Origin of the sequence: Microbispora sp. H10830, from assembly GCF_014161375.1 — a bacterium.
GTDB lineage: Bacteria > Actinomycetota > Actinomycetes > Streptosporangiales > Streptosporangiaceae > Microbispora > Microbispora catharanthi.
Window position 1 is genome coordinate 1 of the sequence record NZ_JABBWX010000016.1, and the last position, 57,671, is coordinate 57,671.

General features: G+C 71.5%; 50 protein-coding genes (1 of these 50 running past the window's edge). 21 read left to right on the top strand and 29 right to left on the bottom strand.

The genetic code is table 11. The annotated features are described in order from the left end of the window. Positions 1-886 (bottom strand): PAS domain-containing protein (locus HHX35_RS32885; RefSeq protein WP_259405634.1); only part of this gene is annotated, 886 nt, incomplete at its 3' end. Positions 887-1,105: 219 nt separating this feature from the next. Further along, entirely contained in the window at positions 1,106-1,672 is a 567-nt protein-coding gene (locus HHX35_RS32890) for an HhH-GPD-type base excision DNA repair protein (protein WP_139576371.1), read from the bottom strand. A gap of 164 nt (positions 1,673-1,836) precedes the next feature. Between HHX35_RS32890 and HHX35_RS32895 the strand changes: the two genes are divergently transcribed. Further along, complete coding sequence (locus HHX35_RS32895) at positions 1,837-2,028, top strand: hypothetical protein (RefSeq protein WP_182902567.1); 192 nt, start codon at positions 1,837-1,839, stop codon at positions 2,026-2,028. A gap of 225 nt (positions 2,029-2,253) precedes the next feature. Then, positions 2,254-3,756, top strand: coding sequence for a hypothetical protein (locus HHX35_RS32900; RefSeq protein WP_182902691.1), 1,503 nt, complete (start codon positions 2,254-2,256; stop codon positions 3,754-3,756). Positions 3,757-3,867: 111 nt separating this feature from the next. Here the strand turns inward: HHX35_RS32900 and HHX35_RS32905 are convergent, their stop codons facing one another. From HHX35_RS32905 to HHX35_RS32915, 3 genes are all read right to left on the bottom strand, one after another. Continuing rightward, entirely contained in the window at positions 3,868-5,571 is a 1,704-nt protein-coding gene (locus HHX35_RS32905) for an ABC transporter family substrate-binding protein (RefSeq protein WP_182902568.1), read from the bottom strand. Between the two features lie 100 nt (positions 5,572-5,671). Next, entirely contained in the window at positions 5,672-8,020 is a 2,349-nt protein-coding gene (locus tag HHX35_RS32910; RefSeq protein ID WP_182902569.1) for an AAA family ATPase, read from the bottom strand. Positions 8,021-8,144: 124 nt separating this feature from the next. After that, positions 8,145-10,049, bottom strand: coding sequence for a hypothetical protein (locus HHX35_RS32915; protein ID WP_220506185.1), 1,905 nt, complete (start codon positions 10,047-10,049; stop codon positions 8,145-8,147). 222 nt (positions 10,050-10,271) lie between these two features. Here HHX35_RS32915 and HHX35_RS32920 point away from each other — a divergent pair, with 222 nt between their 5' ends. Both HHX35_RS32920 and HHX35_RS32925 read left to right on the top strand, forming a co-directional pair. Further along, complete coding sequence (locus HHX35_RS32920; RefSeq protein ID WP_182902570.1) at positions 10,272-11,861, top strand: MFS transporter; 1,590 nt, start codon at positions 10,272-10,274, stop codon at positions 11,859-11,861. Between the two features lie 75 nt (positions 11,862-11,936). After that, positions 11,937-12,713 (top strand): DoxX family protein, encoded by a 777-nt coding sequence (locus HHX35_RS32925; protein ID WP_182902571.1) that lies wholly within the window; start codon positions 11,937-11,939, stop codon positions 12,711-12,713. 55 nt (positions 12,714-12,768) lie between these two features. On the opposite strand, the gene HHX35_RS32930 is transcribed toward HHX35_RS32925, so the two are convergent. Continuing rightward, positions 12,769-13,707, bottom strand: a complete 939-nt coding sequence (locus HHX35_RS32930) for a DMT family transporter (protein ID WP_182902572.1) — start codon at positions 13,705-13,707, stop codon at positions 12,769-12,771. An 82-nt stretch (positions 13,708-13,789) separates the two neighbouring features. Next, a complete protein-coding gene (locus tag HHX35_RS32935; RefSeq protein ID WP_182902693.1) occupies positions 13,790-15,136 on the bottom strand; it encodes a HAMP domain-containing sensor histidine kinase in 1,347 nt (448 codons plus the stop codon). A 228-nt stretch (positions 15,137-15,364) separates the two neighbouring features. On the opposite strand from HHX35_RS32935, the gene HHX35_RS32940 reads away from it, so the two are divergent. Together HHX35_RS32940 and HHX35_RS32945 are read left to right on the top strand one after the other, a co-directional pair. Then, positions 15,365-16,387 carry an isopenicillin N synthase family oxygenase gene (locus tag HHX35_RS32940; protein WP_182902573.1) on the top strand — a complete coding sequence of 341 codons (1,023 nt, stop codon included), beginning with the start codon at positions 15,365-15,367 and terminating at the stop codon, positions 16,385-16,387. Positions 16,388-16,421: 34 nt separating this feature from the next. Beyond that, positions 16,422-17,552 carry a low temperature requirement protein A gene (locus HHX35_RS32945; RefSeq protein ID WP_182902574.1) on the top strand — a complete coding sequence of 377 codons (1,131 nt, stop codon included), beginning with the start codon at positions 16,422-16,424 and terminating at the stop codon, positions 17,550-17,552. A 22-nt stretch (positions 17,553-17,574) separates the two neighbouring features. Here the strand turns inward: HHX35_RS32945 and HHX35_RS32950 are convergent, their stop codons facing one another. The 5 genes from HHX35_RS32950 to HHX35_RS32970 all read right to left on the bottom strand — a co-directional run bounded on the left by HHX35_RS32950 (position 17,575) and on the right by HHX35_RS32970 (position 25,311). After that, complete coding sequence (locus HHX35_RS32950; RefSeq protein ID WP_182902575.1) at positions 17,575-18,858, bottom strand: GH1 family beta-glucosidase; 1,284 nt, start codon at positions 18,856-18,858, stop codon at positions 17,575-17,577. Next, a complete protein-coding gene (locus HHX35_RS32955) occupies positions 18,855-19,862 on the bottom strand; it encodes a LacI family DNA-binding transcriptional regulator (protein ID WP_182902694.1) in 1,008 nt (335 codons plus the stop codon). The genes HHX35_RS32950 and HHX35_RS32955 overlap by 4 nt, the downstream gene beginning before the upstream one ends. Further along, the gene (locus tag HHX35_RS32960) at positions 19,853-22,678 is read right to left on the bottom strand and encodes a glycoside hydrolase family 3 protein (RefSeq protein ID WP_182902576.1); all 2,826 of its coding nucleotides are present in this window, start codon (positions 22,676-22,678) and stop codon (positions 19,853-19,855) included. The genes HHX35_RS32955 and HHX35_RS32960 overlap by 10 nt, the downstream gene beginning before the upstream one ends. Positions 22,679-23,021: 343 nt before the next feature. Continuing rightward, complete coding sequence (locus tag HHX35_RS32965; protein ID WP_182902577.1) at positions 23,022-23,939, bottom strand: hypothetical protein; 918 nt, start codon at positions 23,937-23,939, stop codon at positions 23,022-23,024. Between the two features lie 160 nt (positions 23,940-24,099). Further along, on the bottom strand, positions 24,100-25,311 hold the full coding sequence (locus HHX35_RS32970) for an ROK family transcriptional regulator (RefSeq protein ID WP_182902578.1): 1,212 nt from the start codon (positions 25,309-25,311) through the stop codon (positions 24,100-24,102). Positions 25,312-25,691: 380 nt separating this feature from the next. On the opposite strand from HHX35_RS32970, the gene HHX35_RS32975 reads away from it, so the two are divergent. Continuing rightward, positions 25,692-26,039, top strand: a complete 348-nt coding sequence (locus HHX35_RS32975; RefSeq protein WP_182902579.1) for a hypothetical protein — start codon at positions 25,692-25,694, stop codon at positions 26,037-26,039. Positions 26,040-26,111: 72 nt separating this feature from the next. Here the strand turns inward: HHX35_RS32975 and HHX35_RS32980 are convergent, their stop codons facing one another. The 4 genes from HHX35_RS32980 to HHX35_RS32995 form a co-directional block, all read right to left on the bottom strand. Beyond that, complete coding sequence (locus HHX35_RS32980; protein WP_139576357.1) at positions 26,112-26,366, bottom strand: hypothetical protein; 255 nt, start codon at positions 26,364-26,366, stop codon at positions 26,112-26,114. A gap of 65 nt (positions 26,367-26,431) precedes the next feature. Next, positions 26,432-28,513 (bottom strand): hypothetical protein, encoded by a 2,082-nt coding sequence (locus HHX35_RS32985; RefSeq protein WP_182902580.1) that lies wholly within the window; start codon positions 28,511-28,513, stop codon positions 26,432-26,434. A 29-nt stretch (positions 28,514-28,542) separates the two neighbouring features. Beyond that, the gene (locus HHX35_RS32990; RefSeq protein WP_182902581.1) at positions 28,543-29,931 is read right to left on the bottom strand and encodes a serine/threonine-protein kinase; all 1,389 of its coding nucleotides are present in this window, start codon (positions 29,929-29,931) and stop codon (positions 28,543-28,545) included. A 2-nt stretch (positions 29,932-29,933) separates the two neighbouring features. Next, a complete protein-coding gene (locus HHX35_RS32995) occupies positions 29,934-31,448 on the bottom strand; it encodes a serine/threonine-protein kinase (RefSeq protein ID WP_182902582.1) in 1,515 nt (504 codons plus the stop codon). A gap of 299 nt (positions 31,449-31,747) precedes the next feature. On the opposite strand from HHX35_RS32995, the gene HHX35_RS33000 reads away from it, so the two are divergent. Continuing rightward, a complete protein-coding gene (locus tag HHX35_RS33000) occupies positions 31,748-32,074 on the top strand; it encodes a DUF1330 domain-containing protein (protein ID WP_182902583.1) in 327 nt (108 codons plus the stop codon). Positions 32,075-32,136: 62 nt separating this feature from the next. On the opposite strand, the gene HHX35_RS33005 is transcribed toward HHX35_RS33000, so the two are convergent. The 5 genes from HHX35_RS33005 to HHX35_RS33025 form a co-directional block, all read right to left on the bottom strand. Beyond that, positions 32,137-35,067 (bottom strand): glycoside hydrolase family 3 protein, encoded by a 2,931-nt coding sequence (locus tag HHX35_RS33005; RefSeq protein WP_182902584.1) that lies wholly within the window; start codon positions 35,065-35,067, stop codon positions 32,137-32,139. A gap of 41 nt (positions 35,068-35,108) precedes the next feature. Beyond that, positions 35,109-35,948 carry a carbohydrate ABC transporter permease gene (locus tag HHX35_RS33010; RefSeq protein ID WP_310739471.1) on the bottom strand — a complete coding sequence of 280 codons (840 nt, stop codon included), beginning with the start codon at positions 35,946-35,948 and terminating at the stop codon, positions 35,109-35,111. After that, positions 35,945-36,847, bottom strand: a complete 903-nt coding sequence (locus HHX35_RS33015; RefSeq protein ID WP_139576352.1) for a carbohydrate ABC transporter permease — start codon at positions 36,845-36,847, stop codon at positions 35,945-35,947. Before HHX35_RS33015 ends, HHX35_RS33010 begins: the two co-directional genes overlap by 4 nt. Before the next feature lie 108 nt (positions 36,848-36,955). Next, complete coding sequence (locus HHX35_RS33020; RefSeq protein ID WP_182902585.1) at positions 36,956-38,272, bottom strand: sugar ABC transporter substrate-binding protein; 1,317 nt, start codon at positions 38,270-38,272, stop codon at positions 36,956-36,958. 22 nt (positions 38,273-38,294) lie between these two features. Further along, complete coding sequence (locus HHX35_RS33025; protein ID WP_259405635.1) at positions 38,295-40,559, bottom strand: TIM-barrel domain-containing protein; 2,265 nt, start codon at positions 40,557-40,559, stop codon at positions 38,295-38,297. A 176-nt stretch (positions 40,560-40,735) separates the two neighbouring features. Here HHX35_RS33025 and HHX35_RS33030 point away from each other — a divergent pair, with 176 nt between their 5' ends. After that, positions 40,736-40,972 (top strand): hypothetical protein, encoded by a 237-nt coding sequence (locus HHX35_RS33030; protein ID WP_182902587.1) that lies wholly within the window; start codon positions 40,736-40,738, stop codon positions 40,970-40,972. An 89-nt stretch (positions 40,973-41,061) separates the two neighbouring features. Then, positions 41,062-41,616 (top strand): hypothetical protein, encoded by a 555-nt coding sequence (locus tag HHX35_RS33035; protein WP_182902588.1) that lies wholly within the window; start codon positions 41,062-41,064, stop codon positions 41,614-41,616. A gap of 120 nt (positions 41,617-41,736) precedes the next feature. On the opposite strand, the gene HHX35_RS33040 is transcribed toward HHX35_RS33035, so the two are convergent. The 3 genes from HHX35_RS33040 to HHX35_RS33050 form a co-directional block, all read right to left on the bottom strand. Further along, positions 41,737-42,828, bottom strand: a complete 1,092-nt coding sequence (locus tag HHX35_RS33040) for a glycosyl hydrolase 53 family protein (protein WP_182902589.1) — start codon at positions 42,826-42,828, stop codon at positions 41,737-41,739. Positions 42,829-42,936: 108 nt separating this feature from the next. Then, entirely contained in the window at positions 42,937-44,097 is a 1,161-nt protein-coding gene (locus HHX35_RS33045; RefSeq protein ID WP_182902590.1) for an arabinogalactan endo-1,4-beta-galactosidase, read from the bottom strand. A gap of 92 nt (positions 44,098-44,189) precedes the next feature. Beyond that, entirely contained in the window at positions 44,190-46,232 is a 2,043-nt protein-coding gene (locus tag HHX35_RS33050; RefSeq protein WP_310739474.1) for a beta-galactosidase, read from the bottom strand. Positions 46,233-46,438: 206 nt separating this feature from the next. Between HHX35_RS33050 and HHX35_RS33055 the strand changes: the two genes are divergently transcribed. From HHX35_RS33055 to HHX35_RS33095, 9 genes are all read left to right on the top strand, one after another. After that, entirely contained in the window at positions 46,439-47,755 is a 1,317-nt protein-coding gene (locus HHX35_RS33055) for an ABC transporter substrate-binding protein (protein WP_182902591.1), read from the top strand. 2 nt (positions 47,756-47,757) lie between these two features. Next, entirely contained in the window at positions 47,758-48,654 is an 897-nt protein-coding gene (locus HHX35_RS33060) for a carbohydrate ABC transporter permease (RefSeq protein WP_182902696.1), read from the top strand. Beyond that, a complete protein-coding gene (locus tag HHX35_RS33065) occupies positions 48,654-49,535 on the top strand; it encodes a carbohydrate ABC transporter permease (protein WP_182902592.1) in 882 nt (293 codons plus the stop codon). The genes HHX35_RS33060 and HHX35_RS33065 overlap by 1 nt, the downstream gene beginning before the upstream one ends. A gap of 44 nt (positions 49,536-49,579) precedes the next feature. After that, the gene (locus tag HHX35_RS33070) at positions 49,580-50,581 is read left to right on the top strand and encodes a LacI family DNA-binding transcriptional regulator (protein ID WP_182902593.1); all 1,002 of its coding nucleotides are present in this window, start codon (positions 49,580-49,582) and stop codon (positions 50,579-50,581) included. Between the two features lie 225 nt (positions 50,582-50,806). After that, complete coding sequence (locus HHX35_RS33075) at positions 50,807-51,145, top strand: hypothetical protein (RefSeq protein ID WP_220506187.1); 339 nt, start codon at positions 50,807-50,809, stop codon at positions 51,143-51,145. 22 nt (positions 51,146-51,167) lie between these two features. Further along, entirely contained in the window at positions 51,168-52,112 is a 945-nt protein-coding gene (gene sigJ, locus HHX35_RS33080) for an RNA polymerase sigma factor SigJ (protein ID WP_310739476.1), read from the top strand. 2 nt (positions 52,113-52,114) lie between these two features. Then, entirely contained in the window at positions 52,115-52,564 is a 450-nt protein-coding gene (locus tag HHX35_RS33085) for a carboxymuconolactone decarboxylase family protein (RefSeq protein ID WP_182902595.1), read from the top strand. 325 nt (positions 52,565-52,889) lie between these two features. Further along, a complete protein-coding gene (locus HHX35_RS33090; protein ID WP_167538755.1) occupies positions 52,890-53,057 on the top strand; it encodes a hypothetical protein in 168 nt (55 codons plus the stop codon). 87 nt (positions 53,058-53,144) lie between these two features. After that, the gene (locus tag HHX35_RS33095; RefSeq protein WP_182902596.1) at positions 53,145-53,780 is read left to right on the top strand and encodes a pyridoxamine 5'-phosphate oxidase family protein; all 636 of its coding nucleotides are present in this window, start codon (positions 53,145-53,147) and stop codon (positions 53,778-53,780) included. 42 nt (positions 53,781-53,822) lie between these two features. Here HHX35_RS33095 and HHX35_RS33100 read toward each other — a convergent pair whose 3' ends face one another. From HHX35_RS33100 to HHX35_RS33110, 3 genes are all read right to left on the bottom strand, one after another. Continuing rightward, positions 53,823-54,335 carry a hypothetical protein gene (locus HHX35_RS33100; protein WP_182902597.1) on the bottom strand — a complete coding sequence of 171 codons (513 nt, stop codon included), beginning with the start codon at positions 54,333-54,335 and terminating at the stop codon, positions 53,823-53,825. Between the two features lie 100 nt (positions 54,336-54,435). Continuing rightward, positions 54,436-55,227 (bottom strand): SDR family NAD(P)-dependent oxidoreductase, encoded by a 792-nt coding sequence (locus HHX35_RS33105; RefSeq protein WP_182902598.1) that lies wholly within the window; start codon positions 55,225-55,227, stop codon positions 54,436-54,438. Continuing rightward, a complete protein-coding gene (locus HHX35_RS33110; RefSeq protein ID WP_182902599.1) occupies positions 55,224-55,943 on the bottom strand; it encodes an SDR family oxidoreductase in 720 nt (239 codons plus the stop codon). Before HHX35_RS33110 ends, HHX35_RS33105 begins: the two co-directional genes overlap by 4 nt. A gap of 73 nt (positions 55,944-56,016) precedes the next feature. Between HHX35_RS33110 and HHX35_RS33115 the strand changes: the two genes are divergently transcribed. Then, positions 56,017-56,583, top strand: coding sequence for a TetR/AcrR family transcriptional regulator (locus tag HHX35_RS33115; RefSeq protein ID WP_182902600.1), 567 nt, complete (start codon positions 56,017-56,019; stop codon positions 56,581-56,583). Between the two features lie 7 nt (positions 56,584-56,590). On the opposite strand, the gene HHX35_RS33120 is transcribed toward HHX35_RS33115, so the two are convergent. Then, on the bottom strand, positions 56,591-57,142 hold the full coding sequence (locus HHX35_RS33120) for a sigma factor (protein ID WP_310739478.1): 552 nt from the start codon (positions 57,140-57,142) through the stop codon (positions 56,591-56,593). Positions 57,143-57,184: 42 nt separating this feature from the next. Here HHX35_RS33120 and HHX35_RS33125 point away from each other — a divergent pair, with 42 nt between their 5' ends. Beyond that, positions 57,185-57,619, top strand: coding sequence for a YbjN domain-containing protein (locus tag HHX35_RS33125; RefSeq protein WP_161628047.1), 435 nt, complete (start codon positions 57,185-57,187; stop codon positions 57,617-57,619). Here HHX35_RS33125 and HHX35_RS33130 read toward each other — a convergent pair whose 3' ends face one another. Continuing rightward, positions 57,620-57,671: the end of a TetR/AcrR family transcriptional regulator gene (locus HHX35_RS33130; RefSeq protein WP_182902602.1), read on the bottom strand. It continues 584 nt past the right edge of the window; 52 of the gene's 636 nt are visible here — the last part of the coding sequence; its start codon lies beyond the right edge, outside the window; the stop codon is at positions 57,620-57,622.

Below are 57,671 nucleotides of genomic sequence, written 5' to 3' on the forward strand. Positions count from 1 at the left end.
TACGGCCGACGTCGATGATGACCTGCACCACCTGCTCGACGGTGAGCGCCTCGGCGAGCTGGGCGGTCGCGCCCTGGAGGCGGGCGGTGCGCAGCGCGGCGGCACCGAGCTGGTCGGTGAGGCGGCCGCGCATCTCCTCGGCCTCGCGCTGCGGCGTGACGTCGGTGTTAGCCCCGACCCACTCCACCACGCGGCCGTGCCTGATGATCGGCACGGCCCGGACCTCGAAGTGCCGGTAGCCGCTGGCCCGGGTGCGCACCCGGTAGCTCCACTCGAACATCGTCCGGCCGCGCAGCGCCTCGCGCCACGCCTCCTCGGTGCCGGGACGGTCGTCGGGGTGCACCGCGTCCAGCCAGCCGTGCGCGAGATACTCCTCCAGGCCCTGGCCGGTGATGGCCCGCCACTGCGGTGCGTCCTCGGCCACCGAGCCGCTGGGCGAGCTGATCCACACGAGCTGCTGCTGCGACTCCACCAGCGAGCGGTAGCGTTCCTCGCTGCGCTCCAGCATCTCCTCGTTCAGCTGCCGCTCGGTCACGTCCACCCCGAACAGCGCGGTCCCGACGACGCCGTCGTCGTCGCGCATCGGGAAGAAGGACACCGTCCAGTGGCGGCTGTCGCCGTTCTCGGCGCGGGTCCTGATCCGCTGGTCGGTGACCGGCAGCGCCTCGTCGGCGATCCGGCGCAGCGCCGCCTCGATCAGGGTGGTCAGGTCGGCCGGCAGCAGCTCGGCCGGTTGGCGGTCAAGATGCAGCTCGACAGGATGGCCGGTCAGCTCGGTAAAGGTGGAGTTGACCCGGACGAAACGCCCATCCGGGTTGAAAAACGCGAAGGCAAACGGCGCCTCCGACATCAGGCCTCTGAAGAGGTCGGAGTCTGATATGTCCAAACCGGGCTCCCGGGGCCGGGGCACGGAGGTTTCGGCGCTCATGGTCGGCACCTCCGTCGCGTGCCAGCGTCTCCCACGAGGCACATCTCCATAACTGTGATTGGTAGCGCAGATCTGCCCTACATCATGGGCGATCGGCATGCGCGGACGGAAGCCCCGCCCGCCATGCGGTCAACGCATCCTGTCAAAAGACCGGCGTCTCGCGCAGGAGGATCCGGCCTACTTCTTGGCCGCCCGCTTCGCTTCCTGCTTGGTCGCGCGAACCAGTTGCAGGCTCTCGGCGTCCACGACGTCGGCCACCGACCGGTGCACCCCCTCCTCGCCGTACGGCCCGGCCGCCTCACGCCAGCCGTCCGGGCGCACACCGCACTGCTTGCCCAGCAGGGCCAGGAAGATCTGGGCCTTCTGCCGGCCGAATCCGGGGAGGGCCAGCAGCCGGCGCAGCAGCTCGGCGCCGTCGCGGACATCCTTCCACACCTTCTCGGCCGAGCCATCGTAATGCTCGACGAGATAGGTCGCGAGCGCCTGGACGCGGGCCGCCATCGCCTTGGGATAGCGGTGGACGGCGGGCGCCGCCGCGAGCAGGGCCGCGAACTGGTCAGGATCATAGGAGGCGATCTCACGCGCGTCCAGGTCGCGGCCGAGCCGGTCGGCGATCGTACGGGGCCCCGCGAAGGCCCGCTCGAGCGGCACCTGCTGGTCGAGCAGCATGCCGATGAGCAGTGCGAGGGGGCTGCGGCCGAGCAGCTCGTCGGCCTCGGAATCCTGGGCGAGCCGGATGCGCATGGGGTCAGCTTCCCACGCGGCGGCCCGCGAAGGGTTGACACCGCCGGGGAAAGAGGTGAAATAAGGGGCGGCAGGTCCCCATTCAGCGAGGAATGCAGTCCATGCCCATACTCGCAACACGAATCAGTGGCGGCCCATCACCGGAGCCGGGTCTTCGTGAACCGGTGGAAATCGTGACCCGCCGGCTGGCCGCGGAATTCCTGACCGTCCCCTTGTCCGCAGTCGCCCGCTGCGTCGCCGACGCTTGGGCCTGCGGCGAGCACCTGGGGCTCGACGTCACTCCGGAGATCGTCGAGCGGGTCGCCCGGGAGCGCCTCCTGGGTATGGTGAACTCGGCGCCGCCTTCCCGGAGGTGAGGCGCCGTACGGCGGTCGCGCGACGGTCGCCCCGGCCCGTACCCGTACGGCGGGGAAGGCTGGAGCGGCAGATAACGGGGAAGTCACCGGGCCGTGTTCCTGATGCCCTTCGCGGCGGGAATGCGAGAAGGTGTTCACCGTGAGCGAGCGGAGCGAGATCTCGTGAGTCGCCGGCGCCGACGTGACCCCCGGGAGACCCGGCCGCCGGACGACGTGTTCGCGGAGATGCTGCTGGCGGCCAGGGAGCTGCTCGCCGTGCGCAGCCCGCTCGACGCCGAGCTCATGGTCTCCGACATGCTCGGCGCGTGGTGGGGCAGGCGGCTGCGCGGCGGCGACGTCGAGCAGATCCTCGGCGAGGGCCTGGTGGACTACGCGGCCAAGGCCGGCACGCCGGCCGCGCTCACCCTGCTCATCTCCGTCGCCTACCTCGGCACCGCCCGCCAGGCGGCCAAGGCGGAGGGCGCGGCGCTCGCGCTGATGGAGTCGGACGTCGCCCGGCCCCGCTGGGCCGACCGCGTCGGCGCCGTCAAGCCGACCGGCTGCTACGTCTCGAGGGACGTGTACGGCGACCAGGACACCGTGGTGTGCACGTTCGCCTACAACGGCGAGGACAGGCACGCGCTGGTCGTGGTCGTCGACTACAACATGGGCGGCATGGCCCGCGACGCCTGGGTGTCGTCGCAGGTCGACAAGCTGCTGGAGCAGGCCAGGCTGGAGGCCGCGGGCAACGCGCTGCTGCGGTTCGAGGAGCTGGAGCCGCAGCAGGCTCGGGCGCTGCTCGAATTCGCGATGAAGGCGGCCCGGGCCGCCGCGCACGGCCGTACGGGCCCGAAGCTGGTGAGCGACAGCTACAGCGCCTACCACGCGTTCGCGCGGGCGCGCGTCAAGGCGCTGCCGCCCGGGCGGATGCGGCCCGCTCCCGCGCACACCGAGGCCCCCTACAGCCGCGACCGCCGCGCGATGCTGGCGGCCGAGTTCCTCGCCTCGGACGCGGCGGAGAACCTGTCGGACCCCTCGGCCGCGTCCCGATGCGCCGACCACATCATCGACTACGGCTGCGACCAGGACTTCGGCCGGCCGATGCGGGTGAGCCCGACCAAGTGCGAGACGTTCCTGCTCGACTGGCTGCCGCGCAAGGTCCTGCTCACCCCGGCGGAGCAGGACGCGATGCCGCACGTGCTGTCGGCGTGGGTGCGCTTCGCCGGCCCCCGGATCGGGCTGCCCGACGAGGGCGTGCGGGCGACGCTCGACGCGGTCTGGGAGGCGACGGCCCGCTTCACCGAGGCGTACCGGGACCCGACCACCTTCGGGCTGGACCGATCTCTCGTGGAACGGCTGCTGCCCGACGGCGACCTGTCCGCGCTGGCCCGGCGCGCGTTCGCGTTCCCCCTGCTGCAGGGCATGCGCGGCTCGACCAACCTCGACCTGCTGAACCCGGCGGACGAGGCCGACCGGCGCATCCTGCTGGAGATCGACCACGCCGACGAGCTCGGCCGTACGGACCTGGAGGAGCACCTCGCCTGGCACGAGGAGATCGCGAGCCGGTTGTGGGTCGGCGACCCGCCGCAGCTGTGGGAGGCCGCCCAGCGCCTGATCGACCTGGGGCACGACCGGCACGACGTGCTGCACGTCCTCATCGAGATCGCCGAGCGGATCGGCGACCATCCGGACGAGCTGGCCGCCGCCCTGGACGACATCGCCGACATCCCGGACGAACCTCCCACCTGACGCCGGGAACTCCTCCCCTACGGCAATACGGCGGCGCGGCTGATCATTCGCCGCACCTGCGCGGCGCCGGTCCGACCGGCTCGCCGGCGGCGGCCCGGCGGCGGCGGCCGTTCAGGAGGCGTAGCCGATGTCCTCATACCTGAGGTCGAAGAACCCGTTGGCCCCGATGTTGGTCAGCGCGGACCGCACGGCCACGCCCTGCGGGCACTGGTAGAGCGGCAGCACGTTGACCTTCTTCCACACCAGCCGGTCGGCCTCGTTCAGCAGTCCGGGCACCTTGTCGGGGTCGAGCGTGCTGCCGGCGCGGTACATGGCCTCGTCGATCTGCTTGCTCCCGCTGCGCCCGAGGTTGGAGTACCACTCGATGTCGTCGCCCCGGCCGCCGCTCTCGCCGTCCGCGTAGATGTCGAAGGCACTCGACACCGGGAATGGCGTGCTCGGATAGGCGAAGGCGGTGATGTCGAAGTCGCCGGGAATGAGGTGCTTGCCGAAGAAGTCGTCGAAGGACACCTTGCGCACGTCGACCCGGATGCCCACGCGCTCGAGCATCTGCCGGGCGACGTCGGCCTCGACGCCGCTCATGACGATGCCGTCGGGGACGACGAAGCGCAGCGTGAGCGGTTTGCCGTTCTTCACGCGGGTCTTGCCCGACAGCTTCCAGCCCGCCTGGTCGAGCAGCCGCCCGGCGCGCTTCGGGTCGTACCCGCCGAGCTCCCCGGCGTTGGCGTGGTAGCCGTACTGGCTGTTCATGAGGAAGTGGTTGTCCAGCGTCACGGTCGGCCAGCCGAGGCCCTTGAGGTCCACCTGCATGAGACCGCGGCGGTCGAGCGCCGCCGCGACGGCCTCGCGCACCCGCGCGTCGGCCAGGACCGGGCTCTCCCCGTTGAGAGTGAGCTGCCGATACTGGGTGCCCGCGGCCTGCCGGACCACGGCGTCCCAGGCCTCTCTGACCCTCGCGTAGTCGTCGGGGGACGGGCCCACCTCGAAGACGTCCACATCTCCCTTGGTGAACGCGTGGACCATCTGGTCGGGACGCACGGTCCGGAACACGATGGTGTCCAGCTTGGCCCGGTTGCCCCACCAGGCGGGGTTGCGGGTGAGCGTGACCGTCCTGCCCTTGACGTCGAGGCGCTCCACGCGGAACGGCCCAGCGGTCACCGGGATGCGGTTGATCCAGTCGGCGTTGAACGCGGCCGCGGTCGCGTCGGTGGTGCTGGGATACAGCGGCGTGAACAGGGACTGCCACTCGTTGAACGGCTGGGCGAGGGTGACCACCACCTCGCGGTCGCTCGCCCCCCTGGCCACGCTCTGGATGTTCTCGTACGCGATGGTCGAGTCGACCCGGTAGTCCCGGTCGCGGCCGCTCATGGCCTTCCACTGCGCGGCGAAGTCCGTCCAGGTGATCGGCCTGCCGTCCGACCACTTCGCCTTGGGGTTGATGGAGTAGGTGATGACCTGCCGGGGGGAGGTCGCGGTGATCCTCGCGTTGGTCACGTAGTCGGTGTCGAGGGTCAGCCGCCCCCGCTCGTCGGACCGGAACGTGCGGGGCATCAGCGCGTCCGTCACCGCCTTGACGGCGGTGCTGTCGCCGTCGACGTGGTTGCGGTTCCACTGTGTCGGGAAGTCGGTGAGCCCCCACCGGAGCGTGCCGCCGTCCTTGACCTTGTCGCGGGCCAGCGGGTTGATGTCGTACGCCTTGACCGGGGAGGGGGCGAGCCCGCTGTCCGGTTCACCCGGCCCCCGCTGCACGCCGCAGGCACCGGCGGCCCACAGAGCGGCCAGTGTGGCCAGGGCAACCGGCCATCGTGCTCTCACGTGCTTCTCCGATCCTCCAGCTACCATCCGCAGTCGATTAGTAGCAGGAAGTGACGGCCTGCGGCCATCGGGACACGCGTCCGGGGGGTTTCCTACGACATCAGGACAACTCGTCTACCGCGCTGCGGACGTCATCACTGGTGATCGTCGTCAGCTCGGCGGCGTTCGCCGACCCCTGCTCGGCGAGCCGGACGTCGCGCCGCAGCGCGGCCCGCTCGTACAGCGACCGCGCGAAGCGGCCGTTGCCCAGCCCGTCGATGAGCCTCTCGCGGCAGACCCAGTCGAAGACGTCGGCGAGATCGCGGGCGGCGGAGGCGTCGAACCTGTCGCCGCTCCCGGCGGCCAGCAGTTGCGCGATCTCGGTCAGCTCCGACGGCCTGTAGGAGGGGAACGACACGCGCTGGTTGAACCGGGAGGCCAGGCCGGGGTTGGTCGCCAGGAACGCGTCCATCTCGCGCTCGTAGCCGGCCAGGATGATGACCACGCGGTCGCGGTCGTCCTCGGCGCGCTTCAGCAGGGTCTGCACCGCCTCGGCCCCGAAGGCGTCGCCCCCCGAGTAGCCGGTGTTGACCAGGCCGTAGGCCTCGTCGATGAACAGCACCCCGCCGAGCGCCCGGTCGACCAGCTCGTTCGTCTTGATCGCGGTGGCGCCGAGGTGCTGGCCGACCAGGTCGGCCCGCGACGCCTCGACCACGTCGGGCCGGGCCAGCAGGCCCAGCGCGGAGAAGATCCGGCCGAGGATGCGCGCGACGGTCGTCTTGCCGGTGCCGGGAGGGCCGACGAACACGAAGTGCCGCATCTGCGACTGGACCGGCAGGCCCTGCTCCTGGCGCATCCTGGCCACCTTGAGCTGAGCGGTGATCGCGTGGACCTGCCGCTTGACCGGTTCGAGGCCGGCCATCCTGTCGAGGTCCGCGAGCGCCTCGTCCAGGGTCGGGGTGACCTGGTAGCCGCGGTATCGCGCGGTGATCTCGTTGAACGCCTTGGTCACGTCGTCGGCGGTGACGGTGACCAGGTCCTCGCCGCGCGGCGCCCCGCCCGCGCTTACCACGCGGACGTCGCGGGCCTGCGCCGCGGCCTCGGCGAGGCTGCGGGCGAAGCGGGCGTTGCCGAGGTCGTCGACGAGCCCGCGGCGCTCCACGTCCTCGAACAGCCGGCGCAGCACGGGACGGGCCTCGGGGGCGAGCAGGTCTCCCCGGCGCTGCTGCAGCGCCTCGGTGATCTCCAGCAGTTCCGCGGGGCTGTAGCTGGGGAAGCGCACCCGGGTGGCGAAACGGCTCGACAGCCCCGGATTGGACGCCAGGAAGTCGTTCGTCTCCCGCTCGTAGCCGGCCAGGATGACGATGAGCCGGTCACGGTCGTCCTCGGCGCGCTTGAGCAGCGTCTGCACGGCCTCCGCGCCGAACCGGTCGGGCTGGCCTTCGCCCGAGTTGATGAGGCTGTACGCCTCGTCCACGAACAGGACGCCGCCGAGCGCGCGGTCGATCAGCTCGTTGGTCTTGATCGCCGTGGCCCCCAGGTACTCCCCCACGAGGTCGGCCCGTTGCGCCTCGACCACGAACGGCGTCTCCAGCAGCCCGAACGCGTAGAAGATCTTGGCGAGCGACCTGGCGACGCTGGTCTTGCCGGTTCCGGGAGGGCCGACGAACACGAAGTGGCGCATCGGCCGCTCGTTGGCGTATCCCGCCTCCCTGCGCAGCCGGGCCGCCTCGATCGACGCGGCGATGGCGCGCACCTGTTCCTTGACCGGTTCGAGGCCGATCATGGACTCCAGCTCCGCGAGCGCCTGCTCGACCGTGATGGGCGGCGGAGCGCCGGTCTCGGCCGCGGCGGGCTGGTGCCCGCCCGCCCTGGCGCGCACCTGCACCTGGGGCTCCGCGCCTGCCGCCTCCCGCTCCGCCTCCGCGCGCACCTTCCGGGCCAGCACCAGGCGGAAGAGGAGCAGCGCGGCGGCGACGCCGTACGCGCCCCACAGGGCGGCGGACGGCGACAGCGGCGACAGCGACAGCGCGACGACCCCGGCGGGCGCGAGGGACATCAGCGTCGTCAGCCACGGAGGGACCCACCGGATCAGGTGGGCCGCGCCGCCGGTCAGCGCGCCCAGCAGCATCAGCAGGCCGGGCACGATCGACTGCCCGCCGAACACGCCCATGAACAGCGGCAGCAGCAGACCCCACCCGGCGAGCACGAGCACGGTCGCGGCGGCGCGCGGATAGCTGAGCGCCAGCGCGAGGAAGCACAGCGCCAGGAACGTGTAGATGAACGTGGGCGCCAGCGACCAGTTGAGCGCCGCGGCCACTCCCATGGTGGCGACGAGCAGCACCACGAACAGCGCGCGTCGCGCGAATGGCGGAAGTTGGAAATAGCGGAAACGCACCTGTTCGAACAGATCACGTGCCGCAGTCCGGCTTAAGAGGCTCGCCGCCCGTGCCCTGTCGGAGTCCCGCATCGACGCCTCCCCGCTTCGACCCCGGTTATACCGCACGTGCGAACGGAATGGGTGGACCCGTGCGGCGCGGTGGACGACGCACGTCTCCGGAACGGGTCGCCCGCCCGAGTTGCGCGATTCGCGGCTACCGGGTGCGGGCCTGGTGGCGTCCGGGGTACTCGCGCATCAGAACCTGCCGCGGCGTGACCCGCAGCACGTCGTCGTCCGGCACGGCGACGCCCCGTACCTCTGCCCAGAATCGCGGATCTCCCACGAAAAGGACCACGCGCGGGTCGCGCCGCACCGCGTCCCACGCCTCGTCGCCGGCGATGAGGCGGAACTCGCCCGCAGGGGTCACCGAGGTCACGGCGCTCACCGCGAGCGCGCGCGGGCCGTCCGCCCCAGTGCAGGCGAGGACCACGTTCCCGGAGTAGGCCGCGGCGTGCCGCACCTCCTCGCTGAGGCCGGCCGAGGGGGTCAGGTCGCCGGGGATCCACGTGCCGCGCGACTCGGACGGCACGAGTGAGTCGCGCCACGGGCCCGGCCCGCCACGCCACCAGGCCCGTGTGGCGCGCACCGCGAAGGCCGCCGCCCCGAGCGCCAGCGCGCCCCAGGCACAGCGCCACAGGGCCACGACGACGGGGTCCGGCCCCGTGAGGACCCGCGCCGCACCCGCGCCGGCGGCGCAGAGGGCCGCGACGGCCGGAGCGGCGAGCGCCGCGGCGAGCCACCGGTCGTGCGGCCGCGGCGCGCCCGTCGTCCGCACCCGCAGCAGCCCCACCGGGACCGCCAGGCACGCGACGGCGGCGAGGGGCGCGCCGGCCGCGTTGGGCACCAGCATGAGCGCCGCGGCCGCCTGCCACGCGCGGGCCGCGACGATCCAGAAGGCGACGGCGATGTCGCGCGTCGCCGCCCGGTCGGCCGCCGCGGTCCTGTCCCGATCGGCGGCGCCCGGGCCGGACGGCACGGGCCGCACGGGCGGCACGGGCAGCGCGGCGGCGAACCGCCTCAGCGCGGCGACCGGGCGTCCCCTCCACGTCTCGGCCAGGAGCCTGACGGCGAGCGCCGCGGCGGGGTTCAGGAGCACCAGCCCGGTCGCCCCCGCCCAGACCTCGCCCACCTCCTGCAGCGAACCCGGCCTCGGCTCCGGCAGCGTGGCCAGCCCCGCCACGTACGCCGCCGGGGTGAGCAGCCCGAGCGCGACCGACATGCCGAGCCTCAGGTCGCGCCGGAGCATGCCGGGAACGTAGGCCCAGGCGCTCACGCGCGCGGCCTGCCGGACGCAGACCACGAGGACGGCCGCGAGCGCCAGCGCGCCGCCGATCCGCGCCTCCCCGTGCATGGCGGGGAGCTGCCGGTGCGCGCCGGTGAGAAGGCCCAGGCCGGGCAGCACGACGGCCGCGCAGATCCCGGCCGTCGCGACCGCGAGGATCACGCGCACCTGCCGCGACCAGGTCTCCAGGGCGCGCCGCGCCCGCCCGGTGTCGCGCGGGTCGGCCTCCCACGCGGGGTCGTGGTGATCGCGCGGCCGCTGCCAGCGCAGCAGCGTGAGGCCGAGGTTCACCCACGCCGCCGGGTGGTCCCCGCGCCTGCGCAGCGCCGCGCCGTACGCCCGGGCCGCCCCGTCGTGGTCGCCGCGCAGCAGCGCGAGGTCGCCGCACAGCACGTGCGGGTCGGGCTCGTCCGGGGCGAACCGGACGGCACGCCGGGCCTCCGCCCACGCCTCCCGCCACCGTCCGGGGATCCGCCGCAGCGCGCTCGCGAGCCGCAGCCGCGCCGCCCAGGAGCCGGGCGCCAGCCGTACGGCCTCCCGCGCCGCCGCGACCGCCTCGGTGTCGCGGCCGAGACGCTCCAGGGCCGCGCCGGCCAGGCGATGCCCCCATTCGTCCTGCGGATCGCGGCCGATCGCCTGGCGCGCCGCTTCCAGCGCCGCCTCCGGCTGGTCGTGCGACAGCCGGGCCACCGCGACGGCGCACCAGGCGCGGGGGTCGGCGCGGTCGAGCGGGGGCGGCACCGGGGACGTATCACATCCGTCGATATCGCTCCCCACGACCGCATGATCCGTTGCGTTCGGCCGCTTGCCTAGACGCGGGATATATACCTATGGCTCTCTAGAGAGGCGGATCGCTCCACTTGATCACCTGCGGTGATACGGATCCGGCGATTTGTTCCCGACATCACCGGAAGGGCTGAGAGATCCGCTTCTCATGGCCTAAGCTGCCACGCATGTTCCAGCGGGCCGGGATTTTGGGGCAGGAGCACTGAGCGGACTATGATCATGGTTTCGGTCGAGTCCGTCACCGTCCGTGCCGCAGGTGCCCTGCGGGAGCACCGCGCGAGCCGGTGGTCGGTGCTCGTGCTCCTGTGTTTCAGCCTGCTCCTCATCGCGGTCGACGCGACCGTGCTGCACATCGCCGTCCCGGCGCTCACCGCGGCCCTGGAACCGTCGTCCGTGCAGCTCCTGTGGATCATCGACAGCTACTCGCTGGTCGTCGCGCCGCTGCTGGTGACGTTCGGCACGCTGGGCGACAGGTATGGCAGGCGGCCCTTCGTGCTGGGTGGCTACGTGGTGTTCGGCCTGGCCTCGCTGTCGGCCGCGTTCGCCGCGACCCCGCTCGCGCTCATCGTCTCGCGGGCCTTCCTCGGCGTCGGCGGCGCGATGATCATGCCGGCGACGCTCTCGATCATCCGGCAGGTGTTCACCGACCGGCGCGAGCGGGCGATCGCGCTCGGCGTGTGGAGCGCCGTCGCCGCCGCGGGAGCGGCCGTCGGGCCGCTGATCGGCGGGGTTCTCGTCGAGCACCTGTGGTGGGGCGCGGTCTTCCTCATCAACGTGCCGCTGCTGCTGGTCGCGTTGCCGCTCGCCGTACGGATCCTGCCGGCGTCGCCGCGGCGGGCCGACCATCCGTGGGACGCGCTGAGCGCGGCGCTGTCCACCCTGGGCATTCTGGCCGTCGCGTTCGGGCTGAAGGAGGCGGGGTCGGGGCACACCCTGGGCCGCGGGCTCTCGCTGGCCGTGCTCCTGGCCGGCGTCGCGTTGCTCGTCTGGTTCGTGCGGCGGCAGCGGCGGCTGCCGTTCCCCCTGCTCGACATCGGGCTGTTCGCCCAGCGCGGCTTCGCGACCGGCGTCGGCTGCGTGTTGCTGGCCATCTTCGCGCTGGTCGGGCTGGAGCTCATGCTGGCGCAGTATCTCCAGCTCGTGCTGGGGCTGTCTCCCCTGGAGGCCGCCGTGCGGATGCTGCCGCTCATGGTCGCGGCCGTCGCGGGCGGCCTGGCCGCCGCGCACGTGCTGGGGCGCGTCGGGCTGCGCGCGACGGTCGGCGGCGGCCTCGCCCTGACCGCGCTGTCCCTCACCCCGGTGCTGACCTGGGGCACCGAACAGCATCCGGTGATGCTGGCGGTCTGCTTCGTGGGAATCGGCTTCGGCGTCGAGGTCGCCCTGCTGGCGGCGTCTGACACGATCATGGCCACCGTGCCGGAGTCGCGGGCCGGCGGCGCGGCCGCGATCGAGGAGACGGCCTACGAGCTGGGGGCGGGCCTCGGCATCGCCGTCCTCGGGACGATCACCACGATCGTGTACGCCCCCTCCCTCACGACCGTCCCGGGGATCCCGGCCGGGCTCATGGCGCAGGCGCGTGAGTCCCTGGCCTCGGCCGCGCACGTCGCCGACGAGACCGGCGCGACCGGAGCCGCACTGCTGGACGCCGCCCGCGCGGCCTTCGTCACCGCCCTGCACTCCACCATCGTCGTGAGCGTGGCGCTGCTCGCGCTCACCGCGCTGGCCGTGGCCCTGCTGCTCCCCCGCCACGTTCCCACCCCCGCGAGCGCCGACGCCGAGGAGTCCGGCGGCGTACGGACCTGAGCCGGCCGCGCGCATGACGGCGGCGCAGGCGGGGAAGTGTCCGGGCAAGTCACCCCCCACCCAGAGTGAGAAGCCGTGAAGAGAACCCTGCACGACTTAGCCTCGCTGGCCGCCCGCATGGGCGTCGGCGGGATCTTCTTCGCCAACGGCTGGCAGAAGCTCGAAGCCGGCCTCAACGCCACCGCCGACCAGTTCACCGCGCTCCAGGCCCCGCTGCCCCACGTGTGGGCGCCGGTGACCATGCTGACCGAGCTGGTGGGCGGCGCGCTGCTGATCGCGGGCCTCGCCGTGCCGGTCGTCGGGCTGCTGCTGTTCGCCGAGGCCCTCGCGGTGTTCGTGGTCACGGCCGGGGACAGCGGCCTGCCGCTCACCGGAGGCGACATCGAACTGATCGTGGCCCTCGGGGCCGCCTCCGTGCTGCTGGCCGTCACCGGCGCGGGCCGGATCTCGGTCGACCACATGGTGGTCATCAAACGGCGCGAGGCCGAGGCGGCCGGGGAGTTCGCGGCCGAGGCGGAGGCCGACGCGGTCATCGCGGCGCTGCGCCCGCCGCGGCCAGGCGACCCGGGCGCGGGCGAATCCCCGGCCAGGCCCGCCCCGCCCGGGCCGGCTTCCAGCGAGCGGCGGCCCACGCCCGCCCCCTCCACCGGCTCGTCCGGATCGCCGAAGCCGCCCCCGGCGGGCGGCGTGGCCGCGGAAACAACCACCACCGCCGGGACGGCCGCGGAGCGGCCCGGCGACGAGGCTCAGGCCACGACCACGGTACGCAAGGCCGCGCCCCGGCAGCGGCGTACGCGGCGGGAGGACGACACGACCACGGAGAGCCGGGCCGAGGCGCCCCCGGCCCGCTGAGCGGGAAACCACGCCGTACGGGCCAGGCGTGCGAGCCAGGCCCCGCGGGTCGGGGTCAGGCCGCGGCGTCGGTCTCGGCGGGGACGGCGGGCACCGGTGGAACGGTACGCCGCGCGCGGCGCCGAGGGACCATCCCCTGGATCACGGCGATGCCCAGCAGCACCACCAGCGCTCCGGCGGGCTGGTTCCAGGTCAGGTGCTCGCCGAGGAAGACCACGCCGGAGGCGGCGGCGAACACCGGGATCAGGTAGGTCACGGCCGATCCGGTCGTCACCCCGACCTGCCGCTGGATCCCGTACAGCAGCAGGTAGGCGATGCCGGTGCCGAACGCGCCGAGCGCGACGATGCTGCCCCAGACCGTGAGCGGGGCGTCGAACTCGACCAGGCTCACCCCGGCGAGCGGCGTGATCACCGCGAGTTCGGCCGTACCGGCGACCAGTTGCGCGGCCGCCAGCACGATGGGCTCCTCCCCGCGCGGGATGATGAACCTGCCCATGTACGCCCCGCCGACGCCGTAGCAGGCGGCCGCGCCGAAGCAGGCCAGGCTGCCGACGGCCTCGCCGCCGGAGATCGGCTGCCACACGCCCAGCACCACCATGACCCCGGCGAAGCCGAGGCCGAGCCCGGTCGCCCTGGTGGCCGTCGCCTTCTCGCTGCGCAGCAGCAGCGCGAACAGCAGCGTGCACAGCGGCGTCGTGGCGTTCCAGATCGCCGCGAGGACCGAGGAGACGTGCTGCTCGCCGTACCCGAAGAGGGTGAACGGCACCGTGGTCAGCACGATCGAGGCGACCGCGAAGTGGCCCCACAGGCGGGGGTCGCGGGGCAGCCGGCGGCCGGTCGCGAGCACGGCGACGAGCAGGGTCAGCGCGCCGACGGCCATCCGGCCGAAGGAGATCTGGAGTGGATGGAGGCTCCCCAGCGCCACCTTGATGAAGAAGAAGCTGTTTCCCCAGATGAGCGCCAACAGGATGAAAGACGGGAGCCACCGTCGCATACGCGCATTCCTTCCGATTTGTGCCGGTAAGGAGCGTAGTGCGGTGTGGCACCTTAGCGGGAGCGGTTTTCCGACCCGGAGGTCAGGACTCCCGGGAGAGCGGCAGGCGCAGGAGGAAGCGCGCGCCGCGCGGGCTGTCCATGATCGTCAGGGTGCCGCCGTGACTCTCGGCGATCTGCCGGGCGATGGGCAGGCCCAGGCCCGCGCCCCCGATGTTCCTGCTGCGGGCCGTGTCGAGCCGGGTGAACCGCTGGAAGACGAGCTCCCGCTGGTCACGCGCGATTCCCGCGCCGTCGTCGAGCACTTCGAGCACGGCCAGACCGGAACGGAACCGGGGGTCGCCGTCGGGCGGGTCCTCGCGCCGCACCTCCAGCCGTACGGTGGTGGCGGCGTGCCTCTCTGCGTTGTCGAGCAGGTTGGTGACCAGGCGGCCCAGCCGGATGCGGTCCCCCCGGACGACCACACCGGGAGTCAACTGCGAGACGACCCTCCTGACCGGGCGGCGGGTGTCCAGTTCCGCGGCCACGAGCCGGCCGAGGTCCAGCGGCTCGCGCTCGCAGGGCGCGCCCGCGTCGAGACGAGCCAGCGTCAGCAGGTCGGCGGCGATCGCCTGGAGCCGTTCGAGGCTCTTCAGCACGGCGGGCCCGATCTCCCGCAGGTCGGACTCCTGCGGGGCGAGCAGCGCGTCCTCCACCTGGGCGCGGATCGCGGTGATAGGGCTGCGCAGCTCGTGGGACGCGTCGGAGGTGAAGCGCCGTTGCTGTTCGAGCGTCTCCTCCAGCCGGTCCAGCGTGTAGTTGACACTCTGCGCGAGGTCGTGGATCTCCCCCTTGGCCTCGGGGACCGGCACCCGCCGCCCGAGGTCCGAGACGTTGATCTCGTCGAGCTCGGCCGTGATGGCCCGCACCGGCATGAGCGCCCGCTTCACGCTGCGCCGGGTGCCGTACGCGACGGCGGCCGTGACGAGCGCCGATCCTACGGCCAGACCGGCCACCAGGGCCGGCGGCGCGTCGAATGCCTGGACCGGCGCGGCGCTGTAGACGGTCCAGTCTCCGTCGTCGCGGTAGACCTGCTGCGCGACCACGATGTGACACCGGTCCGCGCCGAAGACGCCGCCGCAGACCTCCCGTGTCGCCTTGCGGAGCGGCGCCTGGGGACGGAAGGTCGCCATCGCCGGCTTTCCGGCCATGTCCGGCGTCGCCGAACGCACCCTGCCCTGCGGGTCCACCACCTGGACGGGCCGGTTCCGCCCGTAGGAGGGCAGCACGCTCCCCGTCTGTCCGTGGTCCACGAGGTAGGCGACCCGGCCGCCGTCCACCGTCACCTCCCGCAGGAGGCTTTCCCGGGCCGCCACCTGCAGGGACCACACCAGGACGACCGAGAACGCGGCGCACAGCAGGGCGACGACCGTGCCGGTGAACAGCACGATGCGACTCCTGACCGACCACCGATCCCCGAAACCCATGTGATCGCCCGCTTACGATGTGGCCCTACTGACCGTGCGTAAGAAATCTACTCTTCAGGGCGTTATCAATCGGTAACGGGACAAACTGGACGAGATGGTCCTGTCGGGCCGAAATGCCGACACGCGCAACACGATCGGCAAGCAGGTAAAGGAGCCTTCCGGACGGCCCTCCCGGGTGGTGGGATATGAGGTATGAACGCCGCCGGACCACTGCCGGTAATCGACGTGGCCGCCCTCACCGGCCCCGGGACAGGCCCCGGAGCAGGCCACGTACGCGCCGAGGTCGCGCGCCGGATCAAGGCCGCCTGCCTGGACAGCGGTTTCTTCTACATCAGCGGCCACGGGGTGCCCGAGGCTCTGATCGCGGAGCTGAGGGACGCCGCGGCGCGCTTCTTCCGGTTGCCCGAGGAGCACAAGTCGCGTATCTCCATGGACCGGAGCGGGCGGGCCTGGCGGGGATATTTCCCCGTGGGCGGCGAGCTCACCTCCGGCCGGCCCGACCTCAAGGAGGGCCTCTATTTCGGCGCCGAGCTCGGCGACGACGATCCCCGGCCGCTGCACGGGCGCAACCTCTTCCCCGAGGAGGTGCCCGAACTGCGCCGGGCCGTGCCGGCGTACATGGACGCCCTCACCCACGTGGGGCAGGCGGTCATGCGGGGCGTGGCGCTGAGCCTGGGGCTCGACGAGGACTACTTCGCCGCCGGCTACACGGCCACGCCCACGACCCTGTTCCGGATCTTCCACTATCCGCCCCCGCCGTACGCCGATCCGGACGAGTGGGGGGTCGGCGAGCACACCGACTACGGCCTGCTGACGCTGCTGCTCCAGGACGACAATCCCGGCCTCCAGGTGCACACCGCCCGCGGCTGGATCGAGGCGCCGCCCATCCCGGGCACGCTGGTCTGCAACATCGGCGACATGCTCGACAAGCTGACCGGCGGCCTGTATCGGTCGACCCCGCACCGCGTGCGCAACGCCACGGGCCGCGGCAGGCTGTCCTTCCCCTTCTTCTTCGACCCCGGCTGGGACTGCGAGGTGCCGCCGCTGCCCTCCCTGCCCGCCCGCGACGGGGGCCGCGCCCGCTGGGACGGCCTGGACCTGCGGGCCTTCACCGGCACGTACGGCGACTATCTGACCGCGAAGGTCGCCAAGGTGTTCCCGGGACTCGGCGACCGGGTGCTGCCGCCGAACTCCGGAGCACGTGAAAACGTGTAATCAAGAAAGCAGCGCAACCGGCACAATATTCGCCATGCATCTCCCCCGCTGGTTCGCCGAGCGCGTCGAACCGACCGCTCCGGACGCCGAGTTACGCGTCTCCACGATCGAGCTCTTCTTCGACCTCGTCTTCGTCTTCACGATCACGCAGCTCACGTCGCTGCTGGTGGGGGATTTCACCCGCCAGGACGGGGATGGGTTCGCCGGCCAGGGCACCGTGCAGGCGATCCTGATCTTCGGTCTGCTCTGGTGGATGTACTCCGGCTACGCCTGGCTCACCAACACCGTGCCGCCGGAGCGCGCGGCCCGGCGGGTGCTGATCCTGTGCGGCATGGCCGGATTCCTGATCATGGCCCTGGCCGTCCCGCGCACCTTCTCGGGCAGCGGCGTGGCGTTCGCCGTCGGCTACCTCGTCATCGTGCTCGTCCACAGCGGGCTCTACCTGCAGGCGACGGCCGCGATCGCGCGGGTCGTGCCGTTCAACCTGGCCGCGACCGCGCTCGTCTTCGCCGCCGCCTTCGCCGACCCGCCGTGGAACTACGCGCTGTGGACGGCGGCCCTCGTGCTGATCTGGATGAGCCCGATCTTCATCGGGCAGAAGGGCTTCCCCCTGCACCCGGCGCACATCGTCGAGCGGCACGGCCTGCTGGTGATCATCGTGCTGGGCGAGTCGATCGTGGCGATCGGCATCGGGGCGACCGACGGTCACCCCGGGGCGGCGCTGATCGTCGCGGCCCTGCTGGGCCTGGCCCTCACGGCGTCGCTGTGGTGGGTGTACTTCGGACGCGGCGAGAGCGGGCCCGAGCACGCGCTGATGCGGGCCGAGGTCGTCCAGCGGACGCGGCTCATCCTGGGCGCGTACTTCTACGCCCACATCCCGATCCTGCTCGGGGTCGTCGCAACGGCGGCCGGGATCAAGAAGGCCGTCGGCCACGACCATCTCGGCCTCGGCCCCGCCGTCGCGCTGGCCGGGGGAACCGCGCTGTTCCTGCTCGGCGACCTGTGGTTCCGCCGGGTGCTCGGGCTGGGACGGACCGCCGTGCGGGTCGCCGCGGCGCTGCTGGCCGCGGCGACCGTCCCGATCGGCCTGTGGTCGTCAGCCGCCCACCTCGGCGCGCTGGTCGTCCTGCTGGTCGTGATGATCTGCGTGGAAACCGTCCTTTAGGGGCGGGGCGGCCCCAGTCCGCTCAGTCCGCCAGGCCGTTCCCGGCGATCACCTCGCGATACCAGCGGGCGCTGTCGCGCGGCGTGCGCTCCAGCGTGTCGTAGTCGACGCGGACGAGCCCGAACCGCTTGTGGTAGCCCCGGGCCCACTCGAAGTTGTCCATCAGCGACCACACGAAGTAGCCGCGCAGGTCGGCGCCCCGGTCCATGGCCGACCGGGCGGCGCGGAAGTGGGCGTCGAGATAGGAGATCCGGCCGGGGTCGGACACCCCGTCGGGAACGGCGGCCCCGTTCTCCGTGATCATCAAAGGCGTGCCGGGGTAGTCGCGGGCCAGCCGTACGAGCAGGTCCTCAAGCCCGGCCGGGTTGATCTCCCAGGCCATCTCCGTGACCTCGCCGTGCGGCTCCTCCCATGCGATGCCCTCGCTGCCGGGATACTCCGGATGGCCCTCGGACGAGGGGTCGGCGACGACCCGGTTGACCGTGTAGTAGTTGACGCCGAGCACGTCGATCGGCTGCGCGATCGTCGGCAGGTCGTCCAGGTTGACCTTGGTGAAACGCTCCAGGTGGGCGAGGACGTCCGAGGGGTACTCGCCGCGCAGCACGGGGTCGAGGAAGAGCCGGTTCGCCAGCCCGTCGATCAGGCGGGCCGGCTCGGGGTCGCCGAGGACCGGCGTCAGGTTCAGCGTCAGCGAGACGGACTCCGCGCCCCCCGCCCGCAGCGCCTGCACGGCCAGGCCGTGCGCGAGCATCAGGTGGTGGGCGGCGGTGAACGCGGCGGCCGGGTCGGTCACCCCGGGCGCGTGCCGGCCCGATCCGTGCCCGACGAACGCCGACACCCAGGGCTCGTTGAGCGTCGTCCAGACGCCGACGCGGTCGCCCAGGCGCCGGTGCACGGCGGCGGCGTAGTCGGCGAACCGGAAGGCCGTCTCACGGTTGGTCCAGCCGCCCGTGTCCTGCAGCGTCTGCGGGAGGTCCCAGTGGTAGAGCGTCGCGACGGGCGTGATGCCCTTGGCGAGCAGGGCGTCGACGAGCCGGTCGTAGAAGCTCAGGTCGGCGAGGCGCGGCCAGGCCACCGAGAACCGGTAGGCCTTCAGCCCCAGCCACGCCATGATCTCGACGTCCTCGAGATAGCGGTTGTAGTGGTCGCAGGCCACGTCGCCGGTGTGGCCGTCGGCGACCATGCCGGGGGTGTGGGAGAAGGTGTCCCAGATCGAGGGGACGCGGCCGTCGGTGTGGACCGCTCCCTCGATCTGGTACGACGCGGTCGCGGCCCCCCACAGGAAGCCGTCGGGAAATGAGATCATCGTGAACTTTCGCGAATCGTCAGCCGAGGTTCGAGGAGCGTCGACTCCGGGACTGCCTGGCCCTCCAGCTTGGCCATGAGCAGCCGGACCGCCTGCCTGCCGACGTCCTCGGCGGGAATGAGCACGGAGGTCAGCGCGGGGCTGGCCCGTTCGGCGATGTCGTCCGGGCAGATCGCCACCACCGAGACGTCCTCGGGCACCCGCCTGCCGAGGATCCGCAACGCCCCCAGCACGTGGCCGGCGGCCGCCTCGTTGTGCACGACGAGCCCGGACAGCCCCGGCCGCTCGTCGAGCAGCAGCTTCACGGCGGCGTGGACCTCGTCGAACGACTCCTCGCAGGGCCGCGCGTCGGCTTCGAGCCCGTGCCGCCGGGCCGCCTCGACGTAACCCGCCATCGTGCGCTCGGCGAACCCCGTGCCGCGCTCGTAGACCACGCGCGGCGCGCCCAGCAGCGCGATCTCGCGATGCCCGAGATCGGCCAGGTGGTCGGCGCACAGCGCCCCGGCGCGGGCGAAGTCGAGGTCGACGCAGGTCAGCCCTTCGGGGTCGGCCGGGAAACCGATCAGCACGCTCGGCTCGGCGAGCTTGCGCAGCAGCGGCACCCGGGGGTCGTGGATCTCCACGTCCATCAGCAACAGCCCGTCGACCAGCGCGCTGGCCGCCACCCGGTGCAGCCCGTCCGCCCCCTCGTCGGCCGTCATGAGCAGCACGTCGTGGTCGTACTGGCGGGCCATGGTGACGACCGAGGTCGCGAACTGCATGAGGACCGGCAGGTTCATGCCGGCCCGCAGCGGCAGCACCAGCGCGATGACCTTCGCGCGCTTGCTCGCCAGGGCGCGGGCGCCGGCGTTGGGGTGGTAACCGAGGACCCGCACGCTGTCCAGGACCCGCTGCCGGGTGGTCGCCGATATCGCCCGCTTGCCGCTCAGCACGTACGAGACCGTGGAGACGGCGACCCCCGCGTGCTTGGCGACGTCGGCGATCGTCACGGTCCTCACGGGCAGAACCCCAACGCGCTCACCGTGACCCCCTCGCTCTCGTACACCACATAAAGATCGCGCACTCCGGCGGCTCCCGCCAGAGGAGTGCTCACCTCGACGAAATCGTGCCTGGTCGCCGTGGGCGGGACGCTGACCGCGCCCGCGACCTCGCCGGTCAGGGGGTCGTCGAGCCGCAGCGTGACCACCCCGCCCTCGTCGCTCGACACCGCCAGCACGCAGGCGGACGGGCCCTGATCGCCGAAGTCCCCGCCGAAGTCGCAGTCCTTGAACGCGATCCACGCCCCCGGTCCCGTGGAGCGGACCGCGTCGCCGGAGTCGAGAGCGGCGTCGCACAGCACCACACCGTCGTACTCGTCGTGATCGGCCGCGTCCAGTGGCCCCGAGGTCAGATCGCGCGGCGGGATGCGCTCGCCCCGTACCCGGAACGGCGCGCACAGCCGGATGTCCCCCGCCGAGGCGCCCACCTGCGCCTTGTGCGCGGCCTCCTCGACCACGAACCTGCCGCGCGTCACGTCCCAGAAGGCCAGGTCCCCGACCGGCACGTCCACCGACACCGTGCGGCTCTCGCCCGGCGCGAGCCGCACCTTGACGAAACCGCGCAACTGGCGCAGCGGCTGCTTGACGCGGGAGCGCCGCTGGTGGGTGTAGAACTGCACGACCTCCTCCCCCTCGCGCTCACCCGCGTTCGTCACGGTCACCCGGACGGTCAGCGTGTCGTCCTCGGCGAGGTCGGCCGACGACAGCTCCAGATCGGAGTAGGCGAAGCGGGTGTAGCTCAGGCCGTGCCCGAACGGGTAGAGCGGCCGGCCGCGGTAGTAGAGGTAGGTGGCGTCGGAGGCGATGATGTCGTAGTCGAGCAGGTCGGGCAGCTCGGCGGCCGAGCGGTACCACGTCTGGGTGAGGCGGCCGCCCGGGTCGTCGTCGCCGAGCAGCACGCCGGCGAGCGCGTGGCCGTACTCCTGGCCGCCGTGGGCCGACCAGACGATCGCGGGCAGGTGCTCCTGCGCCCAGGTCACCGCGAACGGGTAGCCGCTGGAGACCACGAGCACGGTGGCCGGGTTGGCCGCGTGGACGGCCTTCAGCAGGGCCTCCTGCCGCTCGGGCAGCGCCAGCGTCGTGCGGTCCTCGGTCTCGCGGCCGTTCACCAGCGGATGGTCGCCGAGCACGACGATCGCGACGTCCGCACGGGCCGCCGCCTCCGCGGCGCGGGCCGCGCCGCTCTCGACCGGCTCAACGGACAGCACGGACGCGGCGTCGGGGTCGTCGGTCGTGCGCACGACGCCGTCGGCCACGGTGACGTAGCGGCCGGAGGAGATGTTGCGCAGCACCACGCCCCTCGGCCGCTCCTCGATCCGGAAGGTCTGGCGCACCTCCCAGCCGTTCGGCCCGGGCTGGTCGTTGGCCAGCACGCCGTCCTCGCCCGCCGACACGTGCCGCCCGTTCGCGCAGGACCGGAACGCGAACGCGCCGCCGCCCCAGTCGAACACGTCGAAGCAGGAGCGTTCGCTCCCCACGTACAGCGGACCGCCGGCCGGGTCGGCGGACGCGCTGACGTATCCGCCCTCGGTGCGCAGCGCCACCCGGTCGGCGCCCTCGCAGTAGACGGTCTCGCACCGCTCGGCGAGCCCCGCCAGGGCCGTGACCTGGTAGGGCAGCGTGCCGCTGTACCAGTCCTCGAACAACGCGTCGGCCAGCGGGCCGATCACCGCGACCGTGCGCGGGGCGGCCAGCGGAAGCAGGCCGTCGTTCTTCAGCAGGGTGATCGACTGGCGGGCCGCCTCCCGCGCGAGCCGCTGGTGCTCGGGGCTGTTGACGACGTCGTGGGTGATGTCGTCGTACGGCGTGGCGGGGTCGAACTCGCCGAGCCGCACCCGGATCGACAGCGCGTGCCGGGCGGCGGCGTCGATGTCGGCCTCGGTCAGCAGGCCGCGGTCGAGCGCGGTCCTGACGTGGCCCAGGGTGGTGGCGGTGTCCGCGTCGTCCTGTGTGAAGCTGTCCAGTCCGGCCTTGATCGCGTGCGCGTACGCCTCGGGCAGGTCCTTGTGGTAGCCCTGCAGCCCGGCGAGGTTCCCCGGCGCGTACGCGTCGCTGACCACGAGGATGTCGTCGGGCGCCCACGTGCGCAGGTGGCTGCCGATCAGCGGCGACAGGTGGGCCGGGCGGCCGTTGACGAGGTTGTACGACGGCATGACGGCCACCGCGGCCCCCGACTCGACGGCCGGCCGGAACGCCTTGAGCTCGTATTCGTGCAGCACCCTCGGCGGCAGGCCGCTGGAGGTCACGCACCGGTCGGTCTCGTTGTTGTAGCCGAGGAAGTGCTTCAGCGTGGGCGCCGTCTTCAGCACGGCGTGTCCTCCGCGCAGGCCGCGGGCGTAGGCCGTGCCCATCACCCCGGTCAGCCAGGGGTCCTCGGAGTAGCCCTCCTCGTTGCGGCCCCAGCGCGGGTCGCGCAGCGGGTTGACCACCGGCGCCCAGACGTTGCGGCCCACGCTCTGCGGATCCTTGTGGTGGAAGGCCATGACCTCGTCGCCTGTCGCCTCCCCCACCTGGCGGACCAGGTCGGGGTTCCAGGTGCTGGCCAGGCCGACGGCCTGGGGGAACACGGTGGCGGGACCGTGCCAGGCCAGGCCGTGCAGGGCCTCGGTGCCGGTGCGGAAGACCCGCAGGCCGAGCCGTTCCACCGGCGCCTGGTACTGGTGCAGCAGGCCGATCTTCTCGTCGAGTGTGAGCCTGCCGAGCAGGTCGTCCACCCGTTCGGCGGGAGACAGCGCGGGGTTCCGGAATGCCGGGTCCTGGTCGTGTCTCGCCGGTTCGTTCATCTGGAGACTCACCCTTCGCGTCGAAGCGCTTCGATGACCTGCCGAAAAAGACGCCCATGAGGGCGTCGCGAGGATCCGCGTGTTCGGTTGGAGAAGCGCCGCCGTCGAAGCGCTTCGAAAGCGTTACCGCAAGTTTCTGGCGTGTAAATCCGGGCTTATCCGGAAGAGTGCCCTCATCCTCGGCTCAGGTCAAGACCCTCGCCGGTTTCACCTCGATGTCACATCGAGGCCCACTCCGGCCGTACGCCGGCCGTACGCGAAGGCGGGCGCGGGGCCGGGAATCCCGGCCGGTCCGCGCCCGCCCTTCCGGCCGATGCCGTCGGCCGATGCCAGGAGCCTCCGGTCAGCCGACGATCTGCAGCAGCGCCTGCTGCCTGGCCGCGGCGGGCTCGGTCAGGCGCTGCACCTGCCCGCCGTTCTTGTCGAGCACGACCAGGGTGTTGGCGGTGCGTCCGGCGACCCGGACGACCAGGCGGCCGTCCCGCAGGTAGAAGGCGCCGATGAGCGAGCCCTTCACCGGGATGGCGACCTTCTTGCCGGTGGCGACGTCGACCACGGCCGGGCGGAAGCCCCCCGGCCAGGAGCCGTCACCCCCCGGCGCGTTCCTCGACAGCGGCGCCACGACGACCTTCGTGCCGTCGGGCGACAGGCTCTGCACGTGGTTGGCCAGGCCGACGCCCTTGACCTTGATCGCCTTGCCGGTGCTCACGTCGAGGCGGTACACGCCCTCGGTCGTCCCGGCGTACCCGGCGAGGTAGCGGCCGTCGGCCGACCAGGCCAGGTGGCAGACCCCGAGGGTCGTGCCCGCCTTCCTGCGGCCCTTCCCGTCCGCGCCGACGACGGTGACGGACCCGGCGTCGGAGTCGCCCTTCGCCACGTACGCGACCTGCCTGGAGTCGGGCGACCAGACCGGGGTGAGGCACGGCGCTCCGGCCCCGGCGCCCTTGGCCGCGGTCGTGACCGTGCGGCCGTCCCCGACCCGCACGTACCCGGCGCCGGTGATCCAGGCGAGCTTCCTGCCGTCGGGGGACGCGGAGAACTGGCCCGTCATCGGCATGGCGCCCAGCTTCGTGAAGCCCTTGCCGGGCTCGTAACGGCTGACCGGGTAACCCTTGCCGTACGACAGGTAGACGGCGACCCCGGTGAGGGGCTTCGGTGCGGCGGAGGCCCCGGCCGGAGCGGCGGCGGCCGCGGGGGCGGCCAATGCGGCCGTGAGCGCGGCGGAGAGCGCGGCGGCGGACAGCAGGCGAGTGTTCATCATGTTCCAATTCGTCGACAGTGCGTTGTTCGACGCCTCGCACCCCGGCCGGGTTCGCAGCCATTCGATATCGGTACGCCTGACGCCGGGAACGGCGCGCCGGGCGCATGGGCCGGCCCCGCGCCACAGCACGGCCGTTCCGGACGGCGGCGGGATAGGGGGGTCAGCGCTGCGCGGGCAGGCGGCCGGAGTCGACCGAGTCGAGCACCCGCGCGGCGGCCCCGAGCGCGGCCGCGCCGTATCCGAGCGTGGACACCTCAAGCCGGCAGCCTCCCCCGCCGGGGGCGAGCACCCTGCCGTACATCTCCTCCTCCGCGCACGCGACGAGCCAGGGCGCCAGCGGCACGTAGTAGCCCCCGAGGATCACGACCTCCGGGTTGAGCATGTTGGCCACGGCGGCCATTCCCCTGCCGAGGTGGCGTCCCACGTCCTCCAGGAGCGTGAGGACGTCCCGCTCGCCGTTGCGGGCGCGCCGTACGACCTCGTCGATCTCGAGTTCGAGCTCGGAGGGCGAGGCGTCGGGCGCCGTGTGGGCGAGGATCGCGCCGACCCCGGCCACGGCCTCCAGGCAGCCGCGCCGGCCGCACCGGCAGGTGGGCCCGGCGGCATCAAGCTCGATGTGGCCGATTTCGCCGCTGTAGCCCTGCCCGCCCCGCCTGAGCCGGCCGTCCATGACGATGCCCGCGCCCACGCCGACCTCGCCGGTCACGTAGACGAGGTTGGCGGCGTTGCGGTGGGGCCCGAACCGGTGCTCCGCCAGGGCGGCGAGGTTGGCGTCGTTGTCCACGAGCACGGGGAAGCCGGGGTCGCGCAGCGCCTTGGTGAGGTTGCCCGCCAGGTCCGCGTCGCGCCAGCCCAGGTTGGGGGCGACCCGCACGACCCCGTTGACGTCGACCAGACCGGGCACGGCCACGGTCAGGCCGAGCACCTGCCGGGCCTCCTTGGTCATCCGGCTCACGACCCGCCGGGCGAGCGCCGCCATGGCGACGACCGCCTGGCCCGCGCTCGAGGCCCCGCCCGGGAAGGACCGCCGCCAGTTCAGGAGCTCCTCGCCCTTGAGGTCCACCGCGACCGCCGTGATGTAGTCGACGTTGACCTCGATGCCGATCGCGGCGTACGGCGAGCCGTCCAGGACGAGCATGGTGGCGGGCCGGCCGACGCGGTGCTCGGTCAGGCCGGTCTCGCGCAGCAGCCGCCGGTCGATGAGGTCGGCGACCAGGCTGGACACGGTGGCCTTGTTCAGGCCCGTCGAGGCGGCGATGTCGGCACGTGAGCAGGGCGCGTTCTCCCGGACGAACCGCAGCACGACGGCGAGGTTGGTCGCCCGTACGTCGGTGAAGTCGGCCGGCTGTGGCCCGTTGTGCGATGTGATCAATGTCCGCCCCGTTCCCGCTCGGGCTCATCATGCCGCAATTGCGAGCAATTTGACACGACAACGGCGGCCGGAATCGTGGCGCGCACGGACGCGCGGGCAGCGCCGCGCCCGGCTTGGCACCGGCCACCGGTCCCAGCGCCTCCCGGGTAACCTGGTGGCACTCGCTCCTCCGACATTTGTTTGGCTAAGGAACTAACTAAAAGACTACCGTGCAGCGTCATGCGAATCCAGGGGCAAGCACCCGGGCGAGATGATCGGGCGCCGGCGGACCCTCGGCCGGCACGGGAAGTCCCCACGCCGCAAGCCCGAACGCCGCAGGCGAACTCCGGAGCAAGCGGAGTGCAAACGGGAATCAACCGCCACAGGCGAGTCTGGGCACCGTGAAGAGGGACATGTCGCATTACCTCGGCGAGTTGCTCGTGTGGGAGATCGAGGACTATCTCCGCGCCCGCTCGGCCCGGCCGCAGCGGGCCCGGGTGGCCCGCATCCGGGTGCCCGACCGGCCGGCGGCCGAGATGGTCGCCGCCGACCTGGAGGCGGGCGGCAGTTTCTACGCCGCCGCGAGGCGTGCCATGGCGCTGGGCATGACCCTGCCGGACGACCTGTTCGGCGTGGTGACCAGGGACGAGCACCCCGAGGTGTTCGAGGCCGTGCCGGGCACCACGCTGCCGCCGAAGCGCGAGGGCGAGGGATTCCTCATCATCCGCCTGGTCGCGTTCGAGTCCTGACGTGCGGCATGAGGGCCTCCAGCGGGTGTGGATCCCGCTCGGAGGCCCTCACGACCGTCAAAGTGACCCGCTCTAGCGGGCGACGGCGCCGGTGACCTCTCTGTCGACAATCCTGGTCGCACCGGATTCCCGGGCGCAGTGCGCGCAGCAGAACCAGCGGCCGTCGAACTCGGAGCCGTGGCCCACGATGCGGCACCCGCAGTGCTCGCACACAGGCGCCATCCGGCTGATAGCGCACTCGAAGCTGTCGAAGACGTGCACCGCCCCCTGGGTGTGCACCTCGAAGGCCATGTCGTAATCGTTGCCGCAGACCTCACAGGTAGCCATGGTTTCCCCCCGTCGACTCGCGGTCGAGGGGGGAAATACCCGCGCAAACCTGCACGAACACCGGCTCACAGGGCGCCGAGCAGGGACTTGGCCACGGACTTGGCCCCGGCGGCCGCCTCCTTCGGGTCCATGAGCACGGAGTCGGGCGCGTTGATCGGCGTGTTCTCCGGGCGGTCGCTGCCGGACAGCAGCACCCATATGACGTTCTTGCCGTCCAGCGCGTAGATCTCGTACCGGTTGCCCTGGGCCGTGTCGGTGCGCTGCCGGATGGCCTGGCCGAACGCCTCCTGCCCGAAGCCGGTCAGCTTCTCGACCTTGCCCCACCGGATGCCGCCGATCTCGCTGCTCGCCGTGAACTTGGTCTTCGAGCGCTGGTCGATGAGGTAGTAACGGGCGGATTCCGCGTCCCAGAAGGTGTGGACGGCGATGCGCAGGTTGCGCCACCGGACCTTGCCGCCGCCGAGCGGCAGCTTGTCGTTCCACCACTGGCACTGGGTGACGTTCGAGTTGCCCTCCTTGCTCCGCACCGCCGCGCCCTCGGTCTCCGGCACCAGGGTGGCTGCCAGCGTCTTGAGGCTCACGCAGGCCCGGGGCAGGGGGATCCGGGTGGGCGAGGGCGACGGCGACGGGCTCGGCTTGGGACGCGCGTGATACGGCAGCGGCTGCCCGGCCCGCCAGGCGGTCACCGACTTCGCGAGCTGCCCGAGCAGGCCCTTCACCTCCCGCAGGGCGTTCTCCTCGGTGATCGACTGCGTGCTCTCCGTCGACAGGAGGTCGGCCTCCTTCTTCTTCTGGCTCGCCTCGAACTTCACCTGGAAGACCACGTCGCCCACCCGGCCCACTCCCTGGCCGAAGGAGTACCAGTACTGCTTCCCCTCCCGCGTCCATTGGTACTGCGCGGCCGCCGTGTCTCCGATGCCCTGGTACTCCTGGGCCGCCGAGTAGTAGTGCTCCTTGTCCGAGTGGGTCGCGCCGTACTTGTACTGGCTGAGCTCACCCTTGTACTGGATCTTCGCCGCCTCCACGGCCGTGGTCGTCCCGAGCGCCTCGTACTTGGACACGTTGACCGTGATCTCGCGGCTGCGGGTGACGTCCTTGTACGAGATGTTCCGGTTGGCCCAGCGGCACTGCCACCGGACGTAACTCACGAGGGTGTCGCCGCGGTTGTCGTCGGTCGAGGAGTCGATCTCGGCCCGCGGCACGAGACGCTCGGCCTCGTCCGGGTCGAGCATCGAGCACACGTCGGCGGTCGCCGCCACCGGCGCGGCCGACGCCGACTTCTTGGCCGCCGTCGCCGCCGTCGCCGTCGGACTCGCCTTACCGGACGCTCCCGTCTGGCGCACCGTCATGAACGCGAACGTCCCCCCGGCCACCACCAGCACAGCGACGACCGCCACCACCGGCAGCACCCACCCCCGCCGCGCCGGGGCGGAGGGCTGGGTCGGCATCTGCCACAGTTCGGGCGGAGGCGGCGTGGCCGCCTGCCACCCCTGCCCCTGCGGTCCGGACGGCGGGCCGCCCTGCCCTGCCTGCGATGGATAGGGATAGGGATTCGACTGAGGCGACTGCGGCGGCGGCCCGGCCGGAGGCCCCGGCTGCGGCCGGCCCTGGCCACCCGGCGCGCCGGGATACCCCCCGGGCTGCGGGCCGCCACCGGGCGCGGCACCCGGATAGACGCCGGGCTGCGGCTGCGGCCCGGGGTACGCGCCCGGCTGGGGGGCGGGGTACGCGCCCGGCTGCGCCTGCGGCTGTGACCCTGGCTGGGGACCGGGCTGAGGACCTGGCTGGGGACCGGGGTACGCGCCGGGCTGCGGCTGCGGCCCTGGCGGGGAACCGGGGTAGGCGCCCGGGGCGGGATACGCGCCCGGCTGCGGCTGGGGACCTGCGGGATACGCGCCCGGCTGGGAGGCCGGGTACGCGCCCGGCTGCGGCTGGGGACCTGCGGGATACGCGCCCGGCTGGGGGGCGGGGTACGGGCCGGGTTGGGGACCGGGCGGGGAGCCGTACGGGGGCGGGTAGGGCGGAGCTCCCGGGTGGGGGTGGCCCTGCGGCGGGTACGGCGGCATGCCCTGCCGGAGGCGGTCGTCCGGGGGAGGCGTCCCGCCGGGCTCGACGGGCTCGACGGGGGCGTCGTCACCGCTGGTCATGGGGTCTCCTACAGATGCAGAGCGGGAGGTCACCCGAGCCCGATGCCGACGAGTTCGGCGGCGCGCTCGGCCGTGCGCCGGTCGGCCGGGGTGACCGAGGGGTCACCGGCGCGCCGGTAGGCGACCTCGACGATGAGATTGCTGAGGCGGAACCAGACCGTGGCCCCGGTGGCCCCGGTGGTCCCGGCGGGGTCGGAGGAGTCACAGGTGAAGGCCTCGTCGGCGATCCCGGGCCGATCGCGCGCGGCGGCGCCCCGCGCGGCCCGCTCCGCCGCGAGGTCGTGGGAGGCCGCCGCCTCCCCCTCCCCCTCGGCCGGCAACCGGTAGGCGACCGTGATCGTCCCGTCGTGGCCGGTGGTGTGCTCCTTCCACTCGCATCGCCCCTCGGCTGCGGGTTCCCCGCGCGGCGTGGCACCGAGAAGGTCATGGATCTGCGCCTTGGTCAGGCTGCGGCAGGCGTCGGGGACGGCGGCGAACCGCCCCGAGCCGCCCTGCTTCCCGGACACGAGAAGCCAGGCGCCCAGGCCCGCCGCGAGGCCGACCACGACCACCAGGGCCGCCACGGCGACGAAGCGCCACATGCCGGCGCGCCGGTCCGCGGGGGCGGGGGCGGGCGGCGCGGCGGCGGCCCGCAGTGCCTGCCGTACGACGTCGGGCGGCGGACGCCGCGCCGGATCCTTGTCGAGCAGGGCGAGCACGATCCACGCGAGCACCCGCGAGGCCCGGGTCATCGGCCGGGGCTCGTGGAGCAGGACGGCTGCGACGAGCGCGGCGGCCATGCTCCGGTGGAAGGGCGGCTCCCCCTCGACGGCGGTGTAGAGCGTGGCCCCGAGGGACCACAGGTCGGAGGGCGGGCCGTCCGGCTCGTCGCGGAACCGTTCGGGGGCCATGTAGTTGGGTGAGCCCGCCGAGCTCTGCCAGGAGTGCCCGGCGCCGCCCAGCGGTGCGGCGATCCCGAAGTCGGTGAGCAGGGCGCGGCCGTCCGGCCCGATGAGGACGTTGGCCGGTTTGACGTCGCGGTGCAGGATGCCCCGGGCGTGGGCCGCCTCCAGCGCGTCGAGCACGGCCAGCCCAATCTCGGCCACGCGCTCGGAGGCGAGCGGCCCGTCCTCCCGGATGATCTTGTCGAGGGAGCGGCCCGGCACCAGGTCCATGACGATCCACGGCTGCCCGGCGTGCCCGACGACGTCGTGGACCGTCACGATGGACGGGTGGGTGAGCCGTCCGGCCGCCCGGGCCTCGTCGACGGCTCTGCCGAGGAAGTCGGCGCGCTGCCGGTCGTCCAGGTCGGGCGGGACGCGCAGCTGCTTGATCGCCACCTCCCTGCGCAGCAGCTCGTCGTGGGCGCGCCAGACCGTGCCGCCGCCGCCCTCGCCGAGCGGTTCGGCGAGGCGGTACCGTCCGGCGAGCAGGTCCACGGCTAGGCCAGCCCCCTCAGGCCCTCGGCCGCCGACGCCGCCGCCGCGATCGCCCGGTCCCGCAGGACGGCCGGCGAGCTCACGTCGAGATCGGCGTACTGGAGCCGGACGACGAGGTCGCCGAGCCTGAAGTACACATAGGCGGCCTGCGCCCGGCCCTCCGGCGTGGTGAGGTCGACGGCGAAGGCCTCGTCGGCCACATCCGGCGTCTCCCGTCCGGCCGTCTCGATGGCCTGGGTCCTCCGGTCGAGGCCGATCTCATACCAGAGCCAGCTCGCGTCGCTCGGCCCCGACCCGTACTGCCTGCGCAGCCCTTCCATGAGCGTGGTCGCCGAGGCCGTGTCGAGCCCCCACGGCTCGGGGGTGTCGGAGTCGGTCTCGGCGCTCAGCTCGACGCCGCTGCCCTTCACGGTCCACTGGCAGCTCGACTTCCCCGGCCGGCCCTGCGCCGATGCGCCCACGATCCGCCGCACCTCCTCGGCCGGCAGCGCCCGGCACAGGTCCACGGCGCTGTCGAAGGTGGGCGAGACCCGGTGTACGGGATCAGGGGGCGGCTCGCCCGCCCTGACGGAGAACACGACCGCCGCCACGGCGACCGCGACGCCCACCACGGCGGCGGCCCCGGCCGCGTACCACCACCGGGGACGCCGCTTCGGCGACTCGATCCGCAGCCCGTGCCGGGGATCAAGGTCCGGAGTGCCGCCGTCGGCCACCTGCCGCAGCAGCGTGAGCGTGGTGGCCGCGTCGGGGCGGGCGGCCGGGTCGCGCGCCATCATCCACGTCAGCACCGGGCCGAGCGGACCCGCGAGCACCGGCGGACGGGGAGCCTGGGTGAGGGTCGCCCGGATCACCTCCGAGCGCGAGCCCTGGTAGGGGGCGGCGCCCTCGACGGCCGTGTAGAGGGTGGCGGCGAGCGACCACAGGTCGGCGGCCGGGCCGCCGGGATCGCCCGCGAGCCGTTCCGGCGCGATGAAGCCCGGTGAGCCGACCATCAGGCCGGCCTCGGTGATCGACGCCTGGTCGGCCTGGCGGGCGATGCCGAAGTCGGTGAGGAGCACCCGGCCGTCCGCGGAGAGGAAGACGTTGCCCGGCTTCACGTCCCGGTGCTGCACACCCCCGGCATGCGTGGCCGACAGCGCGTCGAGCAGGCGGGCGCCGAGGTCCGCCACCTGCCGGTACGGCAGCGGCCCGTACGCGGCGATCTGCCGGGCGAGATCGTGGCCGTGCAGCAGTTCCATGACGATCCACGGCCTGCCGTCCTGGAGGAGCACGTCGTGGAGGGCGACGATCCCGGGATGCCGGACGCGCGCGGTGACCTCCGCCTCGCGCATGACCCTGGCGATCAGTTCGGCCCGCTCGCGCTCGCCGAGGCCGTCCGGGAGGCGGAGTTCCTTGATCGCGACCTCGCGGTCGAGCACGGAGTCTCTGGCCAGCCACACCGTGCCCATGCCACCGGAGCCCAGCGGGCGCAGCAGGTGGTATCGCGAGGCCAGCGTCCCCCTCAGCGATTCGGCCATATCGGGGAGAATAGCGAAAGCGTGATCGATACGCCCGCCGCAGGCGGAACCAGCCTCACCCCCCGGGCTCATCGTGGCGGCCGTGTTCGCGATCGCGGCGCCGGTGCTTCCCTGATCCACGGCGTCAGCGGTCACGGCACGGATCTTCCACGGCTGGGGAGCGGGCATGGCGTGGTGAACGCGCGGCCGTCGGGCGATTACCTCACGCGTCATCGTCTCTGTGACCCGTCCGCGGCATGCTTGAGCCAAGAGGAGGACCCACCCGACACCGGCGCACCGCACTCGACCCTGGAGCGACCATGACCGCCTACGCCATCGCCCAGCTCCGCGACGTCAACGTGGGAGCGGACATCGTGGAATACCTGCGGCGCATCGACGCCACGCTGGAGCCGTTCGGCGGCCGTTTCATCATCCACGGCGGCGAGCCCGAGGTGCTGGAGGGCGCCTGGACGCAGACCCTCGTCGTCATCGAGTTCCCCGACCTCGACAGGGCCAGGGCCTGGTACCGGTCGCCCGCCTATCAGGAGATCCTGCCGCTGCGCACGCGCAACTCCTCCGGTGAGGCCGTGCTCATCCAGGGGGTGGACGAGGACCACAAGGCGACGGACGTGCTGGCGCCCGGCTGACCGCACGCGCGCGGACGCCCCGCGCAGATGCACGGGGCGTCCGTTGTTCCCGTCGGGGAGCCTCAGCTCAGGGCGAGGTCCTTGATCCGGACGTCGCCGGTGAAGACCAGGTAGACGTCCTTCACGCCGTTCGCCCCGGACACGGGAGCGGTCGCGGTGGCCCAGTTGTAGATCCCGCCGGTCGCGGCGACCGGGATCGCGGCCACCTTCGCGCCGGTGGGCGAGCCGAGACGCACCTCGATGGTCCCGCCGCCCGTGGAGGCCACCCCGGCCGTCACCGTGCGGGGCTTGCGGAGCTGGACGTCCTTGAACGCGATCCAGCCGCCGTTCGCGCCCGCCACCGCGTCGCCGCGCACCTTGGTCTCGTCGACCAGGTGGATGCCCGAGTAGTCGTCGAAGTCGACCGCACGGGTGGTCGTCGACAGGTCGCGGTGCGGGATGTTCTCACCCTTGACGTTGATCGTCGCCCGCTGGCGGATGTTCGCCGAGGACGACCCCACGAGCACGTCGTGGGTCGCGTTCTCGACGGTCCACTTGTTCCGCGTGACGTCCCACAGCGCCAGGTCGCTCTTCTTGACGCTGAAGGCGACCGTCTTGGTCTGCCCCGGCGCCAGCATCACCCGCTGGAACGCGCGAAGCTGCTTGACCGGCTGCTTCACCCGCGAGCGCTGCTGGTGGGTGTAGAGCTGCACGACCTCGTCGCCGGCCCGGGAGCCGGTGTTGGTCACCTTGACCGAGACCTCGTACGCGTCGCCCTTCGGCACCGCCTTCAGCCCCTGGTAGGAGAACGACGTGTACGACAGGCCATATCCGAACGGGTAGAGCGGCTTGCCCTGGTAGTACAGGTACGTCCGGTCCTTCTTGACGATGTCGTAGTCGAGGATGTCCGGCAGCTCGGCGGCCGACCGGTACCACGTCTGGGTGAGCCGCCCGGCCGGGTTGACGTCGCCGTACAGCACGTCGGCGAGGGCGTGCCCGGTCTCGGCGCCCGCGTGGGTGGTCCACAGGATGGCGGGGACGTTGTCCTGCTCCCAGTTGATCGTGGTCGGGTAGCTGTTCTCCAGCACCACCACCGTGTTCGGGTTGGCCGCCTTCACGGCCTTGACCAGCGCCTCCTGGCCCTCGGCGAGGTTCATGTCGGTGCGGTCGTGGGCCTCGCGGCCGTTGATGAACGGCATGCTGCCGACCACGACGACCGCCACGTCGGCGGCCTTGGCCTTGGCGACCGCGTCGTCGACTCCGCGGGAGACGACCTCCCTGGCGTAGTGCGTGGCCTGGTCGGCGGTGGTCAGGCTCAGCGTGCCGTCGGCCGCCGCCTTGACGTAGGCGTTCGGCCCGAACCAGCTCTCGCTCGTCTCGTAGCCGGCGTACCGCAGCAGGTAGGTGCCGTCGGACTGCTGCTCGAGCTTGAACTGCTCCTGGACGAACCAGCCGGACGGCTGGTCGGCGGTGTTCGCCAGCGTCGCCCAGTTGGCCCGGCTGACGTACTTGCCGTTGGCCACGCTGCGCAGGGTCAGCACGCCCTGGCCCCAGTCGAACGCGTCGAACGTCGAGGTGGCGCCGGCCGAGGTGTCGCTCTCGGTGAGGTCGCCGCCGGCCGCGGGAGCGGTGATGTACTTCCCGGTCGCGACGTCCTTCAGCGCGATCCGGTCGGCGCCCTCGGAGGAGGCCACCGACGCGGCCCGCTCCTTGATCCCGTCGAGCGGGGTCACCTTGTAGGGCAGGCTGCCCGAATACCAGTCGGTGTAGAGCACGTCGGCCAGCGGGCCGACGACGGCGACCTTCTTGCCGGGCTTCAGCGGCAGCGCGCCGCCGGAGTTCTTCAGCAGCACCATCGCCTTGGCCGCGGTCTCGCGGTTCAGCTTCTGGTTCGCCGGGCTGTTGACCACGTCCTTGGTGATCTTCGCGTACGGCCCGCCGTCGGGGTCGAACTCGCCGAGCCGGAAGCGGATGCTGAGCTGGTGCCGGACGGCGTCGTCCACGTCCGCCTGGGTGAGCAGCCCCTTCGCCAGCGCCTCCTTGACGGCCGCGACCGTCGGGGCGCCGTTGGTGTCGTCGACGGTCATGCTGTCGAGGCCCGCCTTGATCAGCGCGGCGTCGGCCTCGGGCTGGGTGGCGTAGTACTTCTCGGTCTGCACCAGGTTGTTCGGCGCCCAGGCGTCGGTGACGTTGAACAGCGTCCGCTTCGTCCAGGAGCGGACCACGTCGTTCAGGTCGGGGCTGACGGTGTTGGGCCGGCCGTTGACGAGGTTGTACGACGCCATCACGCCGGTGGCCGCGTCGGCCTCGATCGCCGGTTTGAAGGCCGCCTCGTCGTACTCGTGCTTGACCCGTGGCGGCAGCTCCGAGGAGGTGACGTCGCGGCCGGCCTCGTTGTTGTTGGCCAGGTAGTGCTTCAGCGTCGGCGCCGCCTTGAGGTGGTCGGGGTCGTCGCCCTCCAGGCCCGAGCCGTACGCCGTGGAGATGGCGCCGGTCAGCGTCGGGTCCTCCGAGTAGCCCTCCTCGTTGCGCCCCCAGCGGGGGTCGCGCAGCAGGTTGACCACGGGCGCCCAGAGGTTGAGCCCCCACACGGTGGGGTTGTCTGCGTGGAAGCCGCGGGCCTCGTCGCCGACGGCGGAGCCGACCCGCTTGATCAGGCCCGTGTCCCAGGTGCTGGCCAGGCCGACCGCCTGGGGGAAGACGGTGCCCTTGGCGGTGACCACGGCGCCGTTGTTCGTGTAGTCGGTCGACCAGGCGACGCCGTGCAGCGCCTCGGTGCCGGTCTTGAACATCTTGATGCCGAGACGGTCGATCGCGGGGGCGTACTGGTGCAGCATCGAGACCTTCTCGTCCAGTGTGAGCCGGCCGAGCAGGTCGTCGACGCGCTGGGCGAGCGGCAGCGACGGGTTCCGGAACGGATAGTCGTCGGCCGCCCTCGCGGGGCCGGCGCCCAGGCTCAGTGCCAGAGCCAGGGCGGCCGACGCGGACAGCATCGCCGAACGGCGATGGGACATTGCGCCTCCAGGTCAGGTAGTGACGCGTTAGTTGGGGGGTGTTACTTGATGGCGCCGACCGTGACGCCACGGGTCAGCGTGCGCTGGAAGATCAGGAAGAAGGCCACGGCGGGGATGATGCCGAGCAGCGCGGACGCGCTGGACATGGTGGCGTCCATCATCTTCTCGCCCTGCAGGACGCCCAGGGCGACCGGCACGGTCTGGTTGTCGTTGGAGATGAGGAACACCATCGGCAGGAAGAACTCGTTCCACGTCCAGATGAAGAAGAAGATGAGCAGCACCGAGAGGGTCGGGCGGCTGATGGGCACGACGATGCCCCACAGCATCCGCCGCCTGCTCGCGCCGTCGATCTCGGCCGCCTCAAGGATCCCCCGGGGGAACTGCCCGAGCACCGACGAGAGCAGGTAGGTCCCGAAGGCCGCCTGGATCACCGTGAAGATCAGGATGACGGCGAGCTTCGAGTCGTACAGCCCCACCTCCTTCGACAGGTAGTAGAGCGGGTAGACGAGCGCCTCCTGCGGCAGCGTGTTGGCGACCAGGAACAGCACGAGGATCCACAGCCGGCCGCGCACCCTGCCGACGCCCAGCGCGTACGCGTTGAGCACCGACAGCACCACCGCGGCGACCGCGACGACGCCGCTGATCAGGAGGCTGTTCCAGAGCTTCAGGCCGAAGTCGACGCGATCCCAGAAGGTGACGATGCCGTCGAGGTAGAGCCCGTGGGGCAGGCTCAGCGGGCCGCCCGCGGAGTATTCGGCCGGGGACTTGAACGCGTTGAGCGTGACGATGACGAAGGGGAAGAGCATCACGACCGCGAGCACGATCAGTGCCGCGAGCACGGCCCACCGTCCCGGCTGGCGGAAGGTGCGATCGGCGTTCACGAGCCACTCTCCTGGTCACGCTCCTGCACCCGCAGGAAGAGGAAGGTCACCACGACGATGATCAGGGCGAGCACGGTCGCGATCGCCGAGCCGTACCCGACGTTGACCTTCTGGAAGAAGTTCAGATAGGAGAAGTACGACGGCACCATGGTCGCGGAGCCGGGTCCTCCCCTGGTGAGCACGAAGATCGGCCCGAACACCTTGAGCGCCGCGATCGTGCAGGTCAGCAGCACCACGAAGATCTCCGGCCGGATCTGCGGGATCGTGATGTGCCAGAACCTGCGCCACCACGAGGCGCCGTCGATCTCGGCCGCCTCGTACAGCGAGGGGTCGACCCGCTGAAGCCCGGCCATGAAGATGACGACCGGATATCCGAGCTGGAACCACACCATGATCGCCATGACCGTCGCCAGCGCGATGTCGGGGTCGCCCAGCCAGTTGACCTTGATCCCGAAGATCTGGTTCACCGCGCCGTACGACGGGTGGAGCATCCAGCCCCAGACCACGCCGGCCACCGCGACGGGCAGCACCTGCGGCAGGTAGAACGCCGCGCGCAGGGCCGAGGCCGTACGCCCGCCGAACCGCTTGGCGATGTAGTCGAACAGCGCGGCGGCGAGCACCAGGCCGATGATCGTGGGCACCACGGCCATCGCGATGATCAGTGCGACGTTGTGCTCGAAGGACGCCCAGAAGCGCTCGTCCTTGAACAGCTTGGTGTAGTTGTCGAGCCCGATCCAGGTGGGGGTGCCGACGCCGGACCAGCGGGTGAAGCTCGTCGCCACGTTCATCAGGAACGGGACGACGATGATCGCGAGGAACAGCACCAGGCTCGGAACCAGGTAGAGCCAGTAGCCGCCCCTCCCGCGCGGGCGGGCCGCGCCCGCGCCGGGTGGTGCCATGTGCAGACCTTTCCAGAAGGGGCCCGGCGGCGGGGACCGGTCAGGCAGCCCCGCCGCCGGGGTCGGAGGGAAGGCGGGTCCCCTATGCCGGGAGACCCGCCCGCGACCCTAGTTGCCGATGTCGGCCAGGTTGTCGTTGTAGGGCTGGGCGATCTCGTCCAGGACCTCCTCGGGCTTCTTGCTGCCGTTGATCAGTTCCTGGATGCCGGCGACGAGAACGTCGTAGTAGCCGGGAGCCGGCCAGTCAGGGTAGAAGGCCAGGCCGTCCTGCGTCGAGAGCTTGTTGAAGTTCTCGATCAGCTCCTTGTTCTGCGCGTCGGTGATCGCCGACGGGTCGGCCGCGACCGGGACGCCGCCCGAGTTGCCGAGCAGGTTCTGGATCTCCTTCTTCATCGTGATGTCGATGAAGTCGTAGGCGAGGTCCTTGTTCTTGGACTTCTCGGGCACGACCCACAGGTTGCCGCTTGAGCCCGGGGCGAACTGGCCGGGCCACAGGAACGAGCCCCACTTGAAGCCCTTGATCTCCTCCGCCATCCGGCCGAACCACCAGCTGCCCGACACCATGATCGGGAACTTGCCGCCGATGAACGCCACGCCCATGTCCTCGGCCTTCATGCCGGCCGAGTCCTTGCTGATGTAGCCCTTCTTCACCCAGTCGGAGAAGGTCTGGGCCGCGTAGGTGAACTCGGGGCCGTGGAAGTCGACCTTGCCCTTGTAGAGCTCGAAGGAGTCGATCCAGGCGCGGTTGGCCTTGTTCAGCGCGAGCAGGTAGAACAGCTGCTGGGCGGGGTACTCGGCGCCCGCCATCGCGATCGGGGTGGTGCCCTTCTTCGCGAACGCGTCGAGCGCGGCGGTGAACTCGTCGAACGTGGTGGGCACCTTGACGCCCGCCTTATCGAACATGTCCTTGTTGTAGTAGACCATCACGTACTCGCCGTAGTTCGGCACGCCGAACCACTTGCCCGAGCCCATGATGCCCCGCTCGTCGTACTTCGCGGTGGTCTGCAGCGACGGGCTGAGCAGCTTGTCCCAGCCGCGCTTGGTCGCCTGCTCCGTGAGGTCGGTGAGCAGGCCCTGCTTGGACAGCTGACCGGCGGTCGCGTTGCCCTTGTTGTACTCCATGATGTCGGGCGCCTCGTCGGAGTTGAGGACCATCGACGCCGTCTTCTGGATCTGCTCGAAGCCCTTCTCCTCGAACTTCACCTTGACGCCGGGGTGGCTCGCCTCGAACTCCTTCATCGCCTGGGCCCAGGCGGTGCCCATGGCGCTGTTGCCGGTCTCGTAGTGCCAGAGGGTGAGGGTCTTGCCCTCCGCGGAGCCGCCGCTGCCGCTATTGGAATCGTCAGAGGATCCACCGCACGCGCTGAGCGCCAGTGCGGCCGCGGCCAGTGCCGCCACCGCCGCGCTCCTGCCTACTCTGAACATGGTCTTTCTCCAGGGGGTGTGTCTAGTTGATGACGACCGGGGCGCCGGGGCCGACGAACTCGACGCCGTCGATCTGCTTGGGGCCCTCGGCGGTGACGACCAGCCTGTCGCCGTCCCGCACCGCCGTGACCGTCGTGTCCCCGTCCAGGTCCCTGATCGTCGTACGGCTCTCGCGCTCCGGCAGGCCGAAGGCGAGCAGCGAGACCCGGGGGTCGTCTGCCACCGTGTCGCCCGGCTCGGTGACCGGGATCAGCGAGCCGTGCCGTACGAACAGGGGGATCTGGTCGAGCGGCGGCGACACCGTGACGTAACGCCCGCCGTCGACGGCCTCACCCGTCCAGTAGTCCACCCACACCCCCGAGGGCAGGTAGACCTTCCGGGTGCCGTCGGCGGAGGTCATCGGGGCGACGAGCAGGTCGGTGCCGAGAAGGTACTCCAGGTCCGCCTGCCATGCCACCGGGTCGTCCGGGTAGTCGACGCACAGGGCGCGCAGCATCGGCGCGCCCGTCTCGGCCGCGGTGACGGCCGCCGAATAGATGTACGGCATGAGCCGGTAGCGCAGCCGCAGGGCCTCGATGGCGGCCTGCTCGGCGTGCGGCGGAAACTCCCAGGGCTCCCGGGTGGTCGTGCCGTGGAACCGTACGAGCGGGGACAGCGCGGCGAACTGCGACCAGCGGATGTAGAGGTCCGGGCTGGGCGTGCCGGTGAACCCGCCCGCGTCGTGGCTCCAGAAGGGGATGCCGGACAGGCCGTGCGACAGCCCGCCCCTGATCGTGCTGCCCATCGCCGAGTAGGTGGTGTCGACGTCCCCGCTCCACTGGGCCGAGTGGCGCTGGCCGCCGAGGTAGGACGAACGGGCCCAGACCAGGCCGTGCCCGTTCACCTCGCGGGTCACGTCCGCGACGATGTCGTTGAACAGCAGCGTGTAGACGTTGTGCAGCTCGGTGCCGGTCATGCCGTTGAAGGCCACGGCGTCGGCGGGGACGCCCTCGGCGAAGTCGGTCTTGAACGCCGCGACGCCCTCGCGCAGTCGGTCGCGCAGCAGTCCCTTGAACCACTCGACGGCCTCGGGGTTGGTGAAGTCCACGATGCCGCAGGCGGGGTAGGAGCCGTGCCAGGTGTCGGCGACGTACGTCTCACCGTCGGGCCGCTTGAGGAAGTAGCCCTTCTCCGCCGCCTCGGCGAAGGCCGGGCTGAGGTGCGAGATGTAGGAGTTCATCCAGAGGCAGACCTTGAAGCCCTGCTCCTTGAGGGTGGCGAGCATGCCCGCCGGGTCGGGGAACGTCTCGGGGTCCCACTGGAGATCCGACCAGTGCCCGTCCGCCTGCCAGTAGCAGTCGAGGTGGAGCACGTCGCAGGGGATGCCCCGCTCTCTGATCTTCCTGGCGCGCTCCAGCACGCGCTCCTGGCTGTCCCGGAAGAAGCCCGAGGAGATCCAGGTGCCGAACGCCCACTTCGGCGGCAGGTCCGGCCGGGAGGTCAGCCCGTCGAACCGGTCCAGGACCTCGGCGGGGGTCGGTCCCGCGATCACGTAGTAGTCGATGAGGTCGTCGGGCACGATGATCTGCACGGCGCTGTGCGTCGACTGGCACATGTCGAACTCGACGGGCGTGCCGCTGTCGACGCAGATGCCGTACCCCCTGCTGGACAGGTAGAAGGGCACGTTCTTGTACGCGCGCTGCGACTCGGCCCCGAACGCGTCGAAGTTCCACATGAGCGGGCGCTGGCCGCGCTTGTCGAGCGGCGTGAACGACTCGCCGAAGCCGCCGAACGCCTCGTCCGCCGGGGCCACGAACGTGTCGTGGTAGGCGACGGGGGCGCCGTCCACCGCGGAGCGGCCGAACGGCAGCGTGCGCAGCCGGCCGCTGATGTCGGGGTGGCCAGGGTCCTGCTCCACCAGCGTCCGGCCGGCCCGGTCGGTGAAGCGCAGGTTCCACGGGTTCAGCCGCACCTCGGCCCGCAGCGACCCGGCGTCGACGACCACGCGGCTGTGGCTCGCCTCCACGACGGCCTCGCCGTACTCGCCGGGGGTGACCATCGAGATCGCGCGGGAGGATCGGGTGCGCGCGTCGGGGTCCTCCGACAGGCGCACCCGGATCACCCCCTCACCCGCGACCGTGATCTGCACGACGAGCGTCTCCTCCGCCGAGGTGGAGCCCTTGAGCGTCACGCCCTGCCCGTCGGAGGCCACCACCTCCGCGCTGGTCAGCGCGGACAGGCCCTCCTCGCCCGGCTCGCGCACCGGAAGCTCTGGAGGATCCGCCACGAAGAACTCGCGCGCGATCAATGGGGGACGGTACGGCATTGCGGCACTCCATCGGCTCATCCAGCGATTGTGGAGTTAGTTTGCCGTCCATCCCAACAAAGGTCAATGGGTCGGAGCTGCTCCGGATTTGTCCAACTTATTCCGCTTTATGTCTCACTGGGGTAATGTGACCGCAATCCCCCGTCAAGGTAGGTGACATGGACAGGTTCGTACACGTGATGCCGCTCGACGACGCGATCGACCACGAGGGCAGCCCGGAGTGTGTCTGCGGCCCGGGCGGCCAGCCCGTCACCGCCGCCGACCTCGGCGAGCCGGTCCCGCACACGGAGCGCGACGCCGTCGCACTCGGCTGGTCCCGCCCTGCCGTGGGCGTCATCTACCAGCACCACGCGCTCGGCCCCTGCCGCGAATGGGAAGCCATCCCCGAGCCCTGAGCCGATCCACGCCCCTTAATAGCCGCCAATCGCCGCCACTTTCGCGAACTCACAGTAATTGACTGACAACACTCAGTAACGTCTCGGTCATGCCTGGTATTGATCACGAGATGCCGCTCGAGCTCATCCGCAACCGGCCGGAGACCGCACTGGAGCGGCTGCGCTGCGTGACAGGAGACGACATCCCGCCGCACGCCGCCGCCCGCGTGGAGACGGTCGACTGCACCCAGGCGCCGATCGAGTTCCGCGCCGATTCGGTCGTGGTGCTCCGGGACGAGACCGGTGCCGCGCAGATGGCCGTGATCGTGGAGGTACAGCGGGGCCGGGATGCCGGCAAGCGCTTCAGCCGGCCCGTCTACGTGATCAGTTCGCTACGTCCTGTGACAGTCAAGCGTCTGGAGGAGATGGTGACCACCATTCAGGACTTCGACTACCTCGGCGAGAAGTACTTCTCCCACTGGCTGGCCAAAGGCGAGGCGAGAGGGGAGATCAAGTCGATCTTCTCGGTGCTGGATGCCCGAGGCCTGGAAATCTCCGACGACGCACGCGAGCGCATCTGCCAGTGCGATGACCCGAACCAGCTGGACGCCTGGGTCCGTAAGGCCGCCGTCATCACGTCGGCCGACGAGCTGTTCACCGAGTAGTGCTTTGCCCGTGAGCCGATGCACCTGCTCGACATCGGAATGTAGTGATACGGCGTGAGCCCGGCAGCGGGCCACCTCGAAGGGTCGCCCTTCGAGGTGGCCCGCTCGACGGTCAGTCCGTTATGGAGTCCACCGGACGTTCGGGTTGAGGTGGCCGGTCCAGTTGAAAACGGCCATGTTGTCCCAGCCGTCGCCGGTGCCGTTGATGTTCGCCGGGTCCCAGCCGTTGCCGGGCACCGCGTACCAGGTCGGCTCCCAGTAGAAGACTCCGATGGCACCCGCGTTGCGGGCCGTGTTCTGCACCGCCGCGAACTCGGCGCCCTGACCCTGCCAGGTGAGGCCGTAACCCGCGCATCCCGACGTGACCGAGTTGCCCTCCCAGTCGGCGTTGTCGGCCGTGAACGGGTAGGCCGTCTCGGCGATGACGACCGGCTTGCCGTAGCGGGACCGCACGTCCGAGATCACGTTGTAGAGGTTGGACAGCGTGCCGTGCCACATGCAGTAGTACGACAGTCCGGTGATGTCCCAGGACACGCCCTTGGCGCGGATGCCGTCGTAGAACCAGCGGGCGTGGGCGTCACTGTCCGCGTCCGCCGTATGGATGATCACCTGCGTGCTGGAGTTGCACGCCTTGGTCGCGTTGTAGCCGGCCTTGAGCAGCAGGCTCAGGTTCGTGAAGTCGTTGTTGACGACCTTGCCGTCGTTCCACAGCATGCCGACGTTGATCTCGTTGCCGATCTGCACGCTGTCCGGCGTCGTGCCCTGCGCCTTGAGGCTGGAGCACACGTCGTAGGTGTAGTCGTAGACGTCGGTCTGCAGCTGGCCGATGCCGTGGCTCGCCCAGGCGGCGGGCTTGTACTGCTTGCCGGGGTCCGCCCAGGTGTCCGAGTAGTGGAAGTCGACGAGCAGCTTCAGCCCCTTGGCCTTGACCGTCTTGGCGTACTGCAGGACCTTGGCCTTGTTGTTGTAGCCGCTGACGGGGTTGTTCCAGATCCGCAGGCGGACGTAGTTGACGCCGATTCCCTTGAGGATGTCCAGCGGGTCCCTCTGTGCGCCGCCCGCGTCGTAGTACTTCGCGCCCAGGTCGAGGGAGCGCTGCACGGAGGAGACGTCTGCTCCGAGCATGGTCAGTGTGGTGGCGGCGTGCGCCGGTTGCCCGGCGGTGAGAGCCGCCGCGGCGCACAGGACAAGCGCCGCGAGGATCTTTCTCATGGTTCCTCCGCTCAGGAGAGGATCTGATGGACGCCCCCGAACCCCCGAACCCCCGAACCCTCCTCGCGACGTGGTCAGGTCGTCGCGGGGAGGGAGACCACGTCCGCGCTACCGGCGGGCGAACTCCCGCAGCGCGGGCAGCGCCCGGTCGTCGAAGCCGAACAGGGCCTGGTTCTCCCAGGCGTTGCCCGACGCCGGGTCGGCGGGATCCCAGCCGTTGCCCTTCACCCCGGTCCAGGTGGCCTCCCACCAGAACGCCCCCAGCCCGCGCCCGCCGGGCACCGCCCGCACGATGTTCATCAGGTCGCGGGCGAACGCCGCCTGGCCCGCGGGGGTGGCCGGATATCCGGGGTACGGCTCGGCGGAGGTGACGGTGTTCTCCCAGCCGTCGTCGTCGCCCGTGGTGAACGGGTAGGCCGTCTCGGCCACCACGACCGGCTTGCCGTATCGGGCGGCGACGTCGTTCAGGTTGGCCTGGAACGCGGCGAGCGTGCCGTGCCAGTACGGGTAGTACGACAGGCCGATCACGTCGTAGCGGATGCCGTTGGCCGCGGCGTTGTCGAACCACCACCGGTAGAGGCCGTTGTCGCCGCCGTTCGCGAGGTGCAGCACGACCTTGGTGCCGCCGGAGACCGCCTTGACCGCGTCGTATCCCGCGTTGAGCAGGGCGGCGAGCTGCGGCCAGTTGTCCCAGCGGCCGGCGGGCCACAGCAGGCCGCCGTTGAGCTCGTTGCCCACCTGCACCATGTCGGCCGTCGTGCCCTGCGCCTTCAGCGCGCTCAGCACGTCGTAGGTGTGGTCGTAGAGCGCCTGCTTCAGCTCGTCGAACGACAGCGACTCCCACGCGGCGGGCTTGTTCTGCTTGCCGGGGTCGGCCCAGGAGTCGGAGTAGTGGAAGTCCACGAGCAGGCCCATGCCGAGCGCCTTGGCCCGCTTCGCGACCGCCAGCACCTGGCTCCTGCCGTTGTAGCCGTCGGCGGGGTTCACCCACACCTTGAGCCGGATGTAGTTCAGCCCGCCGTGCCGCAGGATCGCCAGCGCGTCGCCCCGCCGCCCGTTCGCGTAGCGGTACGCCCCGCCGAGCGCCTCGGACTTGGCGAGGCTCGACACGTCGGCGCCCCTGATCGCGAGCGGGGGCCCGCCGCCCGGCCTGCGGCCGCCGGCGTCCGGAACCGCGGCGTGCGCGGGCGCCGCGGCGGTGAATGGTGTGGTGAGCGGAGCGAGGAGTGCGGTGGCCGCGCACAGCAGGGCCGCCAGGTGTCGAACCATCGGATCCTCCGGTCAGGAGAGGACGTCAGCGGGAAATCCCCCGGATCCCCGGCACCGCGCCGCCGGTCAGGTGCGGCACGGCGCCGGGGCGCTCATGTGCGGACGACCACGACGCCCCCGGCGGGCACCGTCGCCGAACCGCCGTACGCGGCGCCGTCGAGCACGCCGGTGCCCGTCACCGCCTCCACCGTCACCGGCGCGTCCGCGTGGTTGATGAGGAACAGGTGGTCGCCCCTCCGTACGAGTTCCAGCGTGTCGGGCAGGCCGCGCGGCCGGGACACGCCCGCGTGGTCGAGAACCCCCGCGACGAGAGTGCGCAGGCCGGACTCGGCGTCCAGCGCCGTGGACACGTACCACGCGCTGCCCGCGCCCAGGTCGTGCCGGGTGACGGCGGGATGTCCGGCGTCGGGGCCGTCGGCGAACTCGTGCACGGCCCGCGCCCCCGCGAGCCGCACCCGCTCGGACCAGATCCGGCCGGTCGCCCCGTGCTTGGATGACCCGTGCTTGGATGACTCGGGCTTGGCTGACCCGGGCCCGGACGACTTCGGCGGCCGCAACGCGACCGTCTCGTGCCCGCGAAGCGGGTGGAACTCCTCGACTGCCACGCCAAGCACCTCTCGCAGCGCCCCGGGGTACGGCCCCGGGTGGATGGTGTCGTTCTCGTCCACAATGCCGGAGAAGTACGACACGAGCAGGTGTCCGCCCGCCTCCACGTAGCGGTGCAGGTTCTTCGCCGGCGCCTCGCCGATCAAGTAGGAGCTGGGCGCGACGACCAGCCGGTAGGGCGACAGGTCGGCCGACGGGTGCACGAAGTCGACGGTGACGTGCTCGCGCCACAGCGCCTCGTAGTAGGCCTCGATCCGTTCCCGGAAGCGCAGGTCGGCCGAGGGCCGCCACTCGAATTCGAGCGCCCAGTAGGACTCCCAGTCCCACACCACCGCGACCTCGGCCGCCACCGGCGCGCCCCTGACCCCGGCGAGCCTGCCGAGGTCCGCGCCGAGCGCGACCACGTCGCGCCAGATCCGGGAGTCGGTGCCGGCGTGCGGCACCATCGCCGAGTGGAACTTCTCCGCGCCGTATCGGGAGGCGCGCCACTGGAAGAACATCGCCGAGTCCGAGCCGCGCGCCACGTGGGCGAGGGTGTTGCGGCGCATCTCCCCCGGCCGCTTGGCGAGGTTGCGCGGCTGCCAGTTGACCGCGCCCGTCGAGTGTTCCATCAGCATCCAGGGGCGTCCCCCGGCCACCGACCGGGTCAGGTCGGCGGCCATGGCGAGCTCGATGTGCGGATCGGCCCGAGCCGAGTCGAGGTAGTGGTCGTTGGCCACCACGTCGACCTCGGCCGCCCAGCGCCAGTAGTCCATGGGCTTGCAATTGGGGATCATGAAGTTGGTCGTGACGGGCAGGTCGCTGAACCGCCGGATCGTCTCGCGCTCCCTGCGGAAGCAGGCGATGTGCGCGTCGACCGAGAACCGCATGAAGTCGAGCTGGAGCCCGGTGAGCAGGCCCACCGGCGCGGCGACGGGCGGCTCGACCTCCTCGAACGCGCCGTAGGTCAGCCCCCAGAAGGTGGTGCCCCAGGCGGCGTTGAGCGCGCCCACGTCCCCGTACCTGTCCCGCAGCCAGGCGCGGAACGCCTCGGCCGACGCCGGGCAGTAGCAGTGGGCGTTGGCCCAGCCGTACTCGTTGTGCACGTGCCACATCGCCAGGGCGGGGTGGCCGGCGTACCGCGCGGCGAGGGCGGCGACGATCCGCTCGGACGCCGCGGCGTAGTCGGGCGAGCTCGGGCAGAAGCTGTGCCGCGAACCGCCGCCGAGCACGTGGCCCTCCCTGTCCACGAGGCGGCTGCCGGGATAGCGGCGGCGGAACCACGTGGGCGGCGAGGAGGTGGGGGTGGCGAGGTCGGCGTACACCCCGGCCGAGTGGAGCAGGTCGAGGATCCGGTCGAGCCGGGAGAAGTCGTACTCGCCCTCCCGCGGCTCGATCAGTCCCCAGTTGAAGACACCGACGGTGACCAGGTTCACCCCGGCCTCGCGCATCAGGCGGACGTCCTCCCGCCACACCTCCTCCGGCCACTGCTCGGGGTTGTAGTCCCCGCCGTACGCGAGGCCCTCGGGCAGGACGGGATATCCGGGCACGTCTCTCCCCTCGATTCTGCTTCTGTGAACGTGCACAGTAGCGCAGAACCGTCTCTCCGAGAAGGTTCGACCGATTCGCGCTGATCAGTGAGGGTCGCTAACAACCGCGTAACGACCATTGACAGCACGGAATGGAGCTTTCAGTCTGTGAACGCTCCCAGACAGCCCAGCCTCTTACCCCCTCCCCCACCTGCCTGGAGGAACATATGCGCGTGAACCGGTTAGCAGTGGCGGCGGTCGCGATCCTCACCGCCGCGCTCTCGACGGCCTGCTCGGGCGGCTCGGACGAGCCGTCCGCCCAGACCGCGAGCCAGAGCGCGGCGCCGGCCGGCCCGGTGAAGCTGACCTACTGGACCTGGGTCCCGAACATGGACAAGATCGTCGCAGTGTGGAACCAGGCCCACCCCGACATCCAGGTCACGGTCAGCAAGCAGGCGGGGGGCGACGACGCGGCGGCCAAGTTCCTCACCGCCGCTAAGGCGGGCAACCCGCCCGACCTGGTCCAGGCCGAGTATCAGATGCTGCCCTCCTTCGTCGCCGCCGACGCGGTGGCCGATCTGAAGGCGGAGACCGCGCAGGCGAAGGCCGAGTTCGGCGAGGGCATCTGGGGGCTGGTGACCCTCGGCACCGACGCCGTCTACGCGGTCCCCCAGGACAGCGGGCCGATGATGCTCTACTACCGCAAGGACCTGTTCGAGAAGTACGGCATCGAGGTGCCGAAGACCTGGGACGAGTACGCCGAGGCCGCCCGCACCGTGCACAAGAAGGACCCCAAGGTCTTCCTGGGCACGTTCTCCAGCAAGGACCCGGGCTCGTTCGCCGGGCTCGCCCAGCAGGCGGGCGCGCAGTGGTGGTCGATCAGCGGCGACGCCTGGAAGGTCGCCATCGACGACGAGCCCACCAAGAAGGTCGCCTCCTACTGGGGCGGCCTGGTGAAGGAGGGCGTCATCGACGGCATGCCCTACTTCACTCCCGAGTGGAACAAGGCGCTCAACGACGGCAAGCTGCTCACCTGGCCGTCGGCCGTGTGGGGCCCGGGCGTGCTGTCGAGCAACGCGCCGAAGGCCAAGGGCAAGTGGGCCATCGCCCCGCTGCCGCAGTGGAACGCGGGTGAGAACCACAGCGGCTTCTGGGGCGGTTCCTCCACCGCCGTCGCCGCCAAGTCGCCGAACAAGGCGGCCGCCGCGACGTTCGCCACCTGGCTGAACACCGACCCGCAGGCGCTCGGACTGCTGATCAAGGAGGGCGCGGTCTACCCGGCCTCCGCCAAGGGCGCCGCGCTGATGACCGAGGCTCCCGGCTACTTCTCCAACCAGCCCGACTTCTGGCAGCAGGCCGCCTCCATCGGTGCCACCGCCCGCGGCTTCACCTTCGGCCCCAACGTGGGCGTGACGTACAACGCGTACAAGGACGCCTTCGACAAGGCCGTCGCCGCCAAGTCCGACTTCGCCGCCGCCGTGCAGAGCATGCAGGACGCCACCGTCGCCGACATGCAGAAGTCCGGCTTCACCCTCGCGCAGTGACGATGGGATCTCCGGAGAAGGGCGCCCGCGCCGGCCGCGCGGGCGCCGTGCCCTACCTGTTCCTCGCCCCGGCGATGGCGCTGTTCGCGCTCTTCATGGCACTGCCCATCGGCTACACGATCTATCTGAGCCTGCGGCGCACCAAGGTCTCCGGCCTGGGCCTCGGCAAGGGGGCCCGCACGGAGGTCTTCGCCGGGCTCGACAACTACGCCGCCGCCGTCGGCGACGGCGAGCTGTGGGCCGGATGGCTTCGCGTCCTCGCGTACGGAGCCCTCGTGCTCGTGCTGATGCTGGGGCTCGCCCTCGTGTTCGCGCTGATGCTCGACGCGGCGCACGTGCGGCTCGCCCGCCTCACCCGGATCTCGATCTTCCTGCCGTACGCCGTGCCGGGCGTGGCGGCGACGCTGATGTGGGGCTTCCTCTACCTGCCCAGCCTCAGCCCGTTCGGCGAGCACCCGTTCCTGAGCACCGACCTGGTGACGTTCTCGATGGCGAACGTGGCGGTCTGGGGCGGCACCGGCTTCAACATGCTGGTGCTCTACACGAACCTGCGGGCCGTGCCGCGGGAGTACTACGAGGCGGCCAGGATCGATGGCGCGAGCGAGCTGGGCATCGCGCTGCGCATCAAGATCCCGATCCTGGTGCCGTCGATCATCCTGACCACGGTGTTCTCCGTCATCGCGACCGTCCAGGTGTTCACGGAGCCGACCACCCTGCGGCCGTTGACGAACACGATCAGCTCGACCTGGAGCCCCTTGATGAAGGTGTACCGCGACGCGTTCGTCACCGGCGACCTGTACTCGGCCGCCGCGACGTCCATGGTGATCGCCGGGATCTCCCTCGTGCTGTCGTTCGGCTTCCTGCGGGTCGTGAAGAACCACGCGTTCGGGGAGGGCTGATGGCCGCCACCGCACTGCCGAGGACCCGCGGGCACGCCCGCCCCTCGCCGCGCCGCCCGCTGGGGATCGTGCCGACCGGGGTGCTCGTGCTGGGCGCGATCTACACCCTGTTCCCGGTGAGCTGGGTGGTGGTCGCCGCCACCAAGTCCAAGGCCGAGCTGTTCTCCACCTCGACCTTCGCGCCCGGCACCGGCCTGCTGTCCAACCTGGGCGACCTGTTCGCCTACCGCGACGGCGTCTTCTGGCTCTGGCTGCTCAACACCGTCCTGTACGCCGGGGGCGGCGCGGTGCTGTCGACCGCGGTGTCCACGATCTCGGGGTACACGCTGGCGAAGTACTCCTTCCCCGGTCGCGGCCTGATCTTCAACCTGCTCATCGGCGGCATCCTGGTGCCGTCGGTCGTGCTGGCGATCCCGCAGTATCTGCTGTTCTCCAAGGCCGGCCTGGCCGACACGTACTGGTCGGTGCTGCTGCCCCAGATCCTGCATCCGTACAGCATCTATCTGGCCAGGATCTACTCGCAGGCGGCGATCCCCGGCTCGCTGCTGGAGGCGGGCCGGCTGGACGGCGCGGGCGAGTGGCGGCTGTTCCGCCAGGTGGCGCTGCCGCTGCTGACGCCGGGCATGGTGACGATCTTCCTGTTCCAGTTCGTCGCGATCTGGAACAACTTCCTGCTGCCGTTCATCATGCTGGGCGACGACCACAAGTTCCCGCTGACGGTCGGCCTCTACACGCTGCTCGCCGCGGGCGCCAACCAGCCGTCGCTGTACAACCTGATCATCACGGGGACGATGCTGTCGCTCATCCCGCTGATCGCGCTGTTCCTCACGATGCAGCGCTATTGGCGTACGGACCTGTCCGGCGGGGCCGTGAAAAGCTGACGAGCACGGGGAAACACGCTGATCGGCGGGGGGACAATACGACCATGGCGAAGCGTCCGACCATTCACGACGTGGCCGCGGCGGCGGGCGTCTCCCGGGGCACCGTGTCCCGGGTGCTCAACGACGACCGTTATGTGAGCCCCGCCGCCCACGCCGCCGTCCGCCGCGCCATCGCCGAGACCGGCTACATCGTCAACCGCAACGCCCGCAGCCTGGTCACCCAGCGGACCGGGTCGGTGGTGATGGTGCTGTCGGAGCCGCACGAGAAGGTCTTCGAGGACCCGAACTACAGCACCACCATCCGTACGGCGATCCGGCGGCTCGGCGAGCGGGACGTCTCCCTGGTCATCATGCTGGCGGGGGACGACGGCGACCGCGAGCGCGTCGTGCGCTATGTGCGCGGCGGCCACGCCGACGGCGTGCTGCTGATGTCCACGCACGCGGGCGACCCGCTGGTGGACGAACTGGAGTCGCTGCGCATCCCGGCCGTGGCCTGCGGCGCGGTGATCGGCAAGGAGAACGTCATCCCCTACGCGGCGGCCGACGACCGCGAGGGCGCCCGGCAGATGACCCGCTACATGGTCGAGCAGGGCCGCAGGAAGATCGCCACGATCACCGGCCCGATGGACACTCCCGGCGGCATCCAGCGCCTGGAGGGCTTCGCCGACGTGCTCGGCAGGAAGGCCTCCAGAAAGCTGATCGAGCACGGCGACTGGACCCAGCTCAGCGGCGAGAGCGCGATGGCGCGGCTGCTCGAGCGCACACCCGACCTCGACGCGGTCTTCGTGGCCTCCGACCTCATGGCGGCCGGCGCGCTGTCCACGCTGCGCGCGGCCGGACGCCGGGTGCCCGACGACGTGGCCGTGGGCGGCTTCGACGACTCGTCGGTCGCCGCCACCACGCACCCGCCGCTCACCACGATCCGCCAGCCGCTCGCCGACGTCGCGGAGGAGACCGTACGGCTGCTGCTCGCGCTCGTCGACGGAGGGGGCCCGGTGGACCCGGTGATCCTGCCCACCCGTCTCATCGTGAGGGAGTCGGCCTGAGGCCACGTCGCGTCCCCGGCCGGCCCGTGCTCGCCCTCGTTCGGGCACCTTCGCCGGCGGTCGGCCCCTGATCGGCAGGGCCGCGCGGGCGACGGCCCGGCGTTCGGCCTCTTCGCGCTCGGCGGCCTCCTGCTCGGCGGCCACGCGCCGGTCGTACGCGGCGCGGGCCGCGGCGATGGCGTTCTGGTGCTCCTCGGTCCAGACGACCAGGGCACGGATGGTGGCGTGCAGAGTCGCGCCCTCGGCCTGTTCTTCTCACTGGCGTACGGCCCGCTGACCATGGCCGCGACGGAGGGCGTCGACGAGCACGGCCTGGCGGGCGGCCTGCTGTACACGGCGATGCAGTCCGGCACGGCGCTCGGGCTGTCGGCCGTCACCGCCGTCAGCGTCGCGGCCGGGTCGGGACCGGACGCGCTGCGGACCGCGCTGGTCGTTCCGGTGGCGGCGGCGGTGCTCGGCGCGGTCGTCGTCGCGTTCGGCCTCCGCACCCCCACCGGCGGGTCCTCGGCACCGGCACAGGAGGCGCCGCGAGGGCAGCCGCCGCAGAGGGATGTCACACACTGAGGGGGTGTCTCGTCCTCAGTGTGTGAACGACCATGACGGCGGAGTGGTTACCGGCCTGGACGCCGAGTTCCAGGGGATGCGGCCCCGGCTGCTCGGGGTCGCGTACGGGCTGCTCGGCAGCCTCGACGAGGCCGAGGACGTCGTGCAGGACGCCTGGATGCGGCTGCGGTCCGCCACGGCCGCCGACGGGGGCGAGGAGATCGGGGACGTGACCGGCTGGCTGGTGGTCACGGTCTCCCGGCTTGCTCTCGACGTGCTGCGCTCGGCGCGGCACCGCAGGGAGGAGTACGTGGGGCAGTGGCTGCCCGAGCCCGTACTCACCGGGCCCGTTCTCACCGGCCCCGTTCTCATCGGGGCGGCGCCGGACCCCGCGGAACGGGTGACCCTGGACGAGTCGCTGAGCATGGCGATGCTCGTCGTGCTGGAGTCGCTCAGCCCGGCCGAGCGCACGGCGTTCGTGCTGCACGACGTGTTCGGCCTGACGTTCGCCGAGGTGGGCGAGGCGGTCGGGCGCAGTCCTGCGGCCTGCCGGCAGCTCGCCGCCCGGGCGCGGGCGCACGTCGCGTCGCGCGCGCCCCGGTTCGACGTGGACCCCTCCGAGCACCGGCGGGTGGTGCACGCCTTTGCCCGGGCATGCCTCGGCGACGACATAGACAGGCTGGTCGCGCTTCTCGACCCGGACGTCGTGTTCCGCAGCGACGGCGGCGGCCGGGTGCGCGCCGGGAGGCGGCCCGTCTTCGGCGCGGCCAAGGTGGCCAGGCTGCTGTTCGGCATCCAGAGGTTCGGCCGGTTCGAGCTGGTCCCCGCCGTGGTGAACGGCTGGCCGGGCCTGCTGCGCTACCGCGGCGACCGGCTGGTCGCCGTGCTCGGCCTCACCGTCGCGGAGGGCCGGGTCACCGCCGTCGACATGGTCCTGAACCCCGAGAAACTCGCCCGCGTGACGCGGGCCGACGAGACGAGGAGATGACGATGACCGAGCGGATCAACGTCCGCGAGCTAGCTCCCGAGGCGTACCGGGCCATGTTGGGGGTGGAGCGTTTCCTGCACGAGTGCGACGTGCCCCCCGCCACCCTGGAACTCGCCAAGATCCGGGCCAGCCAGATCAACGGCTGCGCCTTCTGCCTGGACATGCACTTCCGGGATGCCAAGAAGGCCGGGGAGAGCGACGAGCGCCTGTGGTCGGTGGCCGCCTGGCGGGAGGCGCCCTACTACACGGACGCCGAGCGGGCCGCGCTCGCGCTGACCGAGGCCGCGACCCGGCTCGCCGACCGGTCCGACCCCGTCCCGGACGAGATCTGGGCGGATGCGGCCAAGCACTACTCGGAGGAGCAGCTGGCCGCGCTGGTCGTCGCCATCGCGCAGATCAACGCCTGGAACCGGATCTGCGTCGTGAGCCGCAAGGTGCCCGGCTCCCTCTGAGTGAAAACGGGAGGACGGCGGCACGCGGGGCGAATAGTCTGCCTAACGTCATGGAAGGAGAAAGGCCATGAGACGTAGCACGATCCGCAGGCCCCGCCGCGTCCGTCGTCCCGTCGCCGATCTCGATCTGCGCACCCCCTCCGGCCGGCCGCTTCCGTACTGAGCCGTGCTTCCAGAGGCCCTCGTGCTTGCAGAGGCCCTCATGCGGAGGCCCTCGTGTATCCAGAGGCTTGTGTGACATCGGAGGCTTTACGCCCCTTTTACCAGGCCTCCGGTATCTATACCGGAAAGGTCACGGAACCATCACGGTCGGGGGGAAACGAACATGGTCACGGTGGTGCCGTCGCTCGCCAAGGTCAGGGACATCAGGACCGCGCTGCGCCGCAGGCCCGCGCGGGACAGGAGAGACCGGAAGATCGTCGATCTCAAGGCCTACACGGGCGGGAACGTCATCCGGTTCCCGCGGACGTCCGGGCCGACGTCCGCCGCCTGAGCCGGCTCTTCCACAGCGATCCACGACACGGCCCGCCCGGCAACCCTGCCGGGCGGGCCGAGCCTTTTACTGGTTGAATGTCGCCTCATGAGTGATCTGTCCGCAACCGAGCGGACCCGGCACCGCCGGTTGCGCGAGCAGGGCCGCGCCGACCGGGAGGCGCTCTTCGAGGTGCTCCGGGCCGGGTTCGTCTGTCACCTCGGCGTCGTCGTGGACGGCGACCCCATGGTGGTGCCGACGGTGTACGGCTTCGACGACGACCATCTGTACGTGCACGGCTCGGTGGCCAGCCGCAGCCTCACCCGCGACACGACGGTCTGCGTGACGATCACCCACGTCGACGGCCTCGTGCTTGCCCGGTCGGTCTTCGAGCACGGCGTGAACTACCGCAGTGCGATGATCTACGGCGTGCCGCGCGTGCTGGAGGGCGACGAGAAGCTCGCCGCCCTGCGGTGCCTGACCGAGCACGCCACCCCCGGCCAGTGGGACTACGCCCGGCAGCCGAACCGCAAGGAACTGGCCGCGACGACGATCCTCGCGGTCCCGCTCGCCGAGGCGTCGGTCAAGGTGCGCGAGGGCCACCCCGAGGACGCCGGCGACCCGCACGACGTGTGGGCCGGGATCCTGCCGCTCACCCGGTCGTGGCAGGCTCCCGTGACCGACCCGCAGGCCGCCGCCCATCCCGTCCCGCCGCACATCCTCGCCCGCACCACACCCCACTGACCGCGACGATCCACGACCCGGTGGCGCGGGCCGGGGCTCGACTCACCGCACCGGCAGCCACACCGTGCCCGAGCCCCGGTCGCGGGTCAGCGTGATCTCCCAGCAGCCCGGCTTGGGGAAGACGAACCCCGTGCCCCACTCCTGACCGGGCCGGTGCCAGGTCGATCCGCCGTGCGCCTCGGGCCCCCAGGTCAGCCTGGCGGCGGTGCCGTCGGGGAGCGCGGCGGTCACGCGCAACGGCCCCTCACCCGTCATCCGCCACACGATCTTGACCTCCCGACCGGCGGCGAGCGGCACCGGCGCGAACATCAGCCCCCACACCTCGGCTCCCCGCCCGGAGCCCCGCACCTCGGGCAGAGCGTTCGCCGTGCTGCCGGCCGTCCGTTCGCAGGACCCCTGAGCCGGGACCGACGCAGAGACGGAGGCGGGGACGGAGGCCGGGACGGAGGCGGACGGGAGCGTCGTTCCGGCGCCCGTGCCGGTGCCGGGGTTTCCGGTGCCCGGGTTTCGGGCGCCGGGGGTTCCGGTGCCGGCGCAGCCCGCCACGAGCACCAAGCCGCATAAGCCAACCGCAGTGTGCCTCATGCCCCTGACTACCGCCGCGGCCACCCGGAGGTTCCCGAGGACGCCGCAGCGCGGCCGTTCAGCGCCTCGTTCAGAGGGCCTCGCGCACGAGGCGGTCGCTCAGCTCGCGGAGGCGGGCCCGGGCCTCGCGGTCGTACGCCTGGGGGTCGGCCCGGCCCTCGGTCGTCCCGACGTGGTAGGTGCCGCTGGAGACCTTCCCGTCGATCAGGCGGAGGGTGGCGTCGCCGCCCTCCCGCACGGAGCTGAGGACGGGCACGCCGGCCTCCCGGACCATCGTGGTGTCCATGTACGTCGCCGGATGCAGCGCGGTCACCGACACCCCCTGTCCGGCGAGCTCCTCCGCGAGGTCGAACGTGAACATGATCTGCGCGAGCTTGCTCTGGGAGTAGGCGCGCTGGCGGTCGTACCCCCGGGTGAGCATCGGGTCGGCGAAGTTGATCGCCCGCTGTCCCACCGACGCCACGTTGACCACGCGCGACGGCGCGGACCGTACGAGCAGGGGGACGAGGCGCCGGGTCAGGTGGTAGCCGGCCAGATAGTTGACCGCGAAGCGCAACTCGACGCCGTCGGCGCTCTCCTGCCTGCCGGAGCCCGGGGCTCCCCCGCCGACTCCCGCGTTGTTCACGAGCACGTCCAGGCGGTCGAACCGCTCCTCGACCTCGGCCGCCATGCGGTCCACCTGCCGCAGGTCGGCGAGGTCCGCGAGCAGGCCCTCGGTCGTCCCGCCGATCTCTGCGCGGACCCGGCGCACCCGCTCGGGATCGCGCCCGTGCACGATCACCCGGTCGCCCGACGCGGCGAGCCGGACCGCCAGGTGGCGGCCCAGCCCGTCCGTGGCCCCCGTGACGAGGATCGTCCTCATGCCGCGCTCGGCTTGAGGCGGACGCCGCCGTCGACGGTCAGCACGGTGCCCGTCGCGTAACCCGTCTCGATCAGGTACACGATCGCGTTCGCCACGTCGGCGGGGGTGCCGATCCTGCCGACCGTTGTGGCGGCGGCGAACCCGTCGAGCGCACCCTGCCGGCTGTCCCCCAGCCAGTCCCACCACTCGGTGTCGACCACGCCGGGCGACACCGCGTTGACCCGGACCGGGGCGAGCTCCACCGCGAGCCCCGGGATCATCGACTCGACGGCGCCGTTCACCGCCGCGAGCCCGGCCACTTCGGCCAGCGCGTTGTTCGCGCTGGCCGCCGCGACGAACGTCAGCGACCCGTCCCGCCGCAGCGCCGGGAGCGCGGCCTGGGCGGCGACCACCTGGGCGATCAGCTTGTCGTCCAGGGCCTCGCGCAGGTCGTCCGGCGAGAGCGACCGGAACGGGCCGGCCCCCTTCCGGCCGGACACGTTGACCACCACGTGGTCCACCGGACCCACCTCGGCGAACAGGTTCCGCATCGCCTCCGGATCGCGGGCGTCGGCCACCACTCCGGAGCCCCGCTCCCCGATCTCCTTGACCGCCTGCTCCAGGCGTTCGGGCGTACGGCCGGTGACGACGACCTCGCGGCCCGACGCGGCCAGCCGTACGGCGGTGGCCAGGCCGATGCCGCTCGTGCCGCCGACGATCACCACTCGCTCACTCACTGGAACTCTCCTCAATACGAGACACGCTGCCTCGAATCCTAAATCGAGACACGGTGTCCTGTAAAGTGACGGCATGGTTGGGAGGCCACGCAGCGAGCAGGCGCGCCGGGCGATACTCGAGGCCGCGCTGAGGCTGTGCGAGCGCGACGGATATCAGAACGTGACACTGAAGGGCATCGCCGAGGAGGCGGGCACCGGCAGGCAGACGCTCTACCGCTGGTGGGACACCAAGGCCGGTCTGCTGCTTGAGGCGATGACCGACCTCGTCGGGAGCTCCCATGCGCCGTCGCAGGCCGACCTGGAGACGTTCCTGAGCGAGACCTTCGCGCTGGCGGACGGCGCGATCGGCAGGATCGTGGCCGGCCTCATGGCGGAGGCCCAGAGCGACCCCGCCCTGGGCGAGCGCCTGCGGGAGCGGCTGATCGGTCCACGGCGGGACTCCCTGCGGGCGGTGCTGGAGCGGATGCCGCCGCCCCCCGGCACCGACCTGGACCTCCTGGTCGACATGATCTTCGGGGCCATGTGGTATCGGCTGCTCAACCGGCATGCCCCGCTCGATGCCGCCCTGGCGGGAGACATCACGGCGCTCGTGGCCAGGATCGCCGCAAGCCCGGGACCCCACGGAGACCTCCCGGGCTGACGCGCCTCTACAGGACGGCGAGCCCGACGACCACGCCCAGGGCCGGGGTGACGGCCTGGCCGGCCCCCGCCGCGCGGGCGGCTTCCGCCAGCCGGCGCGTGCCCTCGACGTCGCCGCGTGGACGCCGCGTGGCTCGGACGGCCAGGCCCGCCAGGTAGCGGCACACCTTCGCGGCCCCCACCACCGGCCGCAGGGCCGAGCTCACCCTGCCGCCGCCGTCGGACCAGGCCACGACGTCGGCCGCGAGCACCCTCTCCAGCCCGGCGAGGTCGCCGTTCTCGGCGGCCGGCAGGAAGCGTTCCACGATCCGGCGGCGGGCCTGCGCCGAGGCGTCGAACCGGCGCCGCTCGGAGGTCAGCCGGTTGAGGCAGATGTCGGTGAGGACCTTCGCCGGCCAGGCGCCGAGCGTGGCGATCGCGGCCCGGTCGGCGGCGTTCCACCGCAGGTAGGAGTCCTGCACCGCGTCCTCGGCCTCGGCGGCGGAGCCGAGCAGCCGGTAGGCGGGCCCGAAATGCCGGGCGCGGTGGCCACTGAACTCCTCCGCCGGATCGTCTGTCACATCCGCCACTTCATCGACGGCCCGATGCGGCAGGATGGAGCGGTGACGCCTTCCCCAGCGGTCGTCCGGCCGGACCGGGACCTCCTTGAGGAGATCCTGGACGAGCTGGACATCGAGCACACGATAGACACAGAGGGCGACCTGGCGATCTCCACCGCCCATCTCACGATCTTCTTCCTGTTCGGCAAGGAAGGAGACCTGTTCACCGTACGGTCCTTCTACGACAGGCAGTACTCGGTGGACGACAAGCCGATGCTGCTCACGGCGATCAACGAGTGGAACGCGGACACGATGTGGCCGAAGGTGTACGCGTTCACCCAGGACAACGGCACGATCCGGGTCGTCGGCGACTCCCAGGTCTACATCGGAGCCGGCGTGACCAGGGAACATCTGACCACGATGGTGGCCCACTGGGTCAGGTTCTCGATCAAGTTCTACCGCTGGCTCACCGACCGGCTCGCCTTCGAGACCGACTGATCAGGCCGGCGGGGTCCCCGGCAGCCCCTGCGTCCGCGGCGCATGCAGCCCG

Excerpts from the sequence above, each read along its gene's own strand:
- HHX35_RS32890 (WP_139576371.1), bottom strand. The coding sequence starts at position 1,672 with ATGCGCATCCGGCTCGCCCAGGATTCCGAGGCCGACGAGCTGCTCGGC.
- HHX35_RS32900 (WP_182902691.1), top strand. The coding sequence starts at position 2,254 with ATGCTGCTGGCGGCCAGGGAGCTGCTCGCCGTGCGCAGCCCGCTCGAC.
- HHX35_RS32910 (WP_182902569.1), bottom strand. The coding sequence starts at position 8,020 with ATGCGGGACTCCGACAGGGCACGGGCGGCGAGCCTCTTAAGCCGGACT.
- HHX35_RS32920 (WP_182902570.1), top strand. The coding sequence starts at position 10,272 with ATGATCATGGTTTCGGTCGAGTCCGTCACCGTCCGTGCCGCAGGTGCC.
- HHX35_RS32930 (WP_182902572.1), bottom strand. The coding sequence starts at position 13,707 with ATGCGACGGTGGCTCCCGTCTTTCATCCTGTTGGCGCTCATCTGGGGA.
- HHX35_RS32940 (WP_182902573.1), top strand. The coding sequence starts at position 15,365 with ATGAACGCCGCCGGACCACTGCCGGTAATCGACGTGGCCGCCCTCACC.
- HHX35_RS32945 (WP_182902574.1), top strand. The coding sequence starts at position 16,422 with ATGCATCTCCCCCGCTGGTTCGCCGAGCGCGTCGAACCGACCGCTCCG.
- HHX35_RS32950 (WP_182902575.1), bottom strand. The coding sequence starts at position 18,858 with ATGATCTCATTTCCCGACGGCTTCCTGTGGGGGGCCGCGACCGCGTCG.
- HHX35_RS32960 (WP_182902576.1), bottom strand. The coding sequence starts at position 22,678 with ATGAACGAACCGGCGAGACACGACCAGGACCCGGCATTCCGGAACCCC.
- HHX35_RS32965 (WP_182902577.1), bottom strand. The coding sequence starts at position 23,939 with ATGATGAACACTCGCCTGCTGTCCGCCGCCGCGCTCTCCGCCGCGCTC.
- HHX35_RS32980 (WP_139576357.1), bottom strand. The coding sequence starts at position 26,366 with ATGGCTACCTGTGAGGTCTGCGGCAACGATTACGACATGGCCTTCGAG.
- HHX35_RS32985 (WP_182902580.1), bottom strand. The coding sequence starts at position 28,513 with ATGACCAGCGGTGACGACGCCCCCGTCGAGCCCGTCGAGCCCGGCGGG.
- HHX35_RS32995 (WP_182902582.1), bottom strand. The coding sequence starts at position 31,448 with ATGGCCGAATCGCTGAGGGGGACGCTGGCCTCGCGATACCACCTGCTG.
- HHX35_RS33000 (WP_182902583.1), top strand. The coding sequence starts at position 31,748 with ATGACCGCCTACGCCATCGCCCAGCTCCGCGACGTCAACGTGGGAGCG.
- HHX35_RS33005 (WP_182902584.1), bottom strand. The coding sequence starts at position 35,067 with ATGTCCCATCGCCGTTCGGCGATGCTGTCCGCGTCGGCCGCCCTGGCT.
- HHX35_RS33015 (WP_139576352.1), bottom strand. The coding sequence starts at position 36,847 with ATGGCACCACCCGGCGCGGGCGCGGCCCGCCCGCGCGGGAGGGGCGGC.
- HHX35_RS33020 (WP_182902585.1), bottom strand. The coding sequence starts at position 38,272 with ATGTTCAGAGTAGGCAGGAGCGCGGCGGTGGCGGCACTGGCCGCGGCC.
- HHX35_RS33030 (WP_182902587.1), top strand. The coding sequence starts at position 40,736 with ATGGACAGGTTCGTACACGTGATGCCGCTCGACGACGCGATCGACCAC.
- HHX35_RS33035 (WP_182902588.1), top strand. The coding sequence starts at position 41,062 with ATGCCTGGTATTGATCACGAGATGCCGCTCGAGCTCATCCGCAACCGG.
- HHX35_RS33040 (WP_182902589.1), bottom strand. The coding sequence starts at position 42,828 with ATGAGAAAGATCCTCGCGGCGCTTGTCCTGTGCGCCGCGGCGGCTCTC.
- HHX35_RS33045 (WP_182902590.1), bottom strand. The coding sequence starts at position 44,097 with ATGGTTCGACACCTGGCGGCCCTGCTGTGCGCGGCCACCGCACTCCTC.
- HHX35_RS33055 (WP_182902591.1), top strand. The coding sequence starts at position 46,439 with ATGCGCGTGAACCGGTTAGCAGTGGCGGCGGTCGCGATCCTCACCGCC.
- HHX35_RS33060 (WP_182902696.1), top strand. The coding sequence starts at position 47,758 with ATGGGATCTCCGGAGAAGGGCGCCCGCGCCGGCCGCGCGGGCGCCGTG.
- HHX35_RS33065 (WP_182902592.1), top strand. The coding sequence starts at position 48,654 with ATGGCCGCCACCGCACTGCCGAGGACCCGCGGGCACGCCCGCCCCTCG.
- HHX35_RS33070 (WP_182902593.1), top strand. The coding sequence starts at position 49,580 with ATGGCGAAGCGTCCGACCATTCACGACGTGGCCGCGGCGGCGGGCGTC.
- HHX35_RS33085 (WP_182902595.1), top strand. The coding sequence starts at position 52,115 with ATGACCGAGCGGATCAACGTCCGCGAGCTAGCTCCCGAGGCGTACCGG.
- HHX35_RS33090 (WP_167538755.1), top strand. The coding sequence starts at position 52,890 with ATGGTCACGGTGGTGCCGTCGCTCGCCAAGGTCAGGGACATCAGGACC.
- HHX35_RS33095 (WP_182902596.1), top strand. The coding sequence starts at position 53,145 with ATGAGTGATCTGTCCGCAACCGAGCGGACCCGGCACCGCCGGTTGCGC.
- HHX35_RS33105 (WP_182902598.1), bottom strand. The coding sequence starts at position 55,227 with ATGAGGACGATCCTCGTCACGGGGGCCACGGACGGGCTGGGCCGCCAC.
- HHX35_RS33115 (WP_182902600.1), top strand. The coding sequence starts at position 56,017 with ATGGTTGGGAGGCCACGCAGCGAGCAGGCGCGCCGGGCGATACTCGAG.